The sequence below is a fragment of the Nonomuraea sp. GTA35 genome (assembly GCF_041950525.1).
Classification (GTDB): Bacteria; Actinomycetota; Actinomycetes; order Streptosporangiales; family Streptosporangiaceae; genus Nonomuraea.
Genome location: NZ_JBGNUV010000012.1, coordinates 1 through 57,470 on the forward strand (window position 1 = coordinate 1; position 57,470 = coordinate 57,470).

The window sequence follows — 57,470 nt, forward strand, 5'->3', positions numbered from 1 at the left end:
TTCATTTCGTCGTTGTGGTCTTAATTCTTCCAGCCGTTCAAGTCTCTGTCAAATTGACCCGACTTGCTCGACCTGCGGAAATTAATCCCTGCCCCCTTTCGGAGACAACCCCTCTAACTTACCAGCCCGTTCGAAGTGGTCCGAACCATCAACGGACGACCCTGAAGGTAGTGGGATTCGCCGGGTATCTCCGGGGCTCCAGGAGCCCTCTCGATCGCCCTGCGGGAAGCAACTCTAGCAGTCTGGCGCACCCACTTCGGCCCACTCAGGTAATCAGGAGGTTCTTCCCTCACCACATGACCCTCAAACCTCGCCGAGGTTCCCTGGCCCGATCCCCCTGACGCAAGCCGACGGCAAGTCATCCGCAATCGCCTCTCGGTACGAACTACCTACGAGCAGTCTGCGCTCACGGAGGTGGCCGACATGACACGGTCGGAGTTCGACGACATCCGCGCGTTCCTCGCCGACGGGGCGACTCACGCCGGAGACCTGCTGCGAGTCGCCAGGACTCTGATCGACGACCTGGAACACGCTCGCATGCGTGAGGCCGTCCTGCGTACCCACTACCTCCGCCTGCTGACGGCCGCCCGGGCGACCGTCGCGGCCGAGCTGGCGGACATGCCGGATCCCCTGGCGTTCCTGAAGCACGAGCTGGCCGAGCGCGGTCAGCTGCCGGAGGACGGCGAGGCCGTCCAGCGCATCCTGTCCGACGCGCGCACGGCGGCCGCGTTGCTCGCCTGCCTGGAGGAGATGCCGCAGCCGCGTCCCCGCGGCCCGCGGCTGCGCCGCTGCGTCGGCACCGGCCGCGCGCTTCCCCGCTGAACACCGCCCTGCGCTGAACACCGCCCTGGGCTGAACGCGACCCTGAGCTGAGCCGAACTCTGAGCCCACGCGTACAAACGGGACAAAGTTTCCGCCCGCTGACGTGGCGACAACTGCGGGCATACTCCCCCTTGGCGGGCCGCCTGCAAGACTCCGCATATGTGGCAGAGGGGGCTGAACTGGACGGCAATCGTCATGGTCGGAATATTCGGCCTGATGTGGGTCGGCGTCGTGGTTTATGCGGACAAAGGCTCGCCCCTCTGGATGCGCATCGTCCAGGTCGTCTTCGGGCTTCTGCTGCTGGCGTGGGCCGTACGGAAGGCCGTGCGCATGGTCGGCAAGGCGTGAGCCGCCCTACGGCTGGAACCGGTATCCCATTCCAGGCTCGGTCAGCAGGTGGACCGGATGCGCCGGGTCCCGTTCGAGCTTGCGCCGCAGTTGCGCCATGTACTGGCGCAGGTAGTGCGTCTCCTTCAGGTAGGCGTTGCCCCAGACCTCGGTCAGCAGCTGGCGCTGGCTGATCAGCTTGCCGGGATTGCGCAGCAGGATCTCCAGGAAGTGCCACTCCGTGGGCGTCAGGCGTACCCCACCGGAGATCGTCTTGCGGGCGAGGTCGATGACGTGCTCGCCCACCTGCACCGTGGCGTTGTCCTCGTCGTGCTGCGCCGTGCGGCGCGTCACGGCGCGCACCCGCGCGAGCAGCTCGTCGATGCTGAACGGCTTGGTGACGTAGTCGTCCGCGCCGGCGTCGAGCGCGTCGACCTTGTCGGTGCTGTCGGCCCGGCCCGAGAGCACGATGATCGGGATCGAGGTCCAGCCGCGCAGCCCCTGGATCACCTCCACTCCGTCGAGATCGGGCAGCCCCAGGTCGAGGATGACCAGGTCCGGGTGCCACTCGGCGGCCTGGCGCAGCGCCGTCCCGCCGTCGGGGGCGACCGCGACCTCGTACTGCCTCGCCGCCAGGTTGACCCGCAGGGCGCGGAGGATCTGGGGCTCGTCGTCCACCACCAGCACGCGGGTCACGTGGCCCGCCGCAGCGAGACGGTCATGGTGAGTCCTCCTCCGGGCGTGTCCTCAGGGGTGAGCGTGCCGCCCATCGCCTCGGTCAGGCCGCGTGAGAGCGCCAGGCCGAGCCCCACGCCCGTGTGGGTGTCACGATCGCCGAGCCGCTGGAACGGCAGGAACACCCTTTCATGCGCTTCGGGCGGAATGCCGGGACCCCTGTCGATGACGCGGATCTCGACCCTGTCGCCGTGCCGGCTCGCGCCCACGAGTACGGGCTGGCCGGCCGGGCTGTGGCGGACGGCGTTCGCCACCAGGTTGCCGAGCACCCGCTCCAGCAGCGCGGGGTCGGCCATGATCTCGGGCGTCCCCGGCGGGATGTCGGTCGCGAGGCGGTCGCCCAGCGGGCCGAGGTCGTCCACCGCGTGCGGCAGGACGTCCTCGATCGCCACCGGTTCGAGCGTGACGCCGAGGACCCCGGCCTGGAGGCGGCTCATGTCGAGCAGGTTGGACACCAGCCGGGTCAGCTTGATCAGCGATTCGTCGGCGGTGGCGAGCAGTTCGGCGCGGTCCTCGTCCGACCAGGTGACGTCGGTGCTGCACAGGCTCTCCACTGCGGCTCTGGCCGAGGCGAGCGGCGTGCGCAGGTCGTGCCCCACGGCGGCGAGCAGCGCCGTACGCATCCTGTCGGCCTCGGCCAGCGGCCCGGCCCGGTCGGCGGCCTCCCGCAGCCGCTGCTGCCGCAGTGCCACCGCCGCCTCCGCCGCGAACGCCTCCAGCACCCGCCGGTCGCCGGCCTCAAGCGGGCGCCCGCGCGCGGCGAGCACCAGCCGGTCGTCGATCACGACGTCGTGGTCGGCGGTGCCGGGGCTCGTGGCGGGCAGCCCGCCCGACGTCGCCACGACCCGCCACCCGCCGCCCTCGTCGAGGTCGCCCCGTTCGAGCAGGGTCACCGCCGACAGCCCGAACGTCTCGCGCATCCGGGCCAGCAGCGACGGCAGCGCCGACTCGCCGCGCAGCACGTGACCCGCCAGCGTGGACAGCACCTCGGCGTCGGCCCGCGAGCGCGCCGCCTCCCTGCTGCGCCGGGCCGCCAGGTCGACGACCGTGCTGACCATGGCCGCCACCAGCATGAAGATGGCCAGCGCGAGCACGTTCTCCGGCTCGGCGATCGACAGGGTGTGCAGCGGCGGCGTGAAGAACCAGTTGAGCAGCCCGAACCCGAGCACCGCCGCCGTGAGCGCCGGCCACATGCCGCCGGTCAGCGCGACGACCACGACCAGCAGCAGGAAGATCAGGATCTCGCTGGGCAGCGTCAGGCCCGCCGGCCGGAGCGCGGCCGCGAGCAGCGGGATCCCGAGCAGTGCCAGTGCCCAGCCGGACATCCGCCGCCTGCGCGGCAGCGCGGCCTCCGGTCTCATCCGGTAACGGGCCTTTCCCGTCGCCTCGTGCGGCACGATGTGCACGTCGATCGACCCCGCGAGCGCGGCGGTCGTTCCGCCCACGCCCCGCGTGAGCGGCCGCCGTCTCCTGGACGCCCCGAGCACGAGCTGGGTGGCGTTCGCGCCGCGGGCGAACTCGAGCAGCGCCCGCGGCACGTCGTGGCCGACCACCTGGTGGTACGTCCCGCCCAGGTCCTCGACGAGGGCGCGCTGGCGTACCAGGTGGGCGGGGTCCTCCCTCGTGGTCAGCCCCTCCGCGCTGGTGATGTGCACGGCGAGCAGGTCGGCGCCCTTGCCGCCGGCCGCGATGCGCGCGGCCCGCCGTACGAGGGTGTCACCCTCCGGCCCGCCCGTGAGCGCGACCACCACGCGTTCGCGGGCCTCCCAGGTGCCGGCGATCGAGTGGTCGCTGCGGTAGCGGCCGAGCTGTTCGTCCACCTTGTCCGCCACCCAGAGCAGGGCAAGCTCCCGCAGAGCGGTCAGGTTGCCGACGCGGAAGTAGTTGGCGAGCGCGGCGTCGACCCGTTCAGGCCGGTAGACGTTGCCGTGGGCCAGCCGGCGGCGCAGCGCCTCGGGCGCCATGTCGACCAGCTCGATCTGGTCGGCCCTGCGCAGCACCTCGTCGGGGACGGTCTCGCGCTGCGGCACGCCGGTGATCCGCTCGACGACGTCGTTCAGCGACTCCAGGTGCTGGATGTTGACCGTGGAGACGACGTCGATCCCGGCGTCGAGGATCTCCTCGACGTCCTGCCAGCGCTTGGCGTTGCGGGAGCCCGGGACGTTCGTGTGGGCGAGCTCGTCGATCAGGGCGAGCGCGGGGGCGCGCTCGATGACGGCGCCGGGGTCGAGCTCGGTGAACGTCGTGCCGCGGTAGGTCAGGGCCCGCCTGGGCACCGCCTCCAGGCCGTCGAGGAGGGCGGCGGTGCGGGCGCGGCCGTGGGTCTCGACGAGGCCCACGACCACGTCCTTGCCACGGTCCCGGGCGCGCCGCGCCTCGCTCAGCATGGCGTACGTCTTGCCCACCCCGGGCGCCGCACCGAGGTAGACGCGCAGCCGCCCTCTCATTCCTCCAGGTTACGGCCGGTACGGCGGCGCGACCCCCCACCCCCAGTGCGGCACCGGAGCCTCCGGCGGCGGGGTCGCCCCCGGCTGGGAGTTGTGCCTGGCCAGCCTGGTGCCCCATTCGATGTAGCCGGCGAAGGCGGCCCTGAACTCGGGGTCGTCGGGCAGGCCCACCTCGTCGGCCGCGTCCATGAGCAGGTTCACCCATCTGCGGCGCTGCGGCTCGGTGATCGACTTGCCGAGGTGGTGGCGGAGCATGTGGGGGTAACCGCCGCGCTCGGTGGTGTAGCGGTCGGGGCCGCCGAAGACCTCGCTCAGCCACATCGCCACGTACTTCGGGTGGTCCGGGTCCATGTGCGCGAACAGCGGCCCGATCAGGTCGTCCTTGACGACGCTGCGGTAGAACACCTCGGTCAGCCGCTCTAAAGCCTGGGTGCCGCCGGCCCATTCGAAGAGTGTCGGCACTGCCTCATCTGTCATGTAATCATGTAATCACCTGTGACGGCAGCGAACAAGGCCAGCCGTTTTCCGGGAAAACAAAAAAGTCCCCGGCCGCCGGATAAACCGGCGACCGGGGACTTTCCCTGGTAGCGGGGACAGGATTTGAACCTGCGACCTCTGGGTTATGAGCCCAGCGAGCTACCGAACTGCTCCACCCCGCGTCGGTGTGTCAGTACTTACTATACAGGCTTTCGAGTAGTGCGCGAACCGCGTATCCGCCCACTCACGCGAAAGCCCGGATCTCCGTTTCCGGAAATCCGGGCTTCGGCCTGGTAGCGGGGGCAGGATTTGAACCTGCGACCTCTGGGTTATGAGCCCAGCGAGCTACCGAACTGCTCCACCCCGCGTCGCTTGTGCCTTAGTAGGCTACCGGGCGGCACGGGGTGGGCGCAAACTGAATGCGTCAGGACGTGTTCTCCGTCGGCGACGCCGTGGGCGATGCCGTCGGGGACGCCGACGGCGAAGTACTGGGCGAGGCGGCCGGTGAGGCCGTGGGTGAGGCGGTCGGCGAGGCCGTGGGCGACGGCTGCTGTTGCGGCTGCGCGTTGGCCCCCTCCAGCGCCCGCAGCGCCTCCTCCAGCCGCTTCTGGGCGTCGCCGTAGGCGTCCCAGTCGGGCGGGCTGGCCTGCAGCGCCTTCTGCGCGTCCGAGTACGCCTTCTTGGCGTTGGCGATCGCGGAGTTCAGCGCCGAGTTCGACGTGTTGGGCTGGGCCTGTTGCTGCTGGTCGCTCGGCTGCTGTTGCTGTTGCTGCTCGCCGCCGAAGATCTCCGTGAGGGCCTCCTCCAGCGTGCGCGCAACACCGATCTTGCTGCCGAACGACACCAGCACCCGCTGCAGGATCGGGTACGGCTCCTGCCCGCCGCCCGCGGTCACCTGGACGTACACCGGCTCGATGTAGACCAGCCCGCCCGCGTACGGAAGCGTCAGGAGGTTGCCGTAACGGACCGCCGAGGCACCCACGCCGAGCAGGTTGAGCTCACCGGCGAAGCGGCTCTGGAAGGCGTTCTGCGCCTGTCCGGGACCTGGGATGGGCGTGGAGGACGGCGGCATCCGCAGGATCCGCATCCGGCCGTACTCGGGGCCCGCCGTCGAGTTGACCGCCATGAACGCCGCCAGGTTGGGCCCCTGCCGGGGCACGAACGTCGTGGTCAGCGAGAACGCCGGCGTGTTGCTGCCCGGCATCGTGGTGGTCAGGTAGTAGGGCGGCTGCTTGATGTTCTTGTCGCCCTGGGTCGGGTCGCCGGGGACGTTCCACACGTCCTGGCCACCGTAGAAGGCGCCCGGGTCCTGGATGTGGTAGCGCGACAGGGTGTAGCGCTGCACCTTGAACAGGTCTTCCGGGTACCGCACGTGCTGGCGCAGCTCGGCGCTCATCTTCGAGGCCGGGGTGATGACGCCGGGGAACGCGCTGCTCCAGGTCTTGAGCAGCGGGTCGTTGGCGTCCCACGCGTAGAGCTTGACCGTGCCGTCGTAGGCGTCGACCGTGGCCTTGACGGAGTTGCGGATGTAGTTGATCTTGTCGCTGGGCTGCTGGGCGATGACGCGGCGGTCCGTGGAGGTGTCGCGCGTCATGTCGCCGAGGCTCTCGCTCTGCGAGTACGGGTAGTCGTTGGACGTGGTGTACCCGTCGACGATCCACTGGATCCGCCCGTCGACGATCGCCGGGTAGGGGTTCCCGTCGAGCGTGAGGAAGGGCGCGACCTTCTGGACCCTGTCCCGCGGGTTGCGGACGTACAGGATCTTGGAGCTGTCGTTGATGTCGCCCGACAGGACGATGTTCGCCTCGCTGTACTTGGCGGCGTACAGGAGCCGGTTGAAGAACGAGCCGACGGGCACGCCGCCGTTGCCGGTGTAGGTGGTGTTCTTCTGGCCGGTGCCGCCCGTCTCCGGGTAGTCGAGCTCCTGCGGGTTGTTCGGGTCGCCGCCCGCGATCACGTACTCGGAGGCCGACTCGTCCTCGCCGAAGTAGATGCGGGATTCCTTGAGCTTGGTCGAGTCGACCAGCGGGCCGGTGACCGGCATGTCCTTGGCGTCGTACGCGGGCAGGCCGCTGGAGTCGACCTGGTTGCCCGGCGCGGCTACGAAGCCATAGCCGTGCGTGTACTTCAGAACGCGGTTGATCCAGTTGTTCTGCTCGGTGGGCGGCCCGGTCAGCTCGCGCACGCCGACGATGTGGTCGACGAGCTTGCCGGTGCTGTCGGGGTAGCGGTCGACGTCGAGCGGGTCGGCGAAGCTGTAGAAGCCCCTGATCCGCTGCGTCTGCTCGTACGTCGAGCCGAGCAGCGCCGGGTCGAGCAGGCGCACGCCCGAGACGGAGGTGTCGCCGTTGGCCCGGACCTGCGCCGGGTCGGCCTGCGCGTTGTAGGTCTCGACCTCGGTCTTGTCGACGTTGTACGCCTCGCGGGTGGCCTGGATGTTGCGCTCGATGTAGGCCGCCTCCTTGCCCTGCTGGTTCGGCTTGACCTGGAACTGCTCGACCAGCGCCGGGTAGACGCCGCCGATCAGGATGGCCGAGAGCACGAGCAGGCCGAAGGAGACGCCTGGCAGCATCCCGCCGGGCCGGAACACGCCGGCGAAGAACAGCGCGGCGCAGATCAGCGCGATGATCGCGAGGATCGTCTTGGCCGGCAGCACGGCGTTGACGTCGGTGTAGGAGGCGCCGTGCACGTAGCCGCGGTCGGAGAAGACCAGGCCGAAGCGGTCGATCCAGTAGGCGATGGCCTTGAGCAGCACGAAGATGCCCAGCAGCACCGACAGGTGGACGCGGGCCGCCCTGGACGCGTGCACGCCGGGCGACTGCAGACGGAAGCCGCCGTACAGGTAGTGCGTGATCGCCGCCAGGACGATCGAGATGATCACGGCGGTGAACAGGAAGTTCAGCACCATCCGGATGAACGGGTAGTCGAACATGAAGAACGAGATGTCCATCCCGAACAACTTGTCCGTCTTGCCGAACGATGCGCCGTTGCTGAACTCCAGCCACGTCTTCCACTGGCCCGCGAACGAGGAGCCGGAGAAGATGGCCAGCAACCCCATGCCGACGATGAAGATCAGCTTTCGGTGGGGATCGAGCGCCATGCGATAGCGGTCGGCGCCGCTGCCGCCACCGAAGATCGCCGGCCCGAACATCGGGCGCGTCTTGAACGCCAGCAGCATGTTGCCGCCGGCGATGCCGACCATGAGCACCGCTCCGACAAGGAACAGCACGATTTGAGTCAGCACCATACCGCTGAAGACCGACGTGAAGCCGGTCGAGTCGTACCACAGGTAGTCGGTATAAATGCCCGAGAAAAGGAAGAACAGCGCCACGATCGCCACGAGAGCGATCGCCACAGGCAGAAGCAGTCGCGGTCGGCGGGGCAAGCGCATCGCCCTGCCGGCTCCTGGGGTCCGGAAGCTCAAGGCCAACCCCTCGTCGTAATGAAAAAACGGTCCGTGACTGGCAACCTACACCGCTGTGCCAGCCCTACGACTAACGCACGGCGCTCGCCAGAAGTTTCATCCGGTCTCGCACGAAGGCACCTGGCCCTTGCCGGTGCGCAGCGCGTCGAGCGCCAGCACCGCCTGGTGCAACGTGTCGGCCCTGACCAGCCGCAGGCCGTCAGGCGCGGCCTGCAAGGCCTCCGCGCAGTTGCCGGGAGGTGTCAGGAAGATCGTGGCGCCGGCGTCCTGGGCGCCGATCATCTTCTGCGCGATGCCGCCGATCGCGCCCACCTCGCCCGTCGGCACGATGGTGCCGGTGCCGGCGATCTTCTTGCCGCCGGTCAGCTCGCCGGGCGTCAGCTTGTCGAGTATGCCGAGCGAGAACATCAGCCCGGCGCTCGGCCCGCCGACGTCGCCCACGCTGATGTCCACGTCGAACGGGAACTTGAACTTGGGCCCCATCGTCAGGCCGACGATGGTCTGCCCCTTGGGGCCGGCCACGGTCTGCAGGGTGACGTCGAGCTTCTCCTCGCCACGCACGATGCCGAGCACCACGCTCTCGCCCGGCTTGTGCGCCTTGACCGCGTTCTGGACGGCCGCGGAGTCCTTGGTCGGCTTGCCGTCGACGGAGGCGATCTCGTCGTCCTTCTGCACCTTGCCGTCGGCGGGCTTGCCCTTCTCCGTGGACAGCACTCCCACGCCCACGGTGTAAGGGATCTTGAGCTCGGTCAGCGCGGCGGCGGTCGCGGCGTCCTGCGAGTTCGTCATCTCGACGACGTTCTCCTCCTCGACCTCCTCGGCGTTGCGGCCGGGGGCGAAGATGGTCTCCTGCGGGACCACCGCCACCGTCGGGTCGAGCCAGCCGCGCAGGGCGGTCAGCAGGTCGATCTGGGCGGCGGGGCCGCCCTGGTAGGCCACCGTGACCAGGCTCAGCGCGCCGGTGGTCGGGTAGGTCTGCCTGCCCTTGATCGAGATCACGGGCTTCTTGTCGACCTCGCCGATCGTGTTCTCCGTCGGGCCCGGGCTCAGCACGACGTACGGAACCGGGCGGAACGCGCCGATCACCCCGAGCGCGAGCACGAGGAATCCCGCGAGCAGGAGGGTCAGGGCGCGTCGTGACATGTCGATGAGCTTATTCGCCGGCGCCGACCCACTCGGTCTCGCCGTCGGCGAACACCTGGTGCTTCCAGATGGGGACCTCCGCCTTGAGGTCGTCGATCAGGCGGCGGGCCGCCCTGAACGCCTCGTCCCTGTGCGGCGCGGCCACCGCGACGATCACGGCGGTGTCGCCCAGCTCCAGATCGCCCACCCGGTGCACGGCGGCGATCGCCGTCACCGGGAAGTCGGCCGCCACCTTCTCGGCGACCTGCCGGAGCTCGGCCTCCGCCGAGGGGTGAGCCGAGTAGGAGAGCTTGGTGACCGGCTTTCCGTGGTCCTGCTCACGGACGGTGCCCACGAAGAACGCGGTGCCGCCCGCGGCGTGATCGGCCACGGCTGCCAGCACCTCGTCGACGGAGAGCGAGGTGTCGCGAATGCCGAGCAAGCGGATGACGTCCACGAGAAAGACTCTAACCGTTCATCCGCGCCGCTTCTTACGGACTTGACGGACGATCGCGGCGGTGCCGATCACGGCCACGGTGGCACCCGCGGCGGTCAGCGTGGCCTCCTTGACGGGCAGGCGCCTGCCGACCACGGTCGTACGGTTCTCCCGCAGCTCCAGGAGCTGCTCGAAGGCGGCCTCGTTCGTCCACGACGGTTTCCAGCCGGCCGCCCGCAGCGCCGCGCAGTCGACCACCCACGGGTAGACGACGTAGTGCAGATCGGTCGCGGGGGCCGGGGTGATGCCGAGGCGGTGCAGGCGCTGGGCCGTGCCGAACGTCAGGCCCGCCGGCAGCTCCAGGCTGCGGATGCCGGACAGCTCCTCGACCTGGTCCTGCTCCAGCCACCCGTCGGAGCCGACTGCCACCACGCCGCTGACCAGGCCGCGCGCCGCCAGCTCCAGCGCCGAGACCAGGTCGTCGATGTGGCAGAACTGCCAGTGCGGGCTGCAGCCCTTCACGGTCAGCAGCCTGGGCGACTCGAAGTGGCGGGTGATCACCGTGTCGATGCCCGGGCCGACGACCGCGGCCGGGCGCAGCACGGTCACCTCCAGGCCGGGATGGCTGCGCAGCGACCGGCGCACCAGCGACTCGATCTCCAGGAAGTCGCCGACGACGCCGGTGTCGGGCTCGGCCGCCACGGGGGCGTCCTCGGGCAGCGGCACCTCGTTCTCGGGCGCGGCGCCGTACACCATCGCGCTCGTGACCAGCACCACCCTGCGCACCCGCGCGGCGGCGCAGGCCGTCAGGACGGTCTGCGCGGCGCGCAGGTTGTACGCCCGCCGCTCGGCGGGGTCGGAGTCGACGGCGTAGTCACCGGCCAGATGGACCAGGACGTCGATGTCGGAGATCCGGTTCGCCAAGAGCGGATCTCGTACGTCGATCACTCTCCACGTGGCTTCCTGGACGTCTCCGCGTTCCTCGTCGATGGCCACCACTCTGCGGAAATCCGCGGAGGTCACGAGTTTCGCGAGCACCTCGCGGCCGAGGCCGGAGGCCGCCCCCGTTACGGCGACGACGGGTTGACGCGGGCGTTTCGAGGTAGGCACCAGGTCCTCACTTTGCACTGATCCGCCGTCGGACGACTAACGTGGCGGATGTGGATTCCTCCTCCATCCTGCATGAGGTAGACCGGTGACTGACCTGCCAGGTCGCGAAAACGACCCCAACGAGAACCCGTTCGCCATGTTCGGCAACCCTGAGCAGATGGCTCAGGCGATGCGCCAGTTCGCCGACATGTTGTCGGCGCCACAGGGCTCCGGCCCTGTCAACTGGGACATGGCGAAGAACATCGCCAGGCACGCCGTGGTCGCCGAGGGCGACCCGAGCGTCATGGAAGGCGAGCGCCGCCAGATCGTCGAGGCGCTCAGCCTGGCCGACCTCTGGCTGAACGAGGCGACGACGCTGCCGAGCGGCGTGTCGACCCCGCAGGCCTGGAGCCGATCCGAATGGATCGAGAACACCATCCCGATTTGGCGAAAGCTTTGCGAGCCGATCGCGGAGCGCATGGTCGACACCATGGGCGGCGCGCTCGGCGGCTCGGGGCTGCCCCCCGAGGCCCAGCAGATGGCCGGGCCGCTGATGGGCATGCTGAAGCAGATGGGCGGCATGATGGTCGGCCAGCAGATCGGGCAGGCGCTCGGCTCGCTGGCCCGCGAGGTCGTCGGCACGACCGACATCGGCCTGCCGCTCTCCGACACGGCCGCGCTGCTGCCCGGCGGCATCGCGCACTTCAGCGAGGGCCTCGAGGTCCCGGCCGACGAGATCAGGCTCTACCTGGCGCTGCGCGAGGCCGCGCACCACCGGCTCTTCCAGCACGTCCCGTGGCTGCGCTCCCACCTGCTGGGCGCGGTGGAGGAGTACGCCAAGGGCATCACGGTCGACACCTCCGCTCTCGAAGAGCAGATCCGCGGGCTCGACATCAACAACCCCCAGGCCATCCAGGAGGCGCTGAGCGGGGGCAACCTGCTCAAGCCCGAGGAGACCGAGCGGCAGAAGGCCGCCCTGGCCCGGCTGGAGACGATGCTCGCCCTGGTCGAGGGGTGGGTCGCCACCGTGGTCGACAAGGCCGCGCAGGGCAAGCTGCCCTCCGCCGTCGCCCTCGGCGAGACCGTACGCCGCCGCCGGGCCACCGGCGGGCCGGCCGAGCTCACGTTCGGCACCCTGGTCGGGCTGGAGCTGCGGCCCAGGCGGCTGCGCGAGGCCGCCGCCCTGTGGCGGGCGCTGGAGAGCGCGCGCGGGCTCGACGGGCGCGACGCGCTGTGGGGTCACCCCGACCTCATGCCGACGGCCGAGGACCTCGACGACCCCGACGCGTTCGTACGCGGCGAGGCGGCGTGGGACATCTCACAGCTCGACAAGGGTCCCGACGACGACAAGGGCGACGAGGGTTGAGCCTGCTGCACGACGACGCGGTGGAGGTGCTGTCCGCCTGGACCGCGCCGACGCCTGAGGAAGAGGCGCTGCGCGTCGAGTTCCTCGAGCACCTGCGGGCGCACGACGACGCGATGCTGCGCGAGTGCGTGCCCGGGCACCTGACGGCGACCACGGCCGTGCTGTCGCACGACGGCGCCAAGGTGCTGCTCACGCTGCACCCGAAGGCCAAGATGTGGCTGCCGATGGGCGGCCACTGCGAGATCTCCGACACGTCACTCGCTGCGGCCGCGCTGCGGGAGGCGTGGGAGGAGTCGGGGATCTCCGGGCTGGAGCTGCTGCCGGGGCCCCTCGCGGTGGACAGGCACGTCGTGTGGTGCCATCCGCCGCACAGCTGGCACCTCGACGTCGAGTACGCGGCCGTGGCGCCTGCCGGGGCCGAGGCCGTGATGAGCGATGAGTCGCTCGACCTGCGCTGGTTCCCCGTGGACGAGATCCCCGAGCTGTCCGACGAGGCGACGCGGAGATTGGCCGCACGCGGACAAGCCGCGCTCGGCTCGGGTTCGCGGCTGCTTGGCTAGAGTCCACTTGCGTCGTTCCAAGAGGGGGCCTGCGTGGAGACTTCTGCCGTCGGCGGCACGATCGTGACACCCGTACGCAAGCGCAGGAAGTTTCCGGCAACGGCGCTGACCTGGGTCGCGGTGAGCCCGTTCGCCGCCTGGGCGGTGGCCAGGGTGGCCGGGCTGGAGCGGGGGTCGCTGCCCACGCAGCTCATGACCGCGACACCGTACGCCGCGGCGGGCTCGCTCGTCCCCCTCCTGATCGCGGCGGCCGGGCGCAGGCGGGCCGCGACCGTCGTCGCGCTGCTGTCGGCCACGGCGCTCGGCTTCAGCGTCCTGCCCAGGGCGCTGGGCAGCGCCGAGGCGACCACCGGCAGGCCGTTCAGGGTCATGACGATCAACATGCTGTTCGGCAGGGCCGACATCGCGACGATCATGAAGCTGGTGCGGGAGTTCCGGCCCGACGTGCTGAGCACGCAGGAGCTGACCCCTGGCGCGGTCGCCGACCTCGACGCGGCCGGGCTCAAGGACGTCATGCCGCACCGCGTGCTGCAGGACGAGTGGAGCGCCGGCGGCAGCGGGATCTACTCCAGGCATCCGGTCGAGGCGCTCTGGGACGTCATGCCGCCCGTCGGGCACCAGATGCCCGCGGCGACGATCTCGCTGCCGGGCGGCAAGCCGATCGAGTTCATCGACGCGCACCCGTTCCCGCCGCTGGGGCCGCACGTCAGTGACTGGAACGCGGCGCTCGCGGCCTTCCCCTCGGCCTCCCCCGACCGGATCAGGATCATCGCGGGCGACTTCAACGCCTCGCTCGACCACGCCGCCATGCGAGGGCTGCTGTCACGGGGTTACAAGGACGCGGCCGATCAGGTGGGGGCCGGGCTGATCCCCACGTGGCCGGCGAACAAGCGGGTGCCACCGCTCATCACGATCGATCACGTGCTGGTGGATCAGCGGGTCGGGGTGCGCGAGGTCAGCGTGCGCGACGTGCCGGGCACCGACCACCGGGCCGTGCTGGCCGAGCTCATCGTGCCCTGACCAGGGCCCTGGTGTTGTCCCAGCCTTCGAGGCCGGGGTCGAGGCGGTCGACGTCCTGGGGCGTGCGCAGGCGGTGCCAGCCCGGGGTGGTGGCGACCCTGCGCGGGCCTGGCGCCTGGGCGCGCAGCTCCTTGACCACGTCGTACGCGTCGAGCTCGGGGTCCGCCCAGGCAGGTGCCGGGAGCGCGCAGGCCATGGCCACGGCGCCGCCGTTCTCCGACGGGCAGATCGTGATCTCCGCCCTGCCGAGCTCCCTGAACAGCTTGCCGATGAGCAGGGGCGGCAGGTCGGGGGCGTCGGCGCTGACGACGGCGGCCTGATCGGCGTCGAGGCGGGTGAGGATGTGCCTGAGCGGCTCGTCCTCGGCGATGGTGATCACCTCGGTGCCGGGCCAGACGATGGTGTCCAGGCCGGGGACGCTGGTGATCAGGACAGGGGTGACGAGCTCCAGGCCCGCGACGATCTCGTACGTGTCCTCCGCCACCGCCTCCAGGAAGTCTCCCGGATCGACGCCGGGGGGCGCGGCCTGCGCCATGCTCTGTCGTACCAGGACCGCGGCGATGCGCGTCAACACTCCTCCGGTGCCATGTGGGCCGCGGCGGAGAATCCCTCCAGGAACCCGCGGGCCCGCTCCGCCTTCGGATACTGTTCTACCAGCGCCCAGAACTTGGCCCCGTGGCTGGGCACCAGCAGGTGCACGAGCTCGTGGATGATCACGTAGTTGATGACCCATTCGGGCAGGCCCTTGAGCCTGGTGGAGATGCGGATCGTGCCGGTCTCGGGGGTGCACGAGCCCCACCGGTGCTGCTGGTTGTCGACCCAGCGCACGCTGACGGGGTCGGGCTCGCCGTTCAGGTACTTCGCCGACAGCTCCTTGGCCCGCTCCAGCAGCGCCTCGTCGGTCGGCCTTCGTCGGCGCTCCTTGGCGGCCAGCCGATCCAGCATCCGGCTCACCCATTCATCCGCGTCTTCGCCGCTCAGCCAGGCGGGCAGGAGCACGATCGTCTTGTCGCCGTCGCGGTATGCGGACACCGTACGCCGGCGACGAGAACTGCGACGAACCTCGACTGTCTCGGGGGGCACATATGCACGGTAGCCGAGACTCGCGAAATTCCACAGAGGGTGGACGTTGTTTCTGCTGGTCAGATGATTAAGAGCCGGTGAATTTGGGCATGCGCCTTTCCCGATGCGCGGACAGGCCCTCGATCATGTCGGCGGAGGCCATGGTCACGGGCTGGGCCAAGGATTCCCACCTCAGAGCGGCTTCCAGGTCTTGATGGTCTTGGCCGAGGGCTACTTTGGTGAGCCTCGTGGCAATGGGAGCGTTCTGGGCGATCTTCGTGGCGATGCCGGTCACTTCCGACATTAGGTCATTTTTGGGGAAACTCTGATTTACCAGGCCTTTATCTGCCGCTTCCTTCCCGGACACAGTGCGGCCCGCCAGCAGCATCTCGCGGGCCAGACCCGGTGCCCTCCTCGGCAGCAGGTACGTGGCCGCCATGCCCGGGTGCAGGCCCAGGGACGTGAACGGGGCCAGCAGCTTGGCGTCGTCGGCGGCGTACACGAGGTCGCAGGCCAGCGCCACGCACAGGCCCGCGCCCACCGCCGGGCCGTTGACGGCGGCGACGGTGGGGATCTCGAGCTCCGTGATCATCAACCAGGTGCGGTAGAAGGCCAGCATGCGCTCGCGCAGCGGGGGCACGGCCTCGGCGCCACGCTCGCCGATCCACGACAGGTCGCCGCCGGAGGAGAAGGCGGTTCCCGCGCCCGTGACGATCAGGCAGCGGGCGTCCCGGTCGGTGGCCAGGCCCGTCATGGTCTCGCGCCATTCGGCCGTCATGGTGTCGGTCATGGCGTTGCGCATGTCGGGGCGGTTGAGGGTGATCAGTACGACTCCGTCGTCTTTGCGATCAACTGAGAGCTCGTTCATGCGGGGAAGCGTAACGTGGACTCCTTCGCCTTCACCTTCGCCTTCGCCTTCGCCGGACGCGGCGTTGACGATCAATGGTCCGGTAATCACATCGGTGACCGCTCATTCCCCATATGACCGGGTGGATCCGTCCTCACTGATCATTACTCCGTCCACAGGGGGCGAGCCACGTTTCCGAAGTTATCCACAGCCGCCACGGAACCCGCTCGGGATCTTGCTCGCTCATGGAAGCCTTTCCCGCCATGAGGCCACGTGTGAAGCCCACCCTGCGGCACATCCTCCGCGACGAGCGCACCCTCCAACTCGGCACGCATCCCCTCCGCGCGGTCATGCTGAGCGGCCTGACCCAACCCGTCCGGGAGTGGGTCGAGGGCCTCGACGGCACCCGTGACCTGGAGACCGTCCTGCGCGAGGCGGCCCTCGCGGGTCTTGACGAGTTCCGCGCCCGTTCCCTGCTCGACCAGCTCGCCGCCCAGGGCGCGCTCCACGACGCCGCCACCGGCCCTGGCTCCCTCCGCGACCTCCCCCTGGCGGAGCGAGACCGCCTCAGACCCGAGCTCAACGCCCTCGACCTCGGCTCCACCGCCCCCGACGGCATGATCGCCCTCTTCGAGCGCCGCAGGAGGTCACGCGTGCGGGTCTACGGCGCCGGCCGCATCGGGGCCCAGGTCGTCGCCCTGCTCGCCGCCGCCGGCGTGGGCCACATCCGGGTCCTCGACCCGGACGAGACGCGGCCGCAGGACATCACCCCTGGCGGCCTCACCTGGGCGGAGGTGGGCATGCCCCGCGAGGCCGGCGCCGTGGCGGTCGCCAGACGGCTCACGTCGGCCGGCCTGCCGCCCCTGGAGACCGACGAGCCCACCGCGGCCGAGTACAGGGAGGCCCTCGACGCGGCCGGCGTCCTGCCTGACCCCCTCCCCAACCCCACTGACGGCCCCGACACGCCCGGCTCTCCCCGGACCTCCACGCCCCTCCGCCCCACCCGGACCACCGGCAGGCCATCCACCAGAGCGACGGGAACGGCCACGACCAGCGCCACACCTCCCCGGCCCACCGCCCTCCCACGCGCCACCGGTGGCGATGCCCGCACCAGCACCCCTCCACGACGCGACGCGAGCAGCGGCACCAGCACCGCGCCAGGCAGTGCGGGCACCGGCACCAGCACTCCTTCGCGTGAGGCGGGCACCGGAGCCTCCTCCAGCCCTCAGGCCGCCACGTCGCCGCGGCCGCAGAGCACGGGGACCGCTCCCCCACCAAGCGCGCGCACTGGTACCCCTCCGCAAAACGCGGGCGGCGCCTCCAGCGCCCAGCCCGCCGCCTTGGCCGCGCGGCCGGGCACAGGCGCCACGTCCCCACGAAGCGCCCGCACAGCATCCACACAAAACGCGCGCACAGCATCCGCACAAAGCGCCCGCACGGCATCCACACAGAGCGCCCGCACCCTTGCTCCTCCACGCGACACCAGCGGCACCCGCCCTGCCAGCCCTTCACGTCATGCCGGCAGAGGTGTCCCCTCCAGCGCCCAGTCCGCCGAACAGCGCGGGGAGAGGGAGCGGGGCGGGGTGGAGGAGCGGTGCCGGCCGACCGTCAAGGCGGTGGCCGGTGGGTCGTTTCTCGGGGACAAGTCGGACCGGCCCGACCTCGTCATCCTGGCCCCGGTCGGCCCGCTGGACATGTTGCTGGTCAACGACCTCGACTCCCTGCGCATCCCCCACCTCCTGGCGTCCGCCTTCGAAGGGCACGGGACCGTGGGCCCGCTGGTCCTGCCGGGCGACACGGCGTGCCTGCACTGTCTCGATCTGACGCGGCGCGATCGCGACCCGTACTGGCCGATCGTCACTGCCCGGCTGGGCGGGTATCCGCCGGGCGAGATCGCCTGTGACGTCGCCCTCGCGACCGTCGTCGCGGCGCAGGTGGTAGGCCATGCGCTTGCCTTTCTCGACGGCAAGGAGCCCGCTGTGACCAACGGCACAATGGACGTAACCCCTGATTGGCGCTGGAAAAGGCGCTCCTGGAAGGCCCACCCCCAATGTCGTTGTATGCGAAACAATCCATATTCGCTAAGAATGGTCATGGCACCTGACCGCGACTGACGTGCTCAGAACGACCACGAAGGGGGGAAGCGGTATCTCGCAGAGGTTCCGCGCATCAGTGTGAGCGATCTTCCGCGCCGTGCTGTCACGCGTTCGGCCAAACTGGCCACCCTTCCACTCAGCTTCGCCGGTCGCGCCGCCCTTGGCCTGGGCAAGCGCATCGGGGGCAAGTCTGCGGAAATGGTGGCCCAGGAGGTCCAGCAGCGCACCGCCGAGCAGGTCTTCAAGGTGCTCGGCGAGCTCAAGGGCGGCGCCATGAAGCTGGGGCAGGCGCTGTCCATCTTCGAGGCGGCGCTGCCGCAGGAGATCGCCGGCCCCTATCGCGCCACGCTGACCAAGCTCCAGGAGTCCGCCCCGCCGCTGCCCGTGTCGACGGTGCACAGGGTTCTGGCGGAGCATCTGGGTGACGGCTGGCGGGAGCACTTCCTGTCGTTCGACGACCAGCCGACGGCGGCGGCCTCGATCGGCCAGGTGCACAAGGCCGTGTGGCACGACGGCAGGGAGGTGGCCGTCAAGATCCAGTATCCGGGGGCGGGCAAGGCCCTGCTCGGCGACTTCTCCCAGCTCGCCCGGCTGGGCAAGCTGTTCGGCGCGCTGCTTCCGGGGCTCGACATGAAGGCCCTGCTGAGCGAGCTGCGCGAGCGGATCGCGGAGGAGCTCGACTACCTGCGGGAGGCCGAGGCCCAGCACGCCTTCGCCCTCGAGTTCCACGAGGACCCCGACTTCCACGTCCCCGACGTGGTGGCCGCCAACGAGATGGTGCTGGTCACCGAGTGGATGGAAGGCACGCCGCTGTCGCGCATCATCTCCGACGGCACCAAGGAGCAGCGCGACCACGCCGGCCTGCTCTTCGTGCGGTTCCTGTTCTGCTCCCCCGCCCGGGTGGGCATGCTCCACGCAGACCCGCACCCCGGCAACTTCCGCATGCTCGCCAACGGCAAGCTGGGCGTGCTCGACTTCGGCGCGGTCAACCGGCTGCCCGGCGGCTATCCCAAGGCCTTCGGCCAGCTCACCCGCATCTTCAATCAGGGCGACATGGAGACCGTCATGGCCGGCCTGCGCGAGGAGGGGTTCATCCGCCAGGACTTCGAGATCGACCCCGACGCGCTGCGTGCCTTCCTCGCTCCGTACGTGGAGCCGACGGCGGTGGAGGAGTTCACGTTCAGCCGGGAGTGGCTCCAGGCTCAGGCGGCCAGCGTCGCCGACCTCCGCCCCACCAACGTGGTCCGGCAGCTCAACCTGCCGCCGTCGTACGTCCTCATCCACCGCGTCCACGCGGCGGGCGTCGGCGTGCTCTGCCAGCTCGGCACCACGGCACGCTTCCGGGACGAGGTGATCCGCTGGGTGCCCGGCTTCGCCGACGACCCAGACGACCAGCCACTGCCGATCGGCTGACAAGCCGAACGGCGCCCCTGCCGAACGGCGCCCCTACCGAACGGCCAAGCGGCCGAACGGCCAAGCGGGCTGGGCGGCTGAACGCCTGAGCGGCCGAGCGACTGAACGACTGAGCCAGCTCTGAGCCAGCTGAGCGACTGAGCCAGCTCTGAGCCAGCTGAGCGACTGAGCGACTGAGCCGGCTGAACAGCCGAGCGACGGGTGAGCGGCTGAGCGGGTGAGCGGGTGAACAACGATCGGCCCCCGCACGCTGCGCGGATGGACAAGGTCGACACCTGCTCGCTGCGCAGCCGGACAAACGGTCAGCACCTCGCCCACCGAGTGGGTGGGCACCGGCCGGCCCCCTCACGCTGCACGACCGGCAGCACCCCGTCCACCGAACGAGTGGGCACCGATCGGCATCCGCGCGCTGGGCGGCCGGGCAACCGGTCGACGTCCGCCTGCTGAGCGAGTCGGCACCGGCCGTCACCCGTACGTTGAGCAGCGGCGTGCGGGGAAACTCGGCGGCAGGGCTGGAGTTTGTGGAAGGTACTGTCGAGCGACAACTACAGTGTGTAATTATACGCGTGCAAACCGTTACTCTCTCTTGGGAGGATGCAGATGCACCGATCTGCGCGCCTATTGACGGCCGCTGCCCTGATCACCGCGGGGGTGTTCGCGACCGCCCCCGCCGCGAGCGCCGTTGTGGACCCGGTCCGCGCCGGGGAGTGCCTGGCCTCTCGTGCGGGTGAAGTGACGACCACGGTTGATCCGTCCCTCAAGGGCGTGCCTGTCGAGCTGAGCGCTGTGCGTTGTCTCACTTCTCCCTGAGTGCATGACGCCGTCATGGAGTGCGCGCGCCCTCGTGGTCCCCTTCGTGATCGCGAGTCGGTCGCACGCGTGATCGGCGGTTCGGCAGAGCTGTTCGCCGGCAGCGTCCCCATCAGGCTTTCGATCTTCCGCACGGGCCTCATGGGTGACAGGCGGGGGGCGGCTCGTTGGCTGGCTGGTAGGGCTCACGCTCGCACGTGTCCTACCAGCCAGCGCATTTTTCGCCCGGCCAGGCTCGCCCTTGATCAGGTGAGGCCGGCGAGCAGGGCCCGGACGCCGTCGGTGAGGATGCGCTCGCCTTCCTCCCGCGAGTTCAGGAACCAGCCGGGCAGCGGGGTGCGGAGCGAGCAGGTGAGCTCGATGCTGACGAGGCCATGGATCGTGGTCCACACGAGGTAGGCCGAGCGCTCCGGGTTCGAGGATCGGACGAGACCGGCTTGGGTGGCCGCCGTGGTGGCCTCGACGAGCAGGCCGAAGCAGCGGCGGAGGGCGTCGGCGCGTTGCGCCGGTGAAGGGTCGAAGTCGGGAAGCGGGCGCTCGAACATCAGCGCGTACAGGGCCGGGTCGGTCAGGGCGAACCGCCTGTAGCCGTACGCCACCGCCATGATCCTGGCCAGCGGGTCCGCGTGGCCGTTCAGGGAACTGGTCATCGCCTCGTGGAGGAGGTGGGAGCCGTGCTCGTAGATGGCCTCCAGCAGGCCGGCTCGGCCGCCGAAGCAGGTGTAGATGCCCATGGTGGAGGTCGCGGCGGCGTCCGCGACGCGGCGGAGGGTCAGGTGGGGCGCGCCTTGTTCGCGCAGGATGCGCATGGCCGCGTCCAGGAGGTCCTGGCGCAGCGCGCCGAGTTCTTTCGGGGTGCTTACGGCTCTCGGCACCCTCTCACCATAGCGGGCGATAACGCGCATCATAACGAGCGTTATCGCCTCATGGACCGGGTGCGAAGTGGCTGGTGCCGGAGGGCGGGCTTCCAGGATCGAGGGAAAGGGGATTCGTCCATGAGTGTTCAACGGGTCGCGGCAGTGGCGGGGTTCGTCTGCGCTGGCCTGCTCGTCGTCAACGCCGCCCGGCGGGGCGGGGTGTTGCCCGAGACGGCGTTCACCCATGCCATCGCACCGTTCGCGGCGCTGACCGGCTTACTCGCGATCACCGGCATCTACCTGCTCGTCCGCGCCAACGCCGGGGCGCTCGGGCTCGTCGGGTACGTGCTCAACTCGGCCGGGCTGGCCGGGGCGTTCGCGGTCGAGTACACGCTGCACTTCGTCTTCCCCTACCTCGGTGGTGGCACCGTGAGCAGGCTGCTGGCCGGTGGGACCGGGCGGGCGTTTCTGGTCACGTCGGCCGTTCTGCTGGTGGGGGTGCTCACGTTCAGCGCGGCGGTGATCAGGAGCGGGGACATGCCCGTGGTGGGCGTGGTGCTCTACGCGGCGGGCATGGTGCCCGGGTCGCTGCGGAACCTGGTGCCGGAGCCGGTCTACCTGGCCGGGCTGGTGATGGCGGCGGTCGGGGTCGCGTGGATGGCGGTGCGGCTCTGGGGCGCGGAGGAGGAGCCGATGGTGGCGGTGGGCCGGCAGCGAGGAGCGAGTGCCGCCGGCTGATGGCGCGGCAGGGCGCCGGGCTTCTCTGACGTGTTCGGCAGTCAGTCGCGTGCAACAGCCGACGTCATGAGGCACGTGCCATCGCGTACGACAGCCGACGTCATGAGGCACGGGCCATCGCGTACGACAACCGCGCCATGAGGCACGGGCCATCGCCTGCGACAACCCGCGCCATGAAGCGGAGACTGTCGGGCGCGACAGCCCGGGCCGTGAAGCGAGGGGCATCGCCCGCAACAGCCCGCGCCGTGAAGCAAGCGGCATCGCCAGCTACAGCTCACGTCGTCGGCGGGAAGCGGGCGCGTACGGCAGCCCCCTTCGTGTAGCGGGAGTCGGCGCGTTGTGCGGCGGCGGCCCGCGCCGCGTGGTGTGCGGCGGGAACATGAGGGGAGGGGCAAAGGAAAGAGCCGGGCGCTGGTTGCGCCCGGCTCTCAGGAAGGATCTGGCCGGGAGATCCTGCGCCGGCGGCAGGATCTCCCGGGTCAGATCTGACGGCTCAAGGCCTGGCGAAGGCGGTCGTTCGCCCGCTTGACCTCCCGCCGCGCCCGCTGCACGCGCGAGACGCGCAGGATGAGGCGTTGCTCCTCCGCCTCTCGGTGGAGGGTTTGTATTCGGTCATTGACCAGGTCATGGATGAGATCCGGCACTGCTCTGCTCCTGCTCGGTCGAGTGATCATTCGCTTGTTCGCTTTCTGGTTCGTAGGTGCGGGATGGTGATGGTCAGGCAGCGACCGGGTGCTTACGAGGACGCCCACGCGGCCGCTTGCGGGGAACGACGGTCCCCCTGAGGATCAGCTCGCCGCCCCAGACCCCCCACGGCTCCTCGCGCTCGAGCGCGCGGGCCAGGCAGGCCTTCTGGATCGGGCAGCCGCCGCAGAGTGCCTTGGCGAACTCGACGTCCTCCGGCGACTCGGCGAACCACAGGTCAGGGTCGGTACGACAGGGGATCTTGGCTTCGTCGATCAGGTCCATGATCGTCTTCGCCCCCATCTGCTTTCTCCTTCGATCGATCTTTGATCTTTAGTCGGGCACCTCATAGGTGGTCGGAGGATCACGGACAAACAAGAAGGCCGCGGATCCTGTGTGCGGATCCGCGGCCTGGGGGGCTGCTGTTTGCCGGTCAGGTTATGACCGGAGCATCCCTCCAGGGTTGCGGACCGCACAGTCCACCCTTGGTGAGCTGGTTGGCCGGCAGTTCGATACGTCCCTTGTAGACAGGAGCGCCTTGCGCGGCGGCCACGCCAGCGTGGGCGTGCGCGTAGAAGGCGGCGGCCTGGCTACGGGCAGACTTCTCCTGCCGAGGCTTGGCTGGCCCATCGGCGAGCCTCACCGAGTCACGGCATGCGAAGGCGAGCCACTGCGTGGCCGACATCTGAATGCTGATCACCTGGACTCACCTCCACTCTCTGGGTCGTCGAACAGAGCTGTCCGACTCGCTTGACCATGACCCTAAACCGGGAACCCGGGAAGGGGCAACATATTTTCTACCTGCGATTTCGCCTATTTCGTGAGGCGAATCATGGCTTCCTGGACGACTGATACCACGAGGTCACCCGACGCGGTGAACATCTCACCCCGCGCGAGCCCCCGGGCCCCCGCCGACCACGGTGACTCCTGAGCATAGAGCAGCCAGTCGTCGGCCCTGAAGGGGCGGTGGAACCACATGGCGTGGTCGAGCGAGGCGCCCATGACGTTCGAGGCGCCCCAGGCCATGCCGTGGGCCAGCAGTATCGTGTCGACCAGCGTGAAGTCCGAGGCGTACGCGGCCAGCACCACGTGCAGGAGCGGGTCGTCGGGCAGGTCGGCGTGGTAGCGGAACCACACGTTCGTCTGCGGGCTGCGCAGCTCGGGGTTCTGGAACGCCTCCCACGTGAGCGGCGAGGCGTAGCGCGCGTCCACCGGCCGGGGGCGGGTGAACCACTCGCGCAGCTCCGGGTGGTCGCCGACGAGCTCGTACATCCGGTCCTGGAACGTCGGCAGCGTCTCCGGCTCGGGCACCGAGGGCATCACCGAGGCCTGGTGCGAGACCCCCTCCTCGAAGACGTGGAACGAGGCGGACATCGTGAAGATCGCCTTGCCGTGCTGGACGGCCACCACGCGCCGGGTGGTGAACGATCGCCCGTCGCGCAGCCGCTCGACGTTGTAGACGATCGGGATGGACGGGTCGCCGGGGCGGATGAAGTAGGCGTGCAACGAGTGCACGTTCCGGTCCTTGGGGACCGTGCGGCCTGCCGCCACCAGGGCCTGCGCCGCCACCTGGCCGCCGAAGACACGCTGGATGCGCTCTTCCGGGCTCCTGCCGCGGAAGATGTCGAGCTCGATCTGCTCCAGGTCGAGCAGGTCCAGGAGCTCCTTCAGCGCCGAGTTCACGTGTCCGTCCCCTTCGTGGTCACCGCTCCTCGGGACACGTTCCCCCTCATGGTTACCGGTCCCTGGGACAAGTTTGGCGTGTCGTCCATTCCACCCCATGAGGGGGTCTGGTTTGTCCGATGATGCCCTCGCCGGGTTTCGGCTCCGTTACGAACCCCGGCACAGGGACAGGACGGCCTCGCCGTACCGGTCGAGCTTGACCCTGCCGACCCCGGCGATCGACAGCAGCTCCTGCTCGGTGACCGGCGCGCGCTCGGCGATGGCCTGCAGCGTCACGTCGGTGAAGATGACGTACGGCGGCACCTTGCCCTCCTTGGCCGTGGCCGTGCGCCACGACTTCAGCCGTTCGAGCAGCGCCTCGTCGTAGTCGGCCGGGCAGGCCGAGCAGCGGCCCAGCTTCTGCTCGGCGGCGTTCACCAGCGTCTTCGCGCACACGCGGCAGCTCACCGGCGCGGCCACCTGGCGGCGCTCGCGGGCGGACGGCGCCATCCGCGGCGGGGACGAGGCGCGGCCGGTGAGCCCGTCGAGGAAGCGGGACGGGCGGCGGCTCTTGCGGCCTCCCGGCGCGCGGGCCAGGGCCCAGGAGATCGACAGGTGCTCCCTGGCGCGCGTGATGCCGACGTAGAGCAGGCGGCGCTCCTCCTCGATCTGTTCGGGGGTCTCCGCGTAGATGATGGGCAGCATGCCGTCGGTGACCCCGACGAGGAAGACGGCGTCCCACTCCAGGCCCTTGGCGGCGTGCAGCGAGGCCAGCGTGACGCCCTCGACGGGCGGCGCGTGCTGCTCCGAGGCGCGGCGCTCCAGCTCGGCGACGTACGCGGGCAGGTCGGCCCCGTCCGCTGCCATGTCCTCGGCCAGGTCGGCCAGCGCCTTGAGCGACTCCCACTTCTCCCTGGCCTTGCCGCCGCCGGGAGGCGCGGGGGTCAGGCCGATGCCGCCCAGGATGTGGTGGACCTCGGAGGCGAGGGGCTCGCCGGAGGCGGAACGGGCCGCGCCGCGCAGCAGCACGACCGCCTGGCGGATCTCGGGGCGTTCGAAGAACCGCTCGGCGCCGCGCAGCACGTACGGGATCTCCGCCTTGGTCAGGGCCTCCTCGTACGACTCCGACTGGGAGTTGACCCGGAACAGCACGGCGATCTCGCGCGACGGAACCCCCTTGTCGAGCAGCTTCCTGATGGCCCTGGCCACTCCGGCGGCCTCGGCGGGCTCGTCGTCGTACTCGGTGAAGGCCGGCTTGGGCCCGTCGGGCCGCTGGGCGACCAGCTCCAGGCGGTGCGGCGACCGGCCCTTGGCGATCACCAGGTTGGCCAGGTCGACGACCTGCGGGGTGGAGCGGTAGTCGCGGACGAGCTTGATGACGGAGGCGTTCGGATGCTCCACCCCGAACCCGGTCAGGTAGCGCGGGCTGGCGCCGGTGAAGGAGTAGATCGTCTGGTTGGGGTCGCCGACCACGCAGAGGTCGTCGCGGCCGCCGAGCCAGGTGTCGAGCAGCAGCTTCTGCAGCGGGTTGACGTCCTGGTACTCGTCGACCACGAAGTAGCGGTACTGCTGGCGGATCTGCGCCGCCACCTCCTGATGCTCGGTCATCACGGCCGCGGTCAGCTCCAGGATGGTCTCGAAGTCGACCAGGTGGCGCTCGCGCCTGATCCGCTCGTACGCCTCGTAGACGCGGCTGAGCTGCTCGGCCGGGATCGGCGGCGTGCGGTGGTACTTCGCGGCGGCCGCCACGTAGTCCTCCGGGCCGATCTGCGTGACCTTGGCCCACTCCACCTCGGAGGCGATGTCGCGCAGCTCCGAGCGCTCGGGGGCGAGCCGCAGGCTGCGGCACGCCTCACCCAGGACGGGCAGCTTGGACTCGATGACCGACGGCGCCGCGCCGCCGATCACGCGCGGCCAGAAGAAGGTGAGCTGGCGCAGCGCCGCGGCGTGGAACGTGCGGGCCTGCACCCCGGGCGCGCCGAGCGCGCGCAGGCGCTGGCGCAGCTCTCCCGCCGCGCGCGTGGTGAACGTCACAGCCAGGACGCTCTGCGCGTCGACCACGCCGCTGCGCACCGCGTACGCGATGCGGTGGGTGATCGCCCTGGTCTTGCCCGTCCCCGCGCCGGCCAGCACGCACACCGGCCCGCGCACGGCCTCGGCGACAGCGCGCTGCTCGGGGTCGAGTCCGATCAGTACGTCGTCCGCGTCGTTCACCTGTGTATCCTCCCAGCCGCTGGCGGAGAACCACTTTATTCTGGCAACATGCGGGGCCGACGTATGTTCGTAAGCTAGTAGTCAACAAGATGCAAAGAACTGGTCTTTTCCCCCACAATGGGGCCCGACCATGTGCATGGGGGAAAGGAAGGCCGTGCGAACTGCGGTTTCCGTGAGCGCTCTGGCGCTCGCTGCCGTCGCGCTCACACCCGTCGCCGCGAGCGCGTCCATGGAGCCGACCCCAGCTCCCACGGCGGACACCCCCGTAGACGCCGAGGGCACCAGCGGGTTGTCGGTGGAGACCGTCCAGTACGGCTCGCACAAGCGTCAGAGCATGGACATCTGGTGGACGCCCGACGGCCAGCAGCGGCCGGGGATCTTCCTCATTCACGGCGGCTGGTGGTCCAGCGGCGACAAGAAGTACATGAGGGAGATCACCCGCAGCTACGCCGAGCTGGGCTACACCGTCTTCAACCTCAACTACCGCCTGTCGGGCGACGCGGCGTGGCCCGCGCAGCGCACCGACGCGCTGGCCGCGATCGCCGCGGCGCGCAAGCACGCCGACCGGTACGCCTTCGACCCGAACAACTACGTGCTCATGGGTTTCTCCGCCGGCGGGCACATCGCGGCGGCCGTGGGCACGTACGGCGACGGCATCGGCGGGCTCAAGGGCGTGGTGGGGCTCTCGCCGATCATCTCGCCGCTGCGCGCGTACTCCGACGGAGAGAAGGCCACCGACGCCAACAAGCGCAAGCTCCGCACGGCCGCGATCAAGCTGGCCGGCGGCTGCGCGCCCAAGGGCAAGTGCTCGCGGGTGTGGGCGAGCATGGAGGTGGCCTGGCACGCCAGCCGCAAGGACGCCCCGATGCTGACCATCCACTCCGAGAACGAGTTCGTGCCGCCGGTGCAGAGCCAGTTGCTCAAGCAGATGCTCGGGCAGGTGGGGGTGCAGGTGTCGGTGTTCACGCAGCCGGGCACCAACCACAGCTCGCCGCTCTACCGGGAGCCGGGCGTGGCTGAGCGGGTGCAGGCGTGGATCGCCGCCCGGATCGGGTAATCCGGGATTAGACGGGCACTGCGCGTTGTTGCACGGATCGCCTGTTTCCTGACCTTGGAGGGATGTCCCAAGATGGCGCTCACGGTCTACAGCACCACGTGGTGCGGCCCTTGTAAGCGGCTCAAGGCCCAGCTCACCCGCGAGGGCATCAGCTTCGACGACATCGACATCGAGCGTGACCCGTCGGCGGCGGAGTTCGTGATGAGCGTCAACAACGGCAACCAGGTCGTGCCGACCGTCGTGATCGAGACGCCCAAGGGGCGCGTCGTCCGGACGAACCCCTCCGCCCGCGAGGTCAAGGCTCTGCTCGAAGCCGCCTGAGGCTCACCAGTCGCCGGTCAGCTCGCCGCCGTACCAGGTCTCGATCAGGCGGCGGGCGATCGAGACGGGAGGCGGCAGGCGCAGCTCGCCCGACTCCAGCGCCCGCGCCAGCTCCTGCCTGGAGAACCAGTGCGCCTCGGCGATCTCCTCGGCGTCGGGCGTGAGCGCGGTGGTCACGGCCTCGGCGAAGAAGCCCAGCATGAGGCTGCGCGGGAACGGCCAGGGCTGGCTGCCGAGGTAGCGCGGGCTGGTGACGGCGATGCCGACCTCCTCGGCCACCTCGCGCACGACGGCCGCCTCCAGCGACTCCCCCGGCTCCACGAACCCCGCCAGGATCGACAGCCGCCCCTGCGGCCACTGCGGCCCGCGGGCCAGCAGGCAGCGGTCGGCCTCGTCGCGGACCAGCATGATCACGGCGGGGTCGACGCGCGGGAAGTGCTGGCTGGAGTCCTTCGGGCAGACCCGGATGTGACCGCCGGCCTGCACGTCGGTGCGCGAGCCGCAGCGGGGGCAGAACTCGTGGGTGGCGTGCCAGGCCTCCAGCGCGACGGCGTAGACCAGCAGACCCGCGTCGCGGTCGCCGAGCAGGCCGCCGACCTGGCGCAGCCCGGCGGCCACCGGCTCGCCCTCGGGCGTGTCGCGCAGGGACATCGGGATCGTCACGCGGCCGTTGACGTCGCCCGTGGGCATGCCGGGCAGCGGCGCGGCTACGGCGAAGTAGGCGACGCCCTCCTCGACCCCCAGGAGGTAGCGCTGCCCGGGGGGCGCGTCGGCGGGCGTGAACAGCACCGCCTGCACCTCGTCACCCACCCGCCGCACGAGCGTGTGACCGTTGTCGATGACCAGCACCTTGGTCGCGGGATCTGCCCAGGCCCGCTCCAGCCACCGATCGTCGGCGCGCAAGGCCGACGATCGGTCGATGGTCCCCCGCGCAAGCAGTAGCGGGCCGATGAGTTGCTCTTCCGCGGTCTCCACTGGTGCCGCCCCCTCCTGAGTCCCCTGTCATCCTATGACCTCGCAGTTAGCCGGTGTTTACGGTATCCGCGCACCGTAGTGATCTCTGTGGGGCTAGGATTCGACGGGTTAGGTTAGCCTTACCTGATTCTTCGGGGGTGCCTTCGCGTTGCGGCTCTACCTGACCGCGCTCAAACCAACCGATTCCGTGATGGACGGCTTCCTGCCGGCGGCGCGGGCGCTGGGGTGCGAGGTGACGATCCTCACCGACCGGCCGGAGCGACATCCGTCCGCGGTGCTGTGCGACGTACGGGACCCGCGCGCGCTGATCGACACGATCGAGCACCTCGGCAGGCCGGACGCGATCTTCTCCAACTCCGACCACCTGCAGACCGAGACCGCGCTGGCCGCCGCCTATTTCGGCCTGCCGGGCAAGGACTGGCGGGCGTGCGCGGCGGCGAAGAACAAGTTCCTGATGCGGCGCAGGCTGATGGAGGCGGGGGTCGAGCAGGTCTTCTCCGTACGGCTCGGGCCCGACGATCCGGTGCCCGCGCAGGTGCCGTACCCCGTGGTGCTCAAGCCCCGCGAGGGGGTGGCCAGCGAGGACGTCATGCTCGTCGAGGGCGGCCTGGAGCGGGCCGTGGCCGAGGTCAGGCGGCGGCGGCCCGGCGAGGCGCTGGTCGTGGAGGAGTACCTCGAAGGGCCGCTGCGGACGCTGGAGACGCTCGGGGACGAGAGCGGGCCGCGGGTGCTCGGCGGGTTCGAGACGACACTGGGGGCGTTGCCGTACTTCGTCGAGGAGCGGCTCGACTGGGCTCCCTCCGATCGCTCCCAGGAGCACGTGCTGGCGGCGTTGCGGGCGCTGGGGGTCGGGTTCGGGGCCTGTCACACCGAGTACGTGGTCACGGCCGGCGGGCCGCGGATCGTCGAGGTGAACTACCGGGTGATCGGCGATCACTGCGACTTCCTGCTGGGGGACGTGCTCGGGGTGCCGGTGTTCGAGTGGATCCTGGGGGTGCATCTCGGGAGGTCGGTGCCCGCCGTTCCGGAGATCTCCCGATTCGGGGCTGCGGTCAGCGTGGTCGCGGATCGGGCCGGGGTGATCAAGAGCGCGCCCGGGCCCGAGTCCGCGGTCCTGGACGACGTGCGGCTGTGGCACCGGCCGCTGCGGGCCGTGGGCGAGGTCGTCACCCTGACCCGGACCAATCGCGACTACCTCGGCGTCGTGCGGGCCGTCGGGCCCTCCCGGGAGCGGGTGGACGCCGCGGTCGAGGAGTTCCGGGCCGCGCGGCCGTGGGTGGTCGAATGAGGTCGCGGGAGGCCTACCTGGCCGCTCGCGTGCTGAATGCCCTGTTGCGCGAGGACTACGGCGGGGTGGCCTCCCGCGTCACCCGGACCAAGGACGGGGTGGGGCTGTCGCTCGCCGATGGGCGGTGGGTGCGGCTCTCTCCGGGGGTGTTGTTCCAGGACTTCGTGGTGGCCGCCGACGAGCGGCTGGGGCTGGAGCAGGTGCTGGAGACGCTGGTCGAGGTCTCGGCGCCGGAGGACTCCGAGGGGGTCGCGGCCTTCTTCGAGGAGTGTGTGGCCGCGCTGGCGGCGCTGGAGTTGTTCGACGAGCGGAACGGCTCGGTGCCGCGGCCCTCGTACGAGATGCTGGCCGCCTCTGTGGATCATCCCGTGTATCCGACGTCCCGGGCTCGGGTGGGGTTGTCGGAGGCCGAGCTGGTGGCGTACGCGCCGGAGTTCGGGGGGTCGTTCGAGCTGCGGTGGGCGGCGGTTCCACGCCGTGCGCTCGCGCCGGGCTCCGCCGCGCGCCTTCCCGCCGACGCGGCGCCGCCGGATCAGGCGACCGGCCTCGCGGCGGCCGGTCGCCTCGTGGACGCCGATGAGGTGCTGTTCCCCGTGCATCCGCTGGCCGTGGACGAGGTGCGGAAGGTCGGCGGGGTGCGGATGCTGGACGAGGCGGCCGTCACCGTGCGGCCGACGCTGTCCATGCGGACCGTCGAGGTCGGCCCGCGCCTGCATCTCAAGCTGCCGCTGCCCATCAGCACCCTGGGCGCCAGGAACCGGCGCTCGATCAAGCCGGGCACGCTCGCCGACGGCGCCAGGGCCGAACTGCTGCTGCGGGAGCTGGCCGGCCCCGACGTGGTGCTGGCCGACGAGCAGACGTACGCGGACGCCGGGCACGAGTACCTCGCCTGGATGGTGCGGCGGCTGCCCGAAGGGAAGATCGTGCCGGTCGCCGCGCTGGCCGCCCCCGGCGTGCTCGCCGAGCTGGGCGACGTGCTGCCCGGCTACCTGCGGTTGCTGCTGCGGTGGAACGTACGGCTGTTCGTCCGCTACGGCGTCGCGCTCGAGGCGCACCAGCAGAACCTGGCCCTGCTCTTCCAGGGCGACCGGCTCAAGCTGCTGGTCAAGGACAACGACGGGCTGCTGGCCTCCCCGTCGCGGCTGCGGGCCGCCGGGGTCGCGGTGCCGGAGTTCGCCGACGAGCGCATGCTGAACGACGACCCCCACGCCCTGGCCGACGTCTTCGTGACCATCACGCTGCACCTGGCGGCCGCCGCCGTGGCGTTCGGCGCGCTGCCGCACGACCGGGCCGCCGCGCTGCTGCGGGACACGCTGGCCGAGGCGCTCGACGAGTACGGCGACGACCCCATGGCCAGGCTCCTGCGCGCCAGGACGCTCGACGCGGCCCGGCTGACCGGCAAGTCCATGATCACCGCTGGCACGCTCGTCTCCAAGGAACGTTCCGGAGCGCGCGACGTCAACAAGTTCTACGGCACCAGCGGGCCGAACTACCTGAGGAGAGCCTGAACATGCACGGACTGGCCATCGACGCGCCTTCCGGCCCTGCCGAGCAGGCGACGCTGGCGGCCCTGCTGCGCTGCTGCGTGCGGGAGGTGGCCGGGCCGCGCGGGCTGGTGTGGCCGGCTCCGCCGTACCTGCTGCTGCGGGTGGCGGGCACGCTGCTGCGGGCGCGTACCCATGGCGGGGCGGCGCTGCGCTTCGACGGCCCGCCCGAGCGGCTGGAGGCCGGCGTGTGGCGGCCGCTGGCGGCCGACGAGCTGGTCCGGCTGGTCGAGACAGAGCTGCAGGAGCGGAACGACCCACAGGGGCAGAGCGGGTCGCCGGGACAGAACGGGCCGCGGGGACAGAGCGGGCCGCAGGGGTACAACGGCGAGTTCGCCGAGCAGGTGGCGGCCAGCAGGGACGCGGTGGCGGCCATCCTGCGGGCCAGGGCAGCGGCCGTGCCGCCCGCCGATCCGTGGCTGGCCTCGGAGCAGGCGCTGGTGTACGGGCACCCGTTCCATCCCAGCCCCAAGGCGCGGGGCGGGGACGGCTGGCTGGCGTACGCGCCCGAGGCGCACGCCCGCTTCCCCGTCAGGCTGCTCGGCGTGCCGGAGGACGCGCTGGCCGAGGGCGGTGACGCGTCGGCGCTGGACGCCATGGGGAGCGGGCCCGACGGTTACCGGGTGCTGCCGGCGCATCCGTGGCAGCTCCAGCTGCTGGGGCCGGTGCTCGGGAGCGAGCTGATCGATCTGGGCCCCGGGCCGGTGGTGGTGCCGACCTCGTCGGTGCGGACGGTGTACGTGCCGGAGGCGGAGGTCTGCCTGAAGTTCTCCCTGGACGTGCGGATCACCAACTGCGTACGCAAGAACGCCTGGTACGAGCTGGCCGGAGCCGTGGAGCTGACCGAGCGGCTCAGGCCGGTGTTCGCCGAGGTCTCGGCGCATCACCCGACGACCCGCTGGCTCCCCGAGCCGGGATACCGGTCGGTCGCGCTCGGCAGCAGGCTGCACGAGGGCCTGGGCGTGATCGTCAGGCGCAGCCCCTGGGCCGCCTGCTCCCCCGGTGTCACCCCGATCCTGGCCGGCGCCCTGGCACTCGACGCGAAGGCGCCCGACCCGGCCGCGTGGTGGCGCTCGTACGTGACGGTGGTCGCGCTGCCGGTCCTGGAGCTGTACTTCGCGCACGGCGTGGTGCTGGAGCCCCACCTGCAGAACGTCCTGGTCGGCCTGGACGGCGACGGCATGCCCGTGGAGGCCGTCTTCCGCGACCTGGAGGGCACCAAGCTCGTCGCGGGCCGCCACGACCTCGGCGGGCTGCACCCCGAGGTGGCGCGCGCGCTCACCTACGACGCCGAGCGCGGCTGGGCCCGCGTGGTCTACTGCCTGCTCGTCAACCACCTCACCGAGATCGCCGCCACGCTCGCGGGCACGGACGACCAGCTGCTGCGCGAGCTGTGGCGCAGCGCCAGGAGCCTGTTCGACCGGCAGGCGGCGGCCCTGGGATGGCCGCTGCCGCTGTCGGACCTGCTGGCCGGCGCCCCGCTGCCCGCCAAGGCGAACCTGGGCGTGCGCTGGGCCAGGGCGGCCGACCGCGCCGCCGGTTACGTCCCGATCGCGAACCCGCTCGCATGATCGGCCCGCACGTCCTGACGGCCGCCGCGGCCCTGCCCGAGGTGCCCGCCTACCTGTACGACCTGCCGGCGCTGGACGAGCACGTCGCGTCCGTACGGCGCGCGCTGGGGGCCGTCGAGCTGTACTACGCGGTCAAGGCCAACCCCGACGCCGAGGTGCTGCGGGTGCTGGCCGGGCACGTGGACGGGTTCGAGGTGTCGTCGGCGGGCGAGCACGCGCACGTCACCGCCCTGTTCCCGGGCGCGCGGGTGGCGCTGGGCGGGCCCGGGAAGACCGACGCCGAGCTGCGCCTGCCGCACCACCGCATCCACGTCGAGTCCCCGAACGAGCTGCGCCGCCTGCTCGGCACCGGGCTGGAGGCGGACGTGCTGCTCCGGCTCAACCCCGACCTGCCGGTCGAGGGGGCGGCGCTGACGATGAGCGGGCCGTTCGGGATGGACGAGGACGGGGTGGCGCGGTGCCTGCCGCTGTTCGGCGACCGCGTACGGCTGCGCGGCCTGCACACCCACCTGGCCAGCGGGCTCGACGCGGAGCGGCTGCTCGGGCTGGCGCGGCGGTTGCTGGACAACGCCTACGAGGAGGTCAACCTCGGTGGCGGGATGGCGGTGTCGTACGAGTCGCCCGGGTCCCGCTTCGACTGGGAGGCGTACGGGAGGGGGCTGGCCGAGCTCGGCCGGGGCAGGCGGCTGCGGATCGAGCCGGGCCGGGCGCTGACCGTCTACTGCGGGTACTACGTGACCAGGGTCGTGGACGTGAAGCGGGTGCGCGGCCAGGCGTACGCGGTCCTGCTGGGCGGCACCCACCACCTGCGTACGCCGGCGACCAAGGGGCACGACCAGCCGTTCACCGTCCTGCCGGCGGGCAGGCCGGACGTGGCGGACGAACCGGTCACGCTCGTCGGCCAGCTATGCACCCCGAAAGACGTTTTCGCCCGAAATATCGTGACTTCGGTGGGCGTGGGGGACACCGTGGTGTTCGAGATGGCCGGAGCCTACGCCTGGAACATCTCCCACCACGACTTCCTCATGCATCCGAAGCCGGCTTTCCACCATCTACGCGCCTGACGCTCTCGATCAGCGCCACCAGCCCGCCCGCGTCGAGCAGGTCGACCGGGCGCACGGTGCGGTTGGCGCGGACGTAGTGGAAGGCCGCCCCCACCTCCTCCAGCGGCACCTCCGCCAGGTGCGACCAGGCCAGCCGGTACGCGGCGAGCTGCACGGCGGCGGCCCTGGCGGCCTTCTTGCCCCTCGGCGGCTGCCCGGTCTTCCAGTCGACGACCTCGTAGCCGCCGCCGGCCCGCTCGAAGACGGCGTCCATGCGCCCGCGCACCAGCCGATCGGCGATCATGGTCTCGAACGGCACCTCCAGATCCACCGGCCGCCGGTCGGCCCACTCGCTCTGCTCGAACCGCTCCTGCAGCTCCGCCAGCCGCACATCGGCCTCTTCGAGCTCCTCGTCGTACAGCTCCAGGTCGTCGATCAGCCGCTGCTGGTCCCACCGCGTCTCCAGCCACTTGTGGAACGAGGTGCCCCGGCGGGCCAGCGGCGCGGGCTTGACCGGCACGGGGCGGCGGATCCTGCGGGCCAGCTCGCGCGGGTCTGCGGCCAGCGTGACGAGCGAGGACACGGTCAGCTTCATCGGCAGCTCGACCGTGGTCGCGGGCCTGCGCCGGTGCAGCTCCCGCTCGCGCAGCAGCAGGTCGGTGTCGCGCTGCCAGGCCCTCAGCCGCTCCTCCTCGTACGCCTTGATCGGCTCGTCCTCGTACGGCCCCAGCGTGCCCGCCAGCGCGTCCTCGACCAGGCGGGCGCCGTCGAGCACCGACTCGTAGCGCAACCCCTCGGGCTCGACCGGCCAGGTGGCCGCGGCGGGCTCGGCCAGCAGCGGGTTCGTGGCGCCCTCTTCGAGGTCGTCCGCCCAGAACGAGATCCGGTCGGCGGTGTCGCGGATCTCCAGCAGGAAGTCGGACGGCTCCAGCGGCTTGGTCGCGCTGCCCCAGCGGTAGCCGGAGGCGATCAGGTGGTAGTGGGCGCGCGTCACGGCCACGTACGCGAGCCTGCGCTCCTCCATGAGGTCCCGCTCGCGGCAGTGCTCGTCGAAGGCCGCCAGCTCCTCCTTGCTCAGCCCGCCCAGCCGGGGCAGGTCGGCCGCGTCGCCGCGCAGCGCGTACGGGAGCTTGCGCGGGTTCTCCGTCCACCGGCTGTTCATCACCGGCGTGGCGGGGAAGATGCTGCCGGTCGCGATCGTCCCCTTCGAGCTCAGCAGCTGCGACAGGCCGGGCACCACCACGACCGGCCACTCCAGGCCCTTCGAGGCGTGCACGGTCATCAGCTTGACGCTGTTGCTCTCGCCGACCCGGCCCGCCTCCAGGCCGAACTCCTCGCTCTCCGCCGCCTGGAGGTAGGCCAGGAACGCCCCCAGCGTCGGATCCTCGGCATCGCCCGCGAACCTGGAGGCCGCGTCGAGGAACGCGTCGAGGTCGGCCCGCGCCGCGAACGCCCCCACCGTGCCGCTGCGCGCCGCCACCTCGATGTCCAGGCCGAGCCTGCGCTCCACCTCGCTGATCAGGTCGGGCAGCGGCTGCGCGGTGTGCGCGCGCAGCTGCCGCAGCTCCTGGGCGAGCGCCACCAGCCTGGTGCGGGCCAGCGGCGAGAACGGCTCCAGCCACTCCTCCCTGTCGGGCAGCTCGTCCAGCGCGTCCACCAGGCTGCCGCGCTCCTCGGCCAGGTCGGCCACCACCTGGTCGAGCGGGTCGTCCTCGCGGTGGCTCTGGCTCAGCTCGCGGGCCAGCGTGCGGGCGTGCTCGCCCAGCACCCGCAGGTCGGCCGGGCCGATCCGCCAGCGGGGCCCGGCCAGCAGCCTGGCCAGCGCGTCGCCCGCCGTGGCGTCGTACAGGACGCGGAGGGTGGCCACGATGTCGTTCACCTCGGGCACGGTCAGCAGGCCGCCCAGGCCCACCACCTCGACCGGGATGTCGCGCTCCTCCAGCGCCCTGCGGATCGCGGGGAACTGCGAGCGCTTGCGGGCCAGGATGGCGACGTCCTGGGGTTGCAGGGCGAGCGTCTTCTTGCGCTCCTTCTCGCCCCACGGCAGGCCGTCGGGGGCGGTCTCCTGGCCCAGGAGCCTGGCGATGCCCTCGGCGATCCACCTGGCCTCGTCCTCGGCCGTCTCGTGGAAGGCGCAGGTGACACGGCCACGCTCGACCCGGTTCGGGCCGGGGACCAGCACGGGGACCTCGCGGGCCTCCATGCGCAGCGGGAGCTGGACGCGGGCGGCCACGTCGAGCACCCGGTCGCCGTTGCGGAAGCTGACGCTGAGCTGGCGGACCGGGGCCGGGTCGCCGGCGGCCGTGCGGAAGTCCGAGGGGAAGCGGCGCAGGTTGCCCGCCGAGGCGCCGCGCCAGCCGTAGATCGACTGGCACGGGTCGCCCACGGCGGTGACCGGGTGGCCGCCGCCGTAGAGCGAGCGCAGCAGGACGAGCTGGGCGTGGCTGGTGTCCTGGTACTCGTCGAGCAGGACCACCGAGTAGCGGCCCCGCTCGATCTCGCCGACCTCCTTGTGGTTCGCGGCGATCCTGGCGGCCAGCGACATCTGGTCGCCGTAGTCGATGACCTCGCGGGCGCGCTTGAGCCGCTCGTACCGCTCCACCAGGGGCAGGAGCTGCTCCCTGGCCGAGTGCACGTTCAGCGGCTTGCGCTGGGCCAGGGTCGTCCTGCCGGGGAGCACGGCGTGCCTGGCCTCCAGCCACTCCCCCACGCGGCGCACGTCGGCGGGCGAGCGCAGGTGCTCCGACAGCTCTCCTGCCAGCTCCAGCAGCGCGGCCGTGACCGAGGGCGGGCCCAGCTCGATCCTGTCCATCGGCCCGTCGTACATCGCCACCACCCGCGAGGCGAGCTGCCACGACACGGCGGGCGTGACCAGGCGCATGGTGGGCTCCAGGCCCTCGCGCAGCGCGTGGTCGGTGACCAGGCGGGCGGCGTAGGCGTGGTAGGTGGACACGGTGGGCTCGTTGTCGAGCGCGCCCGGCTCGACCAGCCCGGCCTCGGCCAGGCCGTTGAGCCGCTCCCGCACCCTGGTGGCCAGCTCGGCGGCGGCCTTGCGGGTGAACGTCAGGCCCAGCACGTTCTCCGGCTTGACCAGGCCGTTGGCGACCAGCCAGACCACGCGGCCGGCCATGGTCTCGCTCTTGCCTGAGCCGGCGCCCGCCATGACCACCATCGGCTCCAGCGGGGCCTCGATGACCGTCGCCTGCTCGGGGGTGGGCGGGAGGATGCCGAGCTTGCCGGCGAGTTCGACCGGGGTCAGCACACCTGGCCCCCGTTGTCGTTGACCGGGCAGCTCGCCCTGGCCGCGCAGGTGCGGCAGCCGTCGTTGACCTTGGCCTGGAAGAACGGGCCGGACATGCCGGTCGCCACGGTGTCGACCAGGTCCTTGGCCCAGCCCGGGTCCTTGTCGTCGCCCAGCGCGCCCTGCGACTGCTCCAGCGCCTCGTTCTTGCCCGCCGCCTTGCCGAGCTGCACCAGCGCGGCGCCGCCCGGCTCCGTCATGCCGTGCCGGGCGAACGCGCCCAGCAGCGCGGCGAGCTGGTAGACGCCGAGCTGCGGATGGCGATCGAGGTCGCCCGCCTTGGGCTTGGAGCCGCCCGTCTTGAGGTCGATGATCACCGCGCGGTTGTCGGAGTCGCGCTCGACCCGGTCGACGCGGCCCTTGATTAGGACGCCTTCCGACACCATCGCCGTGAACGCCTCCTCCAGGGCCACCAGCTCGCGCGGGTTCTCCTTGTGCCAGCGCAGGAACTTGCCGATCATCTGCTCGGCCACCTGGCGCTGCTTGCGGTTGTACCAGACGCCGCCGAAGTCGAGGTCGTTCCAGATCTGGTCGAGGCGGTCGCCCAGCAGGTCCTCGCTGGGCAGGTCGGTGGCCGCCAGGACGGCCAGGGCGTGGATGATGTTGCCCAGGCCCTGGGCGGTGCTGGTGCCGGCCGCGCCGACCGCCGTCTCCAGCAGCCAGCGCAGGCCGCACTTGGTGAAGCTCTCCACCGCCGACGGCGAGATGCTGACGACGCCGTCCGGCCAGCTCAGCGGGCGGTCGTCGGAGATCGGGGTGAGCGCGTACCAGTCGTTGGGGTGGGCGCCCTGCACCCCGGCGGCGGCCAGGCGGGCGAGCTGCCGGGCCGCCTCGTGCCGCACCCTGCGCGGCTTGGTCGGGTCGGTCACCGCGCTGCGCAGGTCGGCCACCAGGGCGGACATGTTCAGCCAGCGGGCCCGGTCGTCGACCGTGGCCGACTCCACCGCGCCCGGCAACAGCTCCGACAGGAACCTGGACGGGCGCTCGTCGGTGTCCTCGCCGCCCACGGCCGTGACCACCAGCCGGCGCCTGGCCCTGGTGGCGGCCACGTAGAAGAGCCTGCGCTCCTCTGCCAGCATCTTGGAGACCAGCGAGGTCTTGTTCGGCTCGCCGCCCTCGACCACGTCGATGAGGTCTTCCACGCCCAGCAGCGACCCGCGCAGGCGCAGGTCCGGCCAGACGCCCTCCTGGACGCCCGCCACGACCACGACGTCCCATTCGAGGCCCTTGGAGCGGTGGGCGGTCAGCACGCGCACGGCGTCGCCGTCGGGGGCGCGGTCGGCCAGCGTGTCGCCGGGGATCTCCTGGGCCGCCAGATCGTCGAGGAACACCTCGGGCCCCGCCATGGGCATCCGGTCCACGAACCTGGCCGCGTGGTCGAACAGCGCCACCACGGCGTCGAGGTCGCGGTCGGCCTGCGCGCCCCTGGGGCCGCCCGACAGGCTCTGCTCGCTCCAGCGGGGGGCCAGGCCGCTCGCGTCCCAGATCGTCCACAGGAGGTCTTCGGCGGTGCCGTCCTGGCGCACGGCCTCGCGGGCGGCGGCCAGGAGTCTCGCCACCCGCTCGGCGGGCAGCGCGACGTGCGGCTCGACGCGGGTCAGCTCGCGGATGTCCTTGACCGCGGCGACCAGCAGCTCGCCGGACGAGCGTGCCTTGAACGGGAGACCGTCGACCTCCTCGGCAGTCCCCGCCACCACGGGCTCGTCACCCTGGCCCTCCGCGCCCCCGTCGCCCTGGTCCTCCGCACGCTCGTCGCCCTGGTCCTCCGCACGCTCGTCGCCCCGGTCTCCCGCGCGTTCGCCGCTCCGGCTCTCCGCATGCTCGTCGCCCTGGGCCTCCGCATGCTCGCCGGCCGTGTCCTCGTCCGGATCTCCCCGGCCGGCCGCCTCGCCGGCGGCCACGCCCATGGCCTCGTTCTCGGCGATCTTGAGTGCGCGGCGGAGGCGGCGTACGCCGATCATGTCGGTGCCGCCGAGCGGGCCCGTCAGCAGCTCCTCGGCGACGCCCTCGTCGAGCTGGGACGGATCCAGCGCCACCCGCAACATCGTGAGCAGCGGGCGCACGCCAGGCTCCTGCGCGATCGGCACCTCGTCGCCGGCGATCATCGTCGGCACGCCGGCATTGGTCAGCGCCCGCCGCAGCAGCGGCACCTGCCGCCTGGCCGAGCGGACGAGCACCGCCATCCGGTGCCACGGCACCCCGTCGATCAGGTGGGCGCGGCGCAGCGTGTCGGCCACGATCGCGGCCTCCTGGCTGGTGCTGTCGGCCAGCAGCACGCGCACGTCGCCAGGGTCGGCGTCCGGCGGCGCGATGAGGTCGCGGTGGCCGTGCCGATGGTCGGGTCGATGGTCGGGCCGATGGTCGGGCCAGTCGTCAGGGGTCTGGCCGGGCTCCTGCGTCGGCGCCGGGGCGACGGGCAGCTTGGCCGCCAGCCGGCGGGAGGCCTCCAGCAGGTCGGCCCCGCTCCTGCGGCACACGCGCAGCGCCAGCACCGGCGCCTCGCGGCCGTCGAGCGTCCTGAACCGCTCGGGGAACTTCATGATGCCCTGCACGTCGGCGCCCCTGAACCCGTAGATCGACTGGTCGGGGTCGCCCACCGCGACCAGGTCGCGGCCGTCGCCGGCGAGCTGGGTCAGCAGCAGCTCCTGCGCCGGGTCGGTGTCCTGGTACTCGTCCACGAACACGACGTCGTGCGCCGCCCGCTCGCGCTCGCGGATCTCGGGCCTGGCCAGCAGCGCGGTGGCGGCGCCGACCAGCTCGGCGTAGTCGTAGGTCTCCTCGGGGGCCAGGTCGAACCTGTCCTGGTAACGCTCGGAGAAGCGCCCGGCCGCCGCCCAGTCGGCGCGCCCGTGCAGCCGGCCGAGGGCGATCAGCCGCTCGGCGTCGAGGCCGCGCTCGTTGGCACGGGACAGGAAGTCGCGCAGCTCCTCGGCGAAGCCGCGCGTCCTGAGCGGCTCGCGCAGCGACTGGGGCCAGTCGGGGGCGCCGATCTCCAGCTCGCCGTGGAGCAGCCGCCGGATCTCCAGGAGCTGCTCGGGGCCGGTGAGCAGGCGTGGCGGCGCCTTGCCCGCCAGCACGCACTCGCGGCGCAGCAGCGCGTACGCGTAGGAGTGGAAGGTCATGGCCAGCGGCGTGCGGGTGGTGCGGCGCAGGCGGCCGGTGACGCGGCGGCGCAGCTCCTCGGCGGCCTTGCGGCTGAAGGTGAGGATCAGCACGCGCTCGGGGTCGGTGCCGCGCCGCTCGATCCTGTCGACCACGCTCTCCACGATCGTGGTCGTCTTGCCGGTGCCAGGACCTGCGAGAACGAGGAGAGGGCCGCTCCGGTGCCCGACCACGGCACGCTGATGCTCATCGAGCACAGGAGGCACATCGGGCCCCCCGCTGCCGCGCCGCACCAATCGCCAGGTCTGAGCACTCACAGCACTAGATTCCACCAGACCACAGGGGTAGATCGTGCCGACTTGCCCGGTCTCCCCTAGCGATCCGCCTACCGTATCGAGGCAAAAGTCAGATTTTCTTGCGACACGCCGGGCACTTTGTTCGCCACGAGCTTCACCTGTAGCGCGATATATCTTGACTTCCCAAGGACGCGACATATCGTGTCTGTCATGACAAAGGGCTACAGAGGCATCAGCATGGAGGGCCCGATCGCCCGCTGGTACGACACCAGCAACGGCAAGGCCGCCTCCCGCCACGACGAGCAGGTCGCCAAGGTACGGCAGTACGCCCCCAAGGGCTCCAGGATCCTGGAGGTGGCCCCCGGCCCCGGCTACCTGTCGATCGCCCTGGCCGGAACCGGCGACTACACGGTCACGGGGCTCGACATCAGCGAGACGTTCATCGCGATCGCCCGGGGCAAGGCCCTCGACGCCGGCGTGCCGGTGGACTTCCGGCTCGGCAACGCCTCGGCCATGCCGTTCAACGACGACGCCTTCGACTTCCTCGTCTGCTTCGCCGCGTTCAAGAACTTCGCCGACCCGGCGGGGGCGCTGCGCGAGATGCGGCGGGTGCTGCGGCCGGGCGGGACCGGGCTGATCGTCGATCTGCGCAGGGACGTGTCCAAGCAGGCCGTCGAGGACGACGTGGCGCGGATGAGGATGGGCGTGGTGTCCAGGATGTTCACCAGGTTCGCGCTGCGGTCGTTCCTGCCGCGGCGGGCGTACACCAAGGCCGAGTTCGAGGCGCTCGTCCCGGGGGCGGGCTTCGGCTCGTACGAGATCCGGCAGACGCCGCTGACCGTGGAGGTCGAGCTGCGCAAGTGACTTCGGCGATCCGGTCGCGTACGGAGTGTGGCGGCTTGTAACGTAGGGTCAACGTTCCCTGTGCGGGGGGTTGATCGCATGCGCTGGCAGGTCCACTCCGAGAGGTCGGTCTACCGCGACCCATGGCTCGACGTGCGGATCGCGGACGTGGAGCTGCCCGACGGGCGCCATCTCGACCACCGCCTCGTCCGTACGGCGCCGGGAGCGGGAGCCGTCGTCACCGACGAGAAGGACCGGGTGCTGCTGATCTGGCGGCATCGGTTCATCACCGACAGCTGGGGGTGGGAGATCCCGCTCGGGCAGGTGGACGAGGGCGAGATGCCGATGGCCGCGGCGGCGCGGGAGGTCGAGGAGGAGACCGGCTGGCGTCCGGGGGCCCTGCGGCCGCTGCTGGCGGTGCAGCCCGGCAACGGGTTCTCCGACGGGCTGAACCACATCTACCGGGCCGACTCCGCGACCCGCATCGGGGCGCCGTCCCACCCCTGGGAGGCGGAGCGGGTGGAGTGGGTGCCGCTCGCCCACGTCCGCAGGCTGATCGGCAACGGCGACGTCGTCTGCGGGACCAGCATCTCGGCGCTGCTGTACGCGTACGCCGAGAGCCTGCCGGACGACATCGTGCTCAAGACCTCGGACCTGAGCTTCCTGTACGAGTACGACCCCAAGAAGATCTACCCGCTGCCGGGAAACCTGCCCGACCTCTTCTGACCTCGCGGCGGCCCGCGAGGTCAGGAGACGCGAGGTCAGGAGAAGAGCCGGTCCACCACCCGGGCCGTGGCCTTGCCGTCGTCCCTGGGGGCGAACGTGGCGCGGAAGGCGTCGTAGCGGTCGGCGTGGGCCGCCGCGACCTCGTCGATCGAGCGCAGCGCCTCCACCACCTCGGCCGACGTCGACAGCAGCGGCCCGGGCGCCTGCTCGGGCAGGTCGATGTAGAGGCCGCGCTTCGACGAGTACTTCGCCAGGTCGTAGCCGTACAGGACGATCGGCTTGCCGGTGCAGGCGAAGTCGAACATGACCGAGGAGTAGTCGGTCACCAGGACGTCGGCCACCAGCAGCAGGTCGGCGATGTCGGGGTAGGTGGTGACGTCGCGGGCGATGTCGGGGACGGCGGGCATGGCCTGCATCGGGTGGGCGCGCACCAGGATCTCGTGGTCGGCGCCCAGCGCCTCGCGGGCCTTGGCGAGGTCCAGCTTGACCATGGCGTTCTTGCGGTCGTAGTCGCGCCACGTGGGCGCGTACAGCACCACGCGCTTGCCCGGCGCGAGGCCCAGCCGCTCGCGCACCGCCGCGGCGAGGGCGTCGCGGTCGGGCGAGTTGAGCACGTCGTTGCGGGGCAGGCCGCTCTCCAGGATCTCGCCCTTGTAGCCGAACGCCTTGCGCAGCACCGGCGTCGCCCAGGGCGACTGCGACAGCAGCAGGTCCCAGCCGCGCACCTCGGCCGCCTGCCGGTGCCAGATCGGCGGCCGGGGGTCGCGCTGCATGTGGGGCTGGTCGTTGCCGATGAGCTTGGCGGGGGTGCCGTGCCAGGTCTGCAGCACCACCTGGTCCTCGCGCGCCCGGAACCAGGCGGGCAGGAAGGAGTTGGTGACGATGTGGCGGGAACGGGCCAGCGCCTCGTGGTGCTCGCGGCTGCCCGCCCGGACGACGGTGGCGCCGCCGGGCGGCACGAAGGCGCCGTCCTTGACGATCCAGATGTGCTCGCGGTCGTCGCCCCTGCGCAGCCGCTCCTCGTAGACGGCGCGGACGCTGTCGGAGTAGTGGCGGCCGTCGTTGACGACGTAGACGGTCGTGTCGCGCAGCGGCTCGGTGCGCTGGGCCGGGTAGAACACGCGGCGCAGGACGTGGGTGCCGGCGACGCCGCGCTCCTCGGCGGGCCTGGACTCCTCCACGGTGATCACCGGCACGTCGAAGCGGGTCGAGATCATGCGGAAGACGTGACCGCCGAGCGTGCGCGGCTCCTCGTCGAGGCCGGCCAGGGCCGCGTGGTCCATGCGCAGCGGGACGATCTCGCCGGACGGGTGGCGCAGCGACATGTTCCAGGTGCCGGAGGCCAGCGGCACGGGCTCGCCGAAGCGGTCCATGGACGCGGGCTCCACGCGTACGGAGAACTCCTCGCCGGAGCGCTCCATCGGCAGCAGGTACGACAGCCCCGACCGGTGGCGCAGCGTGAGCGTGCGCGGGCCGGGGGCGTCGGGGTAGTGGCCGCGCAGGAGCAGCGCCGGCCCCTCCCAGACCGCCGAGGTGATCACGGGGCGGATGCGGTGGGCGGAGACGACGACGCGGTCGCGGCGGTCGCCGAGCACGGTGATCTCGCGGTCGCCCACCGGCGTGCGGGTCTCGACCAGGTCGGCCAGCATGACGGAGGCCGCCGGGTCGCCCTTGGGCTCGACCCAGAGCCGCCGGCCGTCCTTCTCCTGGAGCAGGGCGGGCACGGCCAGGCCGACCACGACCTGGGTGCCGTCGCCGGACGGCGTGAACTCGGCGGCGATACGGTGGCCGCCGAGCCGGGCGTGGCCCTTGGTGACCTGCCTGCCGGGCAGGAAGATCTTCAGCTCCAGCCGGTCGCCGTCGAGCGTCACGCCGGTCAGCTCGGCCCTGTTGGGCTGGAGCACGACCTGCAGCGCCCGGTCGGAGGTCCAGACGGGCCTGACCCACCAGCCGGGCTTCAGCTTGAGCCCGGCGGGCCGCTCGGGACGGCCGATCGAGGAGCCGCGCAGCAGGCCCGTGGCCCGCGCGCCCCGGCTCCAGAACACGATCTCGGCCCGCCACGTCGTGGCGTCGGGCACGGAAGGGCGGTGCCGCATGCGGCGGCGCACGCCGGACACCACGCCGCGCACGGCGCCGCGCCAGCGCAGCGGCCACGGGCTCAGCTCGGCGGCGAAGCCGGACCAGTCGTAGTTGCAGCCGGGCTCGCGCGCGCCGTGCGTGGCCTCGGGGGCCAGGACGCGGCGGGTGCGCAGGCGGATCGGCGGCAGCCAGCGCGGCCCGCGCAGCACCACCGTGGCCCGGTTGAACCTGCGGCTGCGCACCGACAGCCCCGCCAGGTAGGCGAAGCCGCTCACGCGCAGCTTCCCGCCGGCCCAGACGATGTCGTCGATGTGGGTGACCGGCACCAGGTCGGAGCGGCGCAGGCGGTAGAGGCCGGGCGGCAGCTCGTCGCGGAAGGGCAGGTCGGCGTACCAGCTCAAGCCCTTGCGGATGCGCTTGGACGGCTCGGCCGCCGCGGTGACCACCGTGGCGAGCGTCTCGCCCTCGACGAGTTCCTCGTCGGGACGGTGCTCGATCAGATGGCAGATGACGCGGCGGGCGACCGGCAGGTCGCGTTTGACGCGCGCGTCCACGCCCTTGAGGTACGGGCGCACGAGGTCGAGCATTTCCCGCCGTCGCGCCGCGCCACGCTTGACCGCGAGGTCGATGCGGGCCCCGAGTGGGCCGCTGAGCACCTCGCTGTCGAACGCCGCGTCGCGACCGCCGGGGCCGACCGCTCGCATGACCGCTTCGAGAGGCTCGCCACGATCGCAGAGATCCTGGACAGCCTTCAGGCGGTCGGCGAGCGAATCGCCGCCCTGGCTCTGGGCTGTGACGCCGGTTGCCATAGGGGAGGCACCGCCTTTCGGGCCGCCATCAGTGTTCTGCCCATGGTAATGGGAGTCACATGTCACAGAATCGCCGGTTTGACGAAACCGCAGGTCAGGAGGGTTACTGAAAATCGCCTGAACGCCCGTCCCAGCGGGCCAGGCGCATGTCCACCCGTTCGCCGCGCAGCGGGGTGCCTTCCTCGCGCCAGTGGGCCAGGCATCGTCGCAGGTGGTCGGGGGCTGCGGCGGTGCCGTCCGCGTGGACGACGCGCCACCACGGCACGCCGCCTCCCCACGTGCTCATGACCTTGCCGACCTGGCGGGGGCCGCCCTCGCCGAGGTATTCGGCGATGTCGCCGTAGGCCATGACCTTGCCGGGCGGGATGCGTTCGACCAGGTCGAGCACCCGCTCGGCGAACGGGTTCACGGGCTCCATGCGGCGGGACCGGCGTCGATGATCTCCTCGAACTTGCCGATCTCGACCACGCCGCCGGCCGCCGAGACCTCGATGACGCCCTCGTTCAGCATGTACTCCTCGCCGTCCTCGCCCATCAGCCGGCCGCCGAGGGCGGTGGACAGGCGCAGGAGCTGGGCGACCTGCCAGTCGGAGCCCGGCTCGCCGACGAGCTGGCCCTGCCAGCGCGCCACGGCGTGCACGCCGCCCGCGTGGCCGATCACGATCTCCTCGGATCCGCGCAGCTCGAAACCGGCCGGCGCGATGGCCTTCGCGAGCTCCGCGAAGGCGAGTGGCGACTCACGCACCACCCGCAGCTCGTATCCCATGGAGCGGGACCATAGCGGATCTTCTCCCCCAACGAGAATCGGCTCGGCCGACCCTCCTCGCGCTGGTCGAGGTCGCTCTTCTTCGCACCGGCCGAGGTCACTCCTCCTTGCGCTGATTGAGCACGACGATCGCGCCGCAGAAGGCGACCAGCGCGATCAGCACCCCGCCGCCGTACAACCACAGCCGCAGCGGGTCGGCCCCCGGCCGCGTCGGCACGGGAGAGTCCTCGCCCTGCCCGAAGTGCTCCATGCCGGGCACGATACTGCGCTTGGCACCGGTCAGCCGCTCGGCGGCGTTCAGGGCGGCGGCGGCGTCCACGACCCCGAAGCCGGTCTGGTCGTCGTACCCGGCGGCCGGCCGTCCCCTGGCGCTGGCCGCCAGGGCCTGCGCCACCTGCTCGGGCCGCAGGCTCGGGTAACGCGACTTGATCAGCGCGGCCACGCCCGCCACGAGCGCGGCGGCCGAGCTGGTGCCCTCCGACAGCTCGTAACCGCCTCCGCGCTTGACCACGGGCACCTCGACGCCGGGCGCGGAGACCAGCACGGAGAGGTTGTCGCTGCTGAACGTGGCCCGCCTGCCCTGCTTGTCGGTGGCCGCCACGCCGATGACGCCCGGGTAGCCCGCGGGGAAGCTCCAGTAGGAGGTGCCCTTCTCCTTGGCGTACGGGGTCTGGCCGTCGTTGCCCACGGCGGCGACGAGCACGACGCCCTTGCCCAGCGCGTACGAGACGGCCTCGCGCTCCGACCGCAGCGGCCCGTAGGAGCCGATCGACATGCTGACGACCTGTGCGCCGTGGTTGGCGGCGTACCGGAGCGCGCGGGCGAGCGGGCTCTCGGCCGCCGTTCCATCCCCCTCGACCGGCGGCACGGCGAACCCGGGCTCGTCGTCGATGACCATGGGCAGCGACAGGACACGCGCGCCGGGCGCGACGCCGATGAAGCCGTCGTCCTCGCCGGAGGCGGCGATGAGCCCGGCCATGGCGGTGCCGTGCCTGCCGGGCGGCAGCTCGCGCTCGATCGTGCCGGAGGTCATGTCGGGCCCGCTGTGCACGCGGCCCTTGAGCTCCTTGACCCCGGTGTCCACGGCGCTGTCGACGACGGCGACGGTGACGCCCTCGCCCTTGGTGACGGACCACGCCTGCTCGACGTTGAGCGCGTCGAGGACCCATTGCTGCTGGTCCCTGACGGGGTCGGCGGTGGTGGTTCCCGAGAACGCGAGTATCGCGGCCGCGAGCACGCGTACGGCGGTCAGCACACGTTCCCCTGGGTGCAGGGCGGCACCTTGGGCGGGTCCGCCAGGAAGTAGGCGATCTGGTTGCCGATGGACTTGGCGGCCGGCCACAGCTCGCTGTGCAGGATCTCCTCCGGCGGGATCGCGGCCCTGGTGCGCCCGTCGGCGTAGCCGCCCGTCGAGAACACGATGTACGGCCCCGCGCCCACCCAGCCGGTGCGCTGGCGCTGGTCGGGGCCGAAGCGTTCGCTCACCGTGCCGGGGAAGGCCACCGGCAGCACGCCCACGCGGTCGTCCTGGGTGAGCTCCTCGCCGGCCGAGATGCGCGACGCCTCGTCCTTGAGCACGGCCACGCCGACCGTGAACACGAAGGAGGCCGTCTGGTCCATGTACGTGGCCCGCAACATGGTGACGCAGCCGTGGCTCTGGAGAACCCCGGCCACGGCGGTGTCCGCGGCCTTGCCGCAGTCGGTCTCGGGAGCGATGCCGACCCGCCTGGCGTACTGCTGGGCGCGGTCCAGCCCGAGGTACTTCACCTCTTCGGGGAAGACCCCGGTGGCGGGCCACGCCTGCCAGCGGCGGGCGATCTCCTCCTGCTTGTACTGGTTCTGCTCGTCGGGCGTCAGCGGGCGCGAGCGCGTCTCGGCGAACAGGCCGACGGTGCCGAGCAGCACGACGACGGCCGAGACGCCGATGATGACGCCGAGCAGCGCCACGAAGATGCGGCGGTAACGGATGCCCTGCCGCAGGGTGAGCAGCTCCGCCCGTTCCCTGGCGGCCGTGCGCCTGCGCGAGTCCGCCGCCGGCCACGAGCGCACGCGTGACCGGCGGCCGGTGGGGGCGCCGAGCGGATTGCTCCGCTCCTGCGCGGGTTCTCCCCCGGCGCGCGGTAGCCCTGAGGTCGACCTACGTGCCTTCACCACCGCCTCGTTCCCGCATTCGCTTCGTGTCTATTTCGTCCCCCTAAGGGGCCGGATCATGCCTCTTGTGAGATGTGCGCCCGCCGTACGCGCCTGACCAGGATGAATATGACCGCCAGGGCGGCGAGCGCACCCGCGGCCGCTCCGCCCGCGATCGCCGCGTACGCCGTGATCCGCCCCTCGTCCCTGACGACGACCCGCACCGGGGCCGGCGGGCGCCCGGTCACCGGCCGCGACGGGTCCTGGGCCTGGGCGCCGGTGGCGGTCTCGGTGTGGCGGGCCAGCCGGGACGCCTCGGTCAGCGCCCTGGCGGCGTTGACGACGCCGAAGCCGGTCGCGGTGTCGTAGCCGCCGGGCGGCCGGTCGGTGGCGCCGGCGGCCAGGGCCCGCGCCACGAGCGGTGGCGACATATCGGGATATCTCGCCTTGATGAGGGCGGCGACCCCCGACACCAGCGCGGTCGCCTGCGAGGTGCCCCTGCCGACCCAGTACTCGTCGCCGGGGCCCGCGCCCATGATGTCCACGCCGGGCGCGGCCACCAGCACCGAGGAGTTCCAGTTGGAGAACGAGGCCCGCCGCAGCCGCCGGTCGGTCGCCCCGACCGAGACCACCCCGGGGAACGCCGCCGGGTAGGAGTAGGGCGCGAAGTCGCCTTCGACCTGCCGGTCCCCGTCGTTGCCCGCGGCGGCGACGAGCACGACGCCCTTGGAGATGGCGTAGCGGACGGCCGCCCGCTCCTCCCTGGTCGCCAGCTCTTTGGAGATCGACATGTTGATCACGTCCGCCCCCTCGTCCACCGCGTAGCGGATGCCCCGGGCCACCACGTTCTCGAAGCGTTCGGCCGAGTTGAACGCGCGGAAACCCGGCTCCTCGTCCTCGAGAATGACCCTTACAGACAGTACGTCCGCATCGGGCGCGACGCCGATGATCCCCCGTTTTCTTCCGGGCCCGTGGCCGTGGCCGGCGATCAGCGAGGCCATGTACGTGCCGTGCAACCTGCTGGGAGGCGTGCCCGGCGGGTTCGCGCCCTCGGTGAAGTCCTTGCCCTCGCGTACCGAGCCGGCCAGATCGCGATGGCCGGGATCGACGCCGGAGTCGAGCACGGCCACCGTCACGCCGGCGCCCGTGCTGGACCGCCATGCCTGGGTCAGCGCCAGCGTGCTGATCACCGCCTCCTGCCCGCCGCGTACGTCGTCGGCCCGCGCGGGAGGCGCCGTGAACAGCAGCACCCCGGTCACCGCGACCGCCACTCCACGCCTGCCCGCTTTCAGCACCGCCACTCCCGGGAGCCGCAGTCGGGCATCCTGGGCGTGCTCAGATCGGTCAGCACGCGCTCGGACAGCTCGGTGGCGAAGGCGAAGATGGCCGGCCGCTGCTCGCCCGCGGCCTGCGCGGGCCTGCCGTCCACCTGCCCGGCCGTGGTCAGGACGAGGTACGGCCCCGCCTGCCGTACGGATCCCGCCTGCCGCACGGCGGGTGTGAACCGGTCGGACAGCGTGCCGCGGAAGGCCAGCGGGCGCAGGCCGGGAGCGGGTTTGCCGGTGTCGGCGAAGGCGGATTTGGCGCGTACGGCGCCCAGCTCGTCGCGCAGGGCGACCACGCCGACGGTGACGAGCACGCCGCGCAGGGCGTCGATGTACGTGGCCCGCAGCACGCCCCGGCAGCCCGCCTTGCGCAGGGCCTTGACCGCCTTGGTGTCCACGGAGTCGCCGCAGGAGGTGCGCGGCGAGATGCCGATCCTGCTGGCACGTTCCTGCCCGCCCTGCTCGGCGGAGTACGGCAATGTGGCGGGAAAGATACGGCCGGTGGGCCAGGTGCGCCAGCGGTCGGCGACCTCCCGCTCGGCCGCGGCCCGCAGTTCGGCCGCCGTGGGGCCGCGGGTCAGCTCCGTGCCCGCCGCGCTGCCCGCCACCCCGGCGGCCACCGCGCAGATCAGTGTCAGCGCGGAGGCCACCACGAGTGTCGGCCACGGGCGGGCGGAATTCACGGCATCGACCTTAACCGGGACGCCCCGGCGCAAACCCCTTAATAGCTGGGCAGACTCGGGTCGACGGTCTTGACCCAGCTCAGCACGCCGCCGCCGACGTGGACGGCGTCGGAGAAGCCGGCGTTCTTGACGACCGCGAGCGCCTCGGCGGAGCGGGCGCCGGACTTGCAGTGCAGCACGATCTTCTTGTCCTGCGGCAGCCTCTCCAGGGCGGAGCCGTTCAGGAACTCGCCCTTGGGGATCAGCGTGGCGCCGGGGATCGAGACGATCTCGAACTCGTTGGGCTCGCGGACGTCGACCACGTAGATGTTCTCGCCGCGGTCCATCATGCCCTTGAGCTCGAGCGCGGTGATCGTGGAGCCGCTGGCCGCCTCGGCGGCCTCGTCGGAGATCGCGCCGCAGAACGCCTCGTAGTCCTCGAGCAGCTCGGTGACCGTCGGGTTCTTGCCGCACAGCACGCACTCGGGGTCCTTGCGGACCTTGACGTCGCGGTACTTCATCTCCAGGGCGTCGTAGATCATCAGGCGGCCGACCAGCGGGTCGCCGATGCCCGTGAGCAGCTTGATGGCCTCGTTCACCTGGATCGAGCCGATCGACGCGCACAGCACGCCGAGCACGCCGCCCTCGGCGCACGACGGCACCATGCCGGGAGGCGGGGGCTCCGGGTAGAGGCAGCGGTAGCACGGGCCGTGCTCGGCCCAGAAGACGCTCGCCTGACCGTCGAAGCGGTAGATCGAGCCCCAGACGTACGGCTTGCCGAGCAGCACGGCCGCGTCGTTCACCATGTAACGCGTGGCGAAGTTGTCGGTGCCGTCGACGATGAGGTCGTAGCCCGAGAAGATCTCCATGACGTTCTCGGTGGTCAGCGCCGTGTTGTGGATCACGACGTCGACCAGCGGGTTGATCTCACGGACCGACGCCGCGGCGCTCTCGGCCTTCAGCCTGCCCACGTCGGACTGGCCGTGGATGATCTGGCGCTGCAGGTTGGACTCATCGACCACGTCGAAGTCGATGATGCCGAGGGTGCCGACACCCGCCGCCGCGAGGTACATCAGCGCGGGCGAGCCCAGGCCCCCGGCGCCCACACACAGCACCTTGGCGTTCTTCAGCCGCTTCTGCCCCGCCATGCCCACGTCGGGAATGATCAGGTGGCGGGAGTAGCGGCGCACTTCGTCGACGGTCAGCTCATCGGCCGGCTCGACCAGCGGTGGCAACGACACTTTTCTACGCTCCCGTTTCAGGGGGTCTTATCTCACAGTGAAACCTAGCTGGGTAGTGGGGCATTCCCCAATCGAGTCTCACCGATCAGACGGCGTGCTTCCGCCGCCACGACCTGCGGCATCTCCATCATCGCCACGTGCCCCGCCGTCGGCAGCAGCACGAGTCTGACCTGCCGGAACGTACGGTACGCCTTCCTGGCCATGGCCGGGCGGACCAGGCGGTCGTGGCGTCCGTGAATGATCAGGGTGCGCGCCCGGACCTTCGACGCGTGGTCCCAGAGCGTGTGCTTGCGGCGGAAGTACTCGGCCACGATGCCGCGGGCCGAGGCGACCATGGCCCTTCCCGCGTACGGGAGGTCGTCGCGCCGGCGCTGCTCCTCGATGGCGTCGCGCAGGCGCTGCGGGTGCACGGCGTCCATGTTGGCCCAGACCACGGCCATGGAGGCGGTGATGCGCTGCTCCGCGGGGACCAGGGTCAGCCTGTCCGCCACCCACTCGCCCAGCAGGGGGATCGCGGCCGCGGCCACGCGGAGCGGGCCGTACCTGGGCAGCAGGTCGGGCAGGGCCGGCGAGACGAGCGTGAGCGTGCGGACCAGCTCCGGCCGGGTGGCGGCGACCTTGACGGCGATGGCGCCGCCGAGCGAGTTGCCGAACAGGTGGGCCGGGCCCGTGTGCTCCAGCAGCTCGGTCACGGCCCTGGCGTGGCCCTCGACCGTGTAGTCGCCGTCGGCGGGCGCGGGCGAGTATCCGGCGCCCGGCAGGTCGAGGGCGTGGCCGGTGACCGTGTCCTTGAGCTCGTCCATGAGGTCGGTCCAGTTGGTGGCGGAACCTGCCAGCCCGTGCACGAACACCGCTTGCTCGGCGGGGCCGTCCGGGGTGGACCGAACGTGCACCGAGCCGATCATTCGCCCTGGCCAGTGTGGGATCGGCTCCGCGGTCATCGCATCTCCTCCTTGTCGCTCTCCGAACGTCCCTTCCCGTTCCATCAACGATAACCATCGTCCCCAGGCGGGGTCTGGATTCCGTACAGGGCGGTTATTTACCGGAGGTTTCTGGCAGCACGGTAGATACGTCTCAAACGTGCACAGGGGGTACCGCCATGCTCACGTCCCGTATCGCCGCCGCCCTCGTGGCCGCGGTGCTCGCCGCAGGCGGGCTCGCGGCCGTGAGCATCCCCGCGCCGGCGAACGCCGACGACCGCCCCGGGTGCACGTACCGCGTCGTGCGGGTGAAGACCCGGCTCAACATCCGGGTGGAGCCGGGAGGACGGATCGTGGACAAGCTGTATCCGGGCGATCGTACGTGGGGAAGCTGCGCGAACTCCGGGAGGTGGCGGCGGATCCACGGGACGGAGATCGGCCGCAGGGGGTTCGCCTTCGGGCACTACCTGAAGAAGATCGGCAGGCGGTGACACCCCCGGTTCGGGATACGACGCCCCAAGAATGGGGCAAATGCCACACTTGATCGTTTATCACCATCACTCCGGGAAATTAATACGACACTCAGCGTGACACGCCTCGCTCGGTCGCCCGTCACGGCGGCGAGCCGGCGATTCGTCACCGCGCATACGGCAGGCATCCCAGGGGGCGTTTTCGATTTCGCCCCGGCATGGCGATGACCGCAGCCAATGACGGCGAGAATTCCGGCATTTCCTTTTCGCCTTCGAATTCTCCGCCGCGGCACCGCGCCGCCGCATGCGCGACACATCACCACCTTCATCACCACCGCCGGCAGCACATGGATACGGCCGGCGAGCTGCTCGTTGCCACGGGCCGTTCGCCATCCCATATGCGGCACAATCGGACATATCCTCTCATTTCATTTGATAAATGTTTAATGCGAGCAATAAGATTGTTAATGCAGAGCAAAATGGAGTCGTATCTGTTTGCCCGTGCGCCGCCCCGGAAATGTCTTTCGGTGGATGAGCCTTCAGCAGCCGTCCAAGATCTGTTTCCTGGCAATGCCGGAAACGCCGAGAACGGGGCAATCGATCCTTTAGGGGGAAACACAATGCCCAAGCTCAAGAGTGTTATCGCAGGCCTCGCCATCAGCACGGCGCTGACCGGCGGCATGGTGGGCGCGGGCGCGGCGACGACCGCGGCCAGCGCGACCACCCAGTTCAGCACCGGCACGTCCCTTCGCACCGACGACGGCTGGGGCTGGGGGCGTCGTCACCACGGCCACCACCGCCGCCACCACAACAACCGCTGCGGCAGGGGCCACCACGGCGGCGGCGGCTGGGGCTGGGGCTGGGGCGGCCGGCGCCACCACCGTGGCCAGGTCTGCATCGTCATCCGCAACCACAACCACAACGACAACGGCGCCCGCCACCACCACGACAACAACAACAACGACAACAACGGCGGGCGCTGGTAAATGACCGTGCGTCAATGACGCAAGGAGTTCTCGGGGGCGGCCTGATTTACCGTCGCGGCTGGGCCTGAGGTTCATTTCTCCTCGTCTCCACGGCAACTTTGGTGAGGGCTCTCCCGGCATCAGCCGGGGGGCCCTCGCTGCGTCGTGTCCCGGTCCGGTCTCGGGCCGGGATTTCGGCGTCTGCCGGTGGTTCGGCGAGGCATGCTTTATGCGCCGGCCTTGCGTTGGGCAAAAACGGACAAATCCGGTTTGTCGCCCTTTAGGTGGGAAATATGCACAGTGCGGATGACTTGCTAGTCGTCATCCGTAACGGGGCAATCGAATCCTTTAGGGGGAAAACGCAATGCCCAAGCTCAAGAGTGTTATCGCAGGCCTCGCCATCAGCACCGCGCTGACCGGCGGCGTGGTGAGCGCGGGTGCCGCCACCACCGCGGCCAGCGCCGACGCCGCCACCCAGGTCAGCACCGGCGGCTCCGTCCTCGCAGGCAACCACTGCGGATGGGGCTGGCGCCGCTGCGGAGGCTGGGGCTGGGGGTGGAACCGCTGGAAGAGGTGGGGCCACCGGCACCACGGCCATGGCCGGATCAGGGTCGTCATCGTCAACAGGAACTACAACAACAACGGTCACCATCACCGTGGTCGGTGGTAGAACCCTTGGCTGACGAGCCCCGCCGTTGGGCGATGAGCTCGGGCCGTACGTAAGCGAGTGCCCGTGTTCGCCGGGAACCGACATCCGCCCTCTCACCAAGAACGGACGTCGAACCGGGGGACGCGGGCACTTCGCGTGTCCGGGGTGAGTTTGGTTTGGGGGTGCGCGCTACGGCGCTGTGCGCCGCGGGCGTCTGCGCTACTTGCATGTGCGCCACGGGCGTGCCGGCGGCGGGCATACATCCGCGTCGTGGGCGTACGCGCTGCGAGGGTGCGGGCAGCGGGAGTGCGGGCCCGCAGGAGCGCGAGCCACAGAAGTGAAGCCGCAGGAGAGCGAGCCACAGGAGCGCGCGTCGCGGAAAGTGCGAGCCACAGGAGCGCGCGTCGCGGAAGTGCGCCTCGCAGCAGCGCCAGCCACAGGAGCGTGCCTCGCGGCAGCGCGAGCCACGAGAGCGCGGCGCGGAAGTGCGCGGCGCGAGGGGGCGCGCTGCAGGAGTGCGGGCCGGTGATGGGGTCTCGGTGCATCACCGTGCGGTGGGCCACCCCGCACAGCTCGGCCCACCTGCGAACCGCACCCAAGCCCCGACCCCACATGTCGTTCTTTGCCGGCCGCAAACCCGTCCCGCAAAAGGGCGGCAACGACATGACGAGGGCTCCCCGGTCGATACCGGAGAGCCCTCGCGGAAAGCGCCATGGAGGCGAGGAGAAATCCTGCGCCATTAACGCCCGGTCATATCAGTTGGTGGGCCTGTTGTCGTCCACACGACGCTCGTGCCGCGGCTCGTGGTGCGGGTTGCGGTTGTAGTTGTGGTTGTGGACCTTGATCTTCACCCTCATGCGGTGGTTGTGGTGACGCCGGTGGCCCCAGCCCCAACCGCAGCGGCGCCAGCCCCAACCGCAGTGGTTCCCGGCAAGGACGGAGGAACCGGTGCTGACCTGGGTGGCGGCGTCGGCGCTGGCCATGGTGGTGGCCGCGCCCACGCTCACCACGCCACCGGTCAGGGCCGTGCTGACGGCGAGGCCGGCGATAACACTTTTGAGCTTGGGCATTGCGTTTTCCCCCTAAAGGATCGATTGCCCCGTTCTCGCGTTTCCGGATTACCCGAAAACAGCTCTTGGACGGCTTCTGAAGAGTCATCCACAATGTGTCATTTCCGGCGGATGCCTGGGCAAACAGCCACGACTCCTTTTTGCTCTGCATTAAGAATCTTATTGCTTGCCTTAAAGATTTATCCAATGAAAAAGCACTACTTATCCGTATATGTCCCACTTCACTGGGCCGACCCGCCGGAGGACGTCGACCACGACACGGCGCTGCGCCGGTGGCAGGACGCCGACGCCCGCCTGCGTGCCCTGCTGATCCTCGACACGGACGCGGACGCCGCCCACCCGTCCCACCGGGGTGGCCGTTCGTCGGAGACATGCCGTGACCTCTCACGGGACGACCCGGTCCCCGGCCGGCGGGCGCATGAGGAGGCGGCCGTATCGAGGCACCTGGCGCTGCTGGAGCACGCGGCACGCGAGTTCAGCCGTACGGTGCCGGGCCCGTACAAGCGCACCCTCCGCCTGACGCCGGCGACCGAGCCGGAAGCGGACCCACGGCTGGAGGAGTTCTTCGACTGCCTGGAGCCGGTCACATGCTCCCGCCGCAGCCTGTATCTGTGGATCTGAACGGCCGACCGGGACTCTGGCCGACGCAAGGCTCAGACCATCCCAGGACTCAGACCGACCCAGAGCTCAGACCAGCCCCAGAGCTCGGACCGACGCGGGTCTCATGCCGACAAGGGACTCACACCCACGAAGGGCTCAGGCGGACTTGCGGGCCTTGCGCTTGGGCGCGGCCTTCTCTTCTTCCTTGGCTTCCTTGTCGTCCTTGGCATCCTTCGCCGGCTTGCCCGCCGCCTTCTTCGGCTTGGCCGGCTCGCCACCGCGCTCCCGCTTGGCCGCCTCGACGCTCGCCCGCAGGGCCGCCATGAGGTCCACCGCCGGCCCGGCCTCCTCCTCCTCGCGGGCCGGGATGACCTCCCTGCCCGCCACCTTCGCCTCGATCACCTGCTGCAGCGCCTCGCGGTAGGTGTCGTGGTACTCGGCCGGGTCGAAGTCGGACTCCATGGTGGTGATCAGGGACTCGGCCATCTTCAGCTCCTGGGCGCGGACCTCGATGTCCTCCTCCAGGAACGCGAAGTCGGGCGTGCGGATCTCGTCCGGCCAGAGCATGGTCTCCAGGACGAACACCCCGTCCCTGACCCGCAGCGTGGCCAGCGACTCGCGCTGCCGCAGCGCCACCTTGACCACCGCGACCTGCCCGGAGCTCTCCAGCGCGTTGCGCAGCAGCACGTACGGCTTGGCGCCCTGCGCGTCGGGCTCCAGGTAGTACGACTTGGCGAAGTAGATGGGGTCGATCTGCTCGGCCGGCGCGAACTGCAGCACGTCGATCCTGCGGGACGAGCTCAGCGGCAGGTCCTCGAAGTCCTCGTCCGTGAGCACGACCATCTCGCCCGAGGCCAGCTCGTACCCCTTGGCGATGTCGGCGTAGGCCACCTCTTCGCCGTCCTGGGTGCACACCCGCTTGTAGCGGATGCGGCCGCCGTCCTCACGGTGGACCTGGTGGAACGTCACGTCCTTCTGCTCGGTCGCCGAGTAGAGCTTGACCGGGATCGTGACCAGCCCGAAGGAGATCGCACCCTTCCAGATGCTGCGCATGGGTCACCCCTCAGCTCTCAACCGGCCCGGCAATGGGCACATACCCGTCATGGGGCAACCAATGCCATACCCAATCGAACCGATGCTTGCCGTACCTGGGGAACTGCCCTTCGATCGCGATCAGTACGGCCTCGAGGTCAAGTGGGACGGCATCCGCGCCCTCGTCCATCTTGACGGCGGGATGCGGGTGACGGGGAGGCATGGAGTCGAATACACGCGGAGATATCCGGAAATTTCCGGGTTCGGGCTGAAGAGCGCGATCATCGACGGCGAGGTCGTGGCCCTCGACCAGCACGGCCGGCCCAGCTTCGAACGGCTCCAGCGGCGCATGCACCTGACCGACCCAGAGCCGGTCGTGCAGGAGCTGTATCCGATCACGTACATGCCGTTCGACCTGCTCTACCTCGACGGCACGCCGCTGTTCGAGCTGTCCTACCGCGACCGCAGGGCGCTGCTG

At 70.8% G+C, this 57,470-nt stretch carries 51 protein-coding genes and 2 tRNA genes (1 of these 53 running past the window's edge); 21 read left to right on the plus strand and 32 right to left on the minus strand.

Annotated features, from left to right (window positions below):
- The first annotated feature begins 423 nt into the window (after positions 1-423).
- Together ACBJ32_RS40875 and ACBJ32_RS40880 are read left to right on the plus strand one after the other, a co-directional pair.
- Positions 424-822, plus strand: a complete 399-nt coding sequence (locus tag ACBJ32_RS40875) for a hypothetical protein (protein WP_375131376.1) — start codon at positions 424-426, stop codon at positions 820-822.
- A 159-nt stretch (positions 823-981) separates the two neighbouring features.
- Positions 982-1,170 carry a hypothetical protein gene (locus ACBJ32_RS40880; RefSeq protein WP_357877410.1) on the plus strand — a complete coding sequence of 63 codons (189 nt, stop codon included), beginning with the start codon at positions 982-984 and terminating at the stop codon, positions 1,168-1,170.
- Between the two features lie 6 nt (positions 1,171-1,176).
- Here the strand turns inward: ACBJ32_RS40880 and ACBJ32_RS40885 are convergent, their stop codons facing one another.
- From ACBJ32_RS40885 to ACBJ32_RS40925, 9 genes are all read right to left on the minus strand, one after another.
- Positions 1,177-1,845 (minus strand): response regulator, encoded by a 669-nt coding sequence (locus tag ACBJ32_RS40885; protein WP_357877407.1) that lies wholly within the window; start codon positions 1,843-1,845, stop codon positions 1,177-1,179.
- Entirely contained in the window at positions 1,842-4,331 is a 2,490-nt protein-coding gene (locus tag ACBJ32_RS40890; protein WP_375131377.1) for a DUF4118 domain-containing protein, read from the minus strand. Before ACBJ32_RS40890 ends, ACBJ32_RS40885 begins: the two co-directional genes overlap by 4 nt.
- 9 nt (positions 4,332-4,340) lie before the next feature.
- A complete protein-coding gene (locus tag ACBJ32_RS40895; RefSeq protein ID WP_375131378.1) occupies positions 4,341-4,808 on the minus strand; it encodes a group II truncated hemoglobin in 468 nt (155 codons plus the stop codon).
- A 105-nt stretch (positions 4,809-4,913) separates the two neighbouring features.
- Positions 4,914-4,990 (minus strand) — tRNA-Met (locus ACBJ32_RS40900).
- A gap of 109 nt (positions 4,991-5,099) precedes the next feature.
- Positions 5,100-5,176 (minus strand) — tRNA-Met (locus ACBJ32_RS40905).
- A 56-nt stretch (positions 5,177-5,232) separates the two neighbouring features.
- On the minus strand, positions 5,233-8,199 hold the full coding sequence (locus ACBJ32_RS40910) for a UPF0182 family protein (protein WP_375131379.1): 2,967 nt from the start codon (positions 8,197-8,199) through the stop codon (positions 5,233-5,235).
- Between the two features lie 129 nt (positions 8,200-8,328).
- Positions 8,329-9,375 (minus strand): PDZ domain-containing protein, encoded by a 1,047-nt coding sequence (locus ACBJ32_RS40915; RefSeq protein ID WP_375131380.1) that lies wholly within the window; start codon positions 9,373-9,375, stop codon positions 8,329-8,331.
- Positions 9,376-9,385: 10 nt separating this feature from the next.
- A complete protein-coding gene (locus ACBJ32_RS40920; RefSeq protein ID WP_375131381.1) occupies positions 9,386-9,811 on the minus strand; it encodes a molybdenum cofactor biosynthesis protein MoaE in 426 nt (141 codons plus the stop codon).
- An 18-nt stretch (positions 9,812-9,829) separates the two neighbouring features.
- On the minus strand, positions 9,830-10,903 hold the full coding sequence (locus ACBJ32_RS40925; protein ID WP_375131656.1) for an NAD-dependent epimerase/dehydratase family protein: 1,074 nt from the start codon (positions 10,901-10,903) through the stop codon (positions 9,830-9,832).
- Between the two features lie 82 nt (positions 10,904-10,985).
- Between ACBJ32_RS40925 and ACBJ32_RS40930 the strand changes: the two genes are divergently transcribed.
- Genes ACBJ32_RS40930 through ACBJ32_RS40940 form a run of 3 tightly spaced genes read left to right on the plus strand, consistent with a single transcriptional unit; the run spans position 10,986 to position 13,825 of the window.
- Complete coding sequence (locus ACBJ32_RS40930; RefSeq protein WP_375131382.1) at positions 10,986-12,245, plus strand: zinc-dependent metalloprotease; 1,260 nt, start codon at positions 10,986-10,988, stop codon at positions 12,243-12,245.
- Positions 12,242-12,805, plus strand: coding sequence for an NUDIX hydrolase (locus ACBJ32_RS40935; protein ID WP_375131383.1), 564 nt, complete (start codon positions 12,242-12,244; stop codon positions 12,803-12,805). Before ACBJ32_RS40930 ends, ACBJ32_RS40935 begins: the two co-directional genes overlap by 4 nt.
- Positions 12,806-12,838: 33 nt before the next feature.
- On the plus strand, positions 12,839-13,825 hold the full coding sequence (locus ACBJ32_RS40940) for an endonuclease/exonuclease/phosphatase family protein (protein WP_375131384.1): 987 nt from the start codon (positions 12,839-12,841) through the stop codon (positions 13,823-13,825).
- Here the strand turns inward: ACBJ32_RS40940 and ACBJ32_RS40945 are convergent.
- The 3 genes from ACBJ32_RS40945 to ACBJ32_RS40955 form a co-directional block, all read right to left on the minus strand.
- Positions 13,812-14,396: a hypothetical protein gene (locus tag ACBJ32_RS40945; protein WP_375131385.1), complete on the minus strand. Its 585-nt coding sequence runs from the start codon at positions 14,394-14,396 to the stop codon at positions 13,812-13,814. The two genes, ACBJ32_RS40940 and ACBJ32_RS40945, sit on opposite strands and share 14 nt — an antisense overlap.
- A complete protein-coding gene (locus ACBJ32_RS40950; protein WP_357877383.1) occupies positions 14,393-14,908 on the minus strand; it encodes a M48 family metallopeptidase in 516 nt (171 codons plus the stop codon). The genes ACBJ32_RS40945 and ACBJ32_RS40950 overlap by 4 nt, the downstream gene beginning before the upstream one ends.
- 67 nt (positions 14,909-14,975) lie before the next feature.
- Positions 14,976-15,830: an enoyl-CoA hydratase/isomerase family protein gene (locus tag ACBJ32_RS40955; protein WP_375131386.1), complete on the minus strand. Its 855-nt coding sequence runs from the start codon at positions 15,828-15,830 to the stop codon at positions 14,976-14,978.
- A 167-nt stretch (positions 15,831-15,997) separates the two neighbouring features.
- Between ACBJ32_RS40955 and ACBJ32_RS40960 the strand changes: the two genes are divergently transcribed.
- Both ACBJ32_RS40960 and ACBJ32_RS40965 read left to right on the plus strand, forming a co-directional pair.
- Entirely contained in the window at positions 15,998-17,848 is a 1,851-nt protein-coding gene (locus ACBJ32_RS40960; RefSeq protein ID WP_375131387.1) for a ThiF family adenylyltransferase, read from the plus strand.
- A gap of 60 nt (positions 17,849-17,908) precedes the next feature.
- Positions 17,909-19,243: an ABC1 kinase family protein gene (locus tag ACBJ32_RS40965; protein WP_375131388.1), complete on the plus strand. Its 1,335-nt coding sequence runs from the start codon at positions 17,909-17,911 to the stop codon at positions 19,241-19,243.
- Between the two features lie 1,055 nt (positions 19,244-20,298).
- Here the strand turns inward: ACBJ32_RS40965 and ACBJ32_RS40970 are convergent.
- Complete coding sequence (locus tag ACBJ32_RS40970) at positions 20,299-20,928, minus strand: TetR/AcrR family transcriptional regulator (RefSeq protein ID WP_375131389.1); 630 nt, start codon at positions 20,926-20,928, stop codon at positions 20,299-20,301.
- Between the two features lie 120 nt (positions 20,929-21,048).
- Between ACBJ32_RS40970 and ACBJ32_RS40975 the strand changes: the two genes are divergently transcribed.
- Positions 21,049-21,648, plus strand: a complete 600-nt coding sequence (locus tag ACBJ32_RS40975; protein WP_375131390.1) for a hypothetical protein — start codon at positions 21,049-21,051, stop codon at positions 21,646-21,648.
- 479 nt (positions 21,649-22,127) lie between these two features.
- Here the strand turns inward: ACBJ32_RS40975 and ACBJ32_RS40980 are convergent, their stop codons facing one another.
- From ACBJ32_RS40980 to ACBJ32_RS41000, 5 genes are all read right to left on the minus strand, one after another.
- Positions 22,128-22,292, minus strand: a complete 165-nt coding sequence (locus ACBJ32_RS40980) for a hypothetical protein (RefSeq protein ID WP_357877365.1) — start codon at positions 22,290-22,292, stop codon at positions 22,128-22,130.
- Between the two features lie 73 nt (positions 22,293-22,365).
- Positions 22,366-22,635: a WhiB family transcriptional regulator gene (locus ACBJ32_RS40985; protein ID WP_103964555.1), complete on the minus strand. Its 270-nt coding sequence runs from the start codon at positions 22,633-22,635 to the stop codon at positions 22,366-22,368.
- A gap of 130 nt (positions 22,636-22,765) precedes the next feature.
- Complete coding sequence (locus ACBJ32_RS40990; RefSeq protein WP_375131391.1) at positions 22,766-23,032, minus strand: hypothetical protein; 267 nt, start codon at positions 23,030-23,032, stop codon at positions 22,766-22,768.
- A 113-nt stretch (positions 23,033-23,145) separates the two neighbouring features.
- On the minus strand, positions 23,146-24,015 hold the full coding sequence (gene tesB, locus ACBJ32_RS40995; protein WP_375131392.1) for an acyl-CoA thioesterase II: 870 nt from the start codon (positions 24,013-24,015) through the stop codon (positions 23,146-23,148).
- 147 nt (positions 24,016-24,162) lie between these two features.
- Positions 24,163-26,208 carry an ATP-dependent DNA helicase UvrD2 gene (locus ACBJ32_RS41000; protein ID WP_375131393.1) on the minus strand — a complete coding sequence of 682 codons (2,046 nt, stop codon included), beginning with the start codon at positions 26,206-26,208 and terminating at the stop codon, positions 24,163-24,165.
- Between the two features lie 154 nt (positions 26,209-26,362).
- Here ACBJ32_RS41000 and ACBJ32_RS41005 point away from each other — a divergent pair, with 154 nt between their 5' ends.
- Together ACBJ32_RS41005 and ACBJ32_RS41010 are read left to right on the plus strand one after the other, a co-directional pair.
- Entirely contained in the window at positions 26,363-27,265 is a 903-nt protein-coding gene (locus tag ACBJ32_RS41005; protein WP_375131394.1) for an alpha/beta hydrolase, read from the plus strand.
- 72 nt (positions 27,266-27,337) lie between these two features.
- Complete coding sequence (locus ACBJ32_RS41010; protein WP_357877350.1) at positions 27,338-27,586, plus strand: mycoredoxin; 249 nt, start codon at positions 27,338-27,340, stop codon at positions 27,584-27,586.
- 3 nt (positions 27,587-27,589) lie between these two features.
- On the opposite strand, the gene nudC is transcribed toward ACBJ32_RS41010, so the two are convergent.
- The gene (gene nudC / locus ACBJ32_RS41015) at positions 27,590-28,489 is read right to left on the minus strand and encodes an NAD(+) diphosphatase (RefSeq protein WP_375131395.1); all 900 of its coding nucleotides are present in this window, start codon (positions 28,487-28,489) and stop codon (positions 27,590-27,592) included.
- 220 nt (positions 28,490-28,709) lie between these two features.
- Here nudC and ACBJ32_RS41020 point away from each other — a divergent pair, with 220 nt between their 5' ends.
- The 4 genes from ACBJ32_RS41020 to ACBJ32_RS41035 are packed head-to-tail and all read left to right on the plus strand — an operon-like array spanning position 28,710 to position 34,028.
- Positions 28,710-29,849 (plus strand): siderophore biosynthesis protein, encoded by a 1,140-nt coding sequence (locus ACBJ32_RS41020; protein ID WP_375131396.1) that lies wholly within the window; start codon positions 28,710-28,712, stop codon positions 29,847-29,849.
- On the plus strand, positions 29,846-31,357 hold the full coding sequence (locus ACBJ32_RS41025; RefSeq protein ID WP_375131397.1) for an IucA/IucC family protein: 1,512 nt from the start codon (positions 29,846-29,848) through the stop codon (positions 31,355-31,357). The genes ACBJ32_RS41020 and ACBJ32_RS41025 overlap by 4 nt, the downstream gene beginning before the upstream one ends.
- Positions 31,358-31,359: 2 nt before the next feature.
- Positions 31,360-32,964 (plus strand): IucA/IucC family protein, encoded by a 1,605-nt coding sequence (locus ACBJ32_RS41030; protein WP_375131398.1) that lies wholly within the window; start codon positions 31,360-31,362, stop codon positions 32,962-32,964.
- Entirely contained in the window at positions 32,961-34,028 is a 1,068-nt protein-coding gene (locus ACBJ32_RS41035) for a type III PLP-dependent enzyme (protein ID WP_375131399.1), read from the plus strand. Before ACBJ32_RS41030 ends, ACBJ32_RS41035 begins: the two co-directional genes overlap by 4 nt.
- Here the strand turns inward: ACBJ32_RS41035 and ACBJ32_RS41040 are convergent.
- Positions 33,988-37,269 carry a UvrD-helicase domain-containing protein gene (locus ACBJ32_RS41040; RefSeq protein ID WP_375131400.1) on the minus strand — a complete coding sequence of 1,094 codons (3,282 nt, stop codon included), beginning with the start codon at positions 37,267-37,269 and terminating at the stop codon, positions 33,988-33,990. The two genes, ACBJ32_RS41035 and ACBJ32_RS41040, sit on opposite strands and share 41 nt — an antisense overlap.
- Positions 37,263-40,667, minus strand: a complete 3,405-nt coding sequence (locus tag ACBJ32_RS41045; protein WP_375131401.1) for a UvrD-helicase domain-containing protein — start codon at positions 40,665-40,667, stop codon at positions 37,263-37,265. The genes ACBJ32_RS41040 and ACBJ32_RS41045 overlap by 7 nt, the downstream gene beginning before the upstream one ends.
- Before the next feature lie 249 nt (positions 40,668-40,916).
- Between ACBJ32_RS41045 and ACBJ32_RS41050 the strand changes: the two genes are divergently transcribed.
- The gene (locus ACBJ32_RS41050) at positions 40,917-41,570 is read left to right on the plus strand and encodes a class I SAM-dependent methyltransferase (protein WP_375131402.1); all 654 of its coding nucleotides are present in this window, start codon (positions 40,917-40,919) and stop codon (positions 41,568-41,570) included.
- A gap of 78 nt (positions 41,571-41,648) precedes the next feature.
- Complete coding sequence (locus ACBJ32_RS41055; RefSeq protein WP_375131403.1) at positions 41,649-42,275, plus strand: NUDIX domain-containing protein; 627 nt, start codon at positions 41,649-41,651, stop codon at positions 42,273-42,275.
- A 35-nt stretch (positions 42,276-42,310) separates the two neighbouring features.
- On the opposite strand, the gene ACBJ32_RS41060 is transcribed toward ACBJ32_RS41055, so the two are convergent.
- The 9 genes from ACBJ32_RS41060 to ACBJ32_RS41100 all read right to left on the minus strand — a co-directional run bounded on the left by ACBJ32_RS41060 (position 42,311) and on the right by ACBJ32_RS41100 (position 52,179).
- Positions 42,311-45,058, minus strand: coding sequence for a CDP-glycerol glycerophosphotransferase family protein (locus ACBJ32_RS41060; protein WP_375131404.1), 2,748 nt, complete (start codon positions 45,056-45,058; stop codon positions 42,311-42,313).
- Between the two features lie 208 nt (positions 45,059-45,266).
- Positions 45,267-45,581, minus strand: a complete 315-nt coding sequence (locus ACBJ32_RS41065) for an MGMT family protein (RefSeq protein WP_357877317.1) — start codon at positions 45,579-45,581, stop codon at positions 45,267-45,269.
- Positions 45,569-45,928 carry a hypothetical protein gene (locus ACBJ32_RS41070; protein ID WP_357877314.1) on the minus strand — a complete coding sequence of 120 codons (360 nt, stop codon included), beginning with the start codon at positions 45,926-45,928 and terminating at the stop codon, positions 45,569-45,571. The genes ACBJ32_RS41065 and ACBJ32_RS41070 overlap by 13 nt, the downstream gene beginning before the upstream one ends.
- Positions 45,929-46,025: 97 nt before the next feature.
- Entirely contained in the window at positions 46,026-47,183 is a 1,158-nt protein-coding gene (locus tag ACBJ32_RS41075) for a S8 family serine peptidase (RefSeq protein WP_375131405.1), read from the minus strand.
- Positions 47,177-48,079 (minus strand): hypothetical protein, encoded by a 903-nt coding sequence (locus ACBJ32_RS41080; RefSeq protein ID WP_375131406.1) that lies wholly within the window; start codon positions 48,077-48,079, stop codon positions 47,177-47,179. Before ACBJ32_RS41080 ends, ACBJ32_RS41075 begins: the two co-directional genes overlap by 7 nt.
- Before the next feature lie 56 nt (positions 48,080-48,135).
- The gene (mycP, locus tag ACBJ32_RS41085) at positions 48,136-49,353 is read right to left on the minus strand and encodes a type VII secretion-associated serine protease mycosin (RefSeq protein ID WP_375131407.1); all 1,218 of its coding nucleotides are present in this window, start codon (positions 49,351-49,353) and stop codon (positions 48,136-48,138) included.
- Positions 49,347-50,066, minus strand: a complete 720-nt coding sequence (locus ACBJ32_RS41090) for a hypothetical protein (RefSeq protein ID WP_375131408.1) — start codon at positions 50,064-50,066, stop codon at positions 49,347-49,349. The genes mycP and ACBJ32_RS41090 overlap by 7 nt, the downstream gene beginning before the upstream one ends.
- 38 nt (positions 50,067-50,104) lie before the next feature.
- Complete coding sequence (moeZ, locus tag ACBJ32_RS41095; RefSeq protein WP_357877299.1) at positions 50,105-51,286, minus strand: adenylyltransferase/sulfurtransferase MoeZ; 1,182 nt, start codon at positions 51,284-51,286, stop codon at positions 50,105-50,107.
- A gap of 44 nt (positions 51,287-51,330) precedes the next feature.
- Entirely contained in the window at positions 51,331-52,179 is an 849-nt protein-coding gene (locus tag ACBJ32_RS41100; protein WP_375131409.1) for an alpha/beta fold hydrolase, read from the minus strand.
- 206 nt (positions 52,180-52,385) lie between these two features.
- On the opposite strand from ACBJ32_RS41100, the gene ACBJ32_RS41105 reads away from it, so the two are divergent.
- The 3 genes from ACBJ32_RS41105 (at position 52,386) to ACBJ32_RS41115 (ending at position 54,311) form a co-directional block, all read left to right on the plus strand.
- Entirely contained in the window at positions 52,386-52,697 is a 312-nt protein-coding gene (locus ACBJ32_RS41105) for a hypothetical protein (RefSeq protein WP_375131410.1), read from the plus strand.
- Between the two features lie 599 nt (positions 52,698-53,296).
- The gene (locus ACBJ32_RS41110) at positions 53,297-53,662 is read left to right on the plus strand and encodes a hypothetical protein (protein ID WP_375131411.1); all 366 of its coding nucleotides are present in this window, start codon (positions 53,297-53,299) and stop codon (positions 53,660-53,662) included.
- Between the two features lie 343 nt (positions 53,663-54,005).
- On the plus strand, positions 54,006-54,311 hold the full coding sequence (locus tag ACBJ32_RS41115) for a hypothetical protein (protein WP_185100954.1): 306 nt from the start codon (positions 54,006-54,008) through the stop codon (positions 54,309-54,311).
- A gap of 734 nt (positions 54,312-55,045) precedes the next feature.
- Here ACBJ32_RS41115 and ACBJ32_RS41120 read toward each other — a convergent pair.
- Entirely contained in the window at positions 55,046-55,360 is a 315-nt protein-coding gene (locus ACBJ32_RS41120; RefSeq protein WP_357877284.1) for a hypothetical protein, read from the minus strand.
- 186 nt (positions 55,361-55,546) lie between these two features.
- On the opposite strand from ACBJ32_RS41120, the gene ACBJ32_RS41125 reads away from it, so the two are divergent.
- Positions 55,547-55,981: a hypothetical protein gene (locus tag ACBJ32_RS41125; RefSeq protein WP_375131412.1), complete on the plus strand. Its 435-nt coding sequence runs from the start codon at positions 55,547-55,549 to the stop codon at positions 55,979-55,981.
- Between the two features lie 135 nt (positions 55,982-56,116).
- Here the strand turns inward: ACBJ32_RS41125 and ACBJ32_RS41130 are convergent, their stop codons facing one another.
- Entirely contained in the window at positions 56,117-57,013 is an 897-nt protein-coding gene (locus ACBJ32_RS41130) for a Ku protein (RefSeq protein ID WP_375131413.1), read from the minus strand.
- An 82-nt stretch (positions 57,014-57,095) separates the two neighbouring features.
- On the opposite strand from ACBJ32_RS41130, the gene ligD reads away from it, so the two are divergent.
- Positions 57,096-57,470: the 5' end (the start) of a non-homologous end-joining DNA ligase gene (gene ligD, locus ACBJ32_RS41135; RefSeq protein WP_375131414.1), read on the plus strand. It continues 507 nt past the right edge of the window; 375 of the gene's 882 nt are visible here — the first part of the coding sequence; its start codon is at positions 57,096-57,098; its stop codon lies beyond the right edge, outside the window.

Excerpts from the sequence above, each read along its gene's own strand:
- ACBJ32_RS40875 (WP_375131376.1), top strand. The coding sequence starts at position 424 with ATGACACGGTCGGAGTTCGACGACATCCGCGCGTTCCTCGCCGACGGG.
- ACBJ32_RS41050 (WP_375131402.1), top strand. The coding sequence starts at position 40,917 with ATGACAAAGGGCTACAGAGGCATCAGCATGGAGGGCCCGATCGCCCGC.
- ACBJ32_RS41025 (WP_375131397.1), top strand. The coding sequence starts at position 29,846 with ATGAGGTCGCGGGAGGCCTACCTGGCCGCTCGCGTGCTGAATGCCCTG.
- ACBJ32_RS40915 (WP_375131380.1), bottom strand. The coding sequence starts at position 9,375 with ATGTCACGACGCGCCCTGACCCTCCTGCTCGCGGGATTCCTCGTGCTC.
- ACBJ32_RS40890 (WP_375131377.1), bottom strand. The coding sequence starts at position 4,331 with ATGAGAGGGCGGCTGCGCGTCTACCTCGGTGCGGCGCCCGGGGTGGGC.
- ACBJ32_RS41125 (WP_375131412.1), top strand. The coding sequence starts at position 55,547 with ATGAAAAAGCACTACTTATCCGTATATGTCCCACTTCACTGGGCCGAC.
- ACBJ32_RS41110 (WP_375131411.1), top strand. The coding sequence starts at position 53,297 with ATGCCCAAGCTCAAGAGTGTTATCGCAGGCCTCGCCATCAGCACGGCG.
- ACBJ32_RS41030 (WP_375131398.1), top strand. The coding sequence starts at position 31,360 with ATGCACGGACTGGCCATCGACGCGCCTTCCGGCCCTGCCGAGCAGGCG.
- ACBJ32_RS41130 (WP_375131413.1), bottom strand. The coding sequence starts at position 57,013 with ATGCGCAGCATCTGGAAGGGTGCGATCTCCTTCGGGCTGGTCACGATC.
- ACBJ32_RS40975 (WP_375131390.1), top strand. The coding sequence starts at position 21,049 with ATGAGTGTTCAACGGGTCGCGGCAGTGGCGGGGTTCGTCTGCGCTGGC.
- ACBJ32_RS41055 (WP_375131403.1), top strand. The coding sequence starts at position 41,649 with ATGCGCTGGCAGGTCCACTCCGAGAGGTCGGTCTACCGCGACCCATGG.
- ACBJ32_RS41120 (WP_357877284.1), bottom strand. The coding sequence starts at position 55,360 with ATGCCCAAGCTCAAAAGTGTTATCGCCGGCCTCGCCGTCAGCACGGCC.
- ACBJ32_RS41060 (WP_375131404.1), bottom strand. The coding sequence starts at position 45,058 with ATGCGAGCGGTCGGCCCCGGCGGTCGCGACGCGGCGTTCGACAGCGAG.
- ACBJ32_RS40910 (WP_375131379.1), bottom strand. The coding sequence starts at position 8,199 with ATGCGCTTGCCCCGCCGACCGCGACTGCTTCTGCCTGTGGCGATCGCT.
- ACBJ32_RS41070 (WP_357877314.1), bottom strand. The coding sequence starts at position 45,928 with ATGGGATACGAGCTGCGGGTGGTGCGTGAGTCGCCACTCGCCTTCGCG.
- ACBJ32_RS41065 (WP_357877317.1), bottom strand. The coding sequence starts at position 45,581 with ATGGAGCCCGTGAACCCGTTCGCCGAGCGGGTGCTCGACCTGGTCGAA.
- ACBJ32_RS40960 (WP_375131387.1), top strand. The coding sequence starts at position 15,998 with ATGAGGCCACGTGTGAAGCCCACCCTGCGGCACATCCTCCGCGACGAG.
- ACBJ32_RS41010 (WP_357877350.1), top strand. The coding sequence starts at position 27,338 with ATGGCGCTCACGGTCTACAGCACCACGTGGTGCGGCCCTTGTAAGCGG.
- ACBJ32_RS40895 (WP_375131378.1), bottom strand. The coding sequence starts at position 4,808 with ATGACAGATGAGGCAGTGCCGACACTCTTCGAATGGGCCGGCGGCACC.
- ACBJ32_RS40985 (WP_103964555.1), bottom strand. The coding sequence starts at position 22,635 with ATGGGGGCGAAGACGATCATGGACCTGATCGACGAAGCCAAGATCCCC.
- ACBJ32_RS40880 (WP_357877410.1), top strand. The coding sequence starts at position 982 with ATGTGGCAGAGGGGGCTGAACTGGACGGCAATCGTCATGGTCGGAATA.
- ACBJ32_RS41035 (WP_375131399.1), top strand. The coding sequence starts at position 32,961 with ATGATCGGCCCGCACGTCCTGACGGCCGCCGCGGCCCTGCCCGAGGTG.
- ACBJ32_RS41115 (WP_185100954.1), top strand. The coding sequence starts at position 54,006 with ATGCCCAAGCTCAAGAGTGTTATCGCAGGCCTCGCCATCAGCACCGCG.
- ACBJ32_RS41105 (WP_375131410.1), top strand. The coding sequence starts at position 52,386 with ATGCTCACGTCCCGTATCGCCGCCGCCCTCGTGGCCGCGGTGCTCGCC.